Below are 52,488 nucleotides of genomic sequence, written 5' to 3' on the forward strand. Positions count from 1 at the left end.
CGCCTTATGTTTTCCTGTATTTATGTTTATGCCCTCTTTTTCCGCAATATAATCAATCGCCGCAAAACCTATGTTGTGGCGTGTATTCTCATATTTCTTTCCCGGGTTTCCCAGGCCAACGATTACTTTCATTCTACTCTCCTTTAGACGCACTTAAGACCCGGGAACATACGCTCCCGGGCTGTTTTCTCCCTTATTATAGCACAACATGGGCTTTTTTCATACTTATAAAGTTTCAAAAAATTCTCTCATTTTCGTTACTTTATCCATCAGATGCGCGAAAGCCTCCGGCGTCAGAGACTGCGGCCCATCGCACAGGGCCCTGGCCGGGTCGTTATGAACCTCGATCATCAGGCCGTCAGCTCCCGCTGCCACTGCTGCCAGAGACATCGGTTCTACCATATCCCGGATTCCGGTTGCGTGAGACGGATCTACGATCACCGGAAGATGGGACTTTTTCTTAATCATCGGAATCGCTGACAGATCCAGTGTATTCCTCATAGATGTTTCATATGTCCTGATTCCTCTCTCACAAAGAATCACATTTTCATTTCCTCCTGCCATAATATATTCCGCGCTCATAAGCCATTCCTCAATGGTGCTTGCCATTCCCCGCTTTAAAAGAATCGGTTTATTGATTTTTCCAAGTTCCTTTAACAATTCAAAGTTCTGCATATTCCGGGTTCCCACCTGAATCAGATCCACATCTTCAAAAAGCGGCAGATGGCTGGCATCCATAATCTCTGTTACCACCGGAAGCCCCGTTGCTTTTTTCGCTTCCAGAAGAAGCTTTAATCCGTCTCCATGCAGTCCCTGGAAAGAGTACGGAGAAGTCCTCGGCTTAAACGCCCCTCCTCTCAGCAGCAGAGCTCCTGCTTCTTTGACCTTCTCAGCCACTTCCACCATCTGTTCTTTGGATTCAATGGAGCACGGGCCTCCAATGACTGCAAAATGTCCTCCACCAATCTTAACATTTCCAACTTTGATCACGGAATCTTCCGGATGGAACTTTCGATTTGCTTTCTTGTAAGGCTCCTGGATCCTCTTGACGTTTTCCACAATCTCGTTGGCCATAATATGCCGCAGATCCACGACAGAAGTATCTCCGATCAGGCCCAGCAGCCTGGTATTGGCTCCTTCTGATTCATGGATTGACAGTCCCTGACTGATCATCTCCTGCTTTAATGCCTCTACTTTTCTTTCGTCTGCCTGTTTTTTTAAAATAATAATCATCCTGGTATCTCCTTTCTAACCGTGTGCTTTTGCACTTTAAAGCGCAAAACTAAAAGTCAAAGAAAAAGACGTGCACTCCTGCTGCCGGAATGCACGTCTATGATAATTCTTTCTCTCTTGAATTACTCGATCACAGGCGATGATTCACTGCAGCATAAATTGCCAGGATAAAAATAAAAACCCCGGAAATAAAAGCAGTATGTGCAGTTGTTCATCTTCTCTGTCATCATTGTATTCTAACTCCTATTTTCTTATGTGTTTACGATACCTCATTTAAATACAGCTGTCAATTGTTTTATGAGAATAATCTATGAATTTCATAGATTATTCTCATACTTTTTATACATTATTCTGCCGCTTCTGAATACATTGCCTTACAAATTGTAATTTTCCCATCATGAATATCATCGAATAATTCCTTTAAATGTTCCAAATCAGATCTATGTGTAATCAAATCAGCTACTTTTAATTTTCTCTCATCCAACATTTTCACAGTATATTCCCATTCATTAAACGGAAGTGTATTATAGTAATTATTCCACACCCCTGTCAAACGAAGTTCTTTTCTTAAAATCATACTGTGCATATCCAATTCTATTGTCGTATCATACCGAGGATTTCCGAGAAGCACAATCATCCCTTCCGGACGACAACATTCGACCGCATGATTCATTGCGCTGGATGTACCAGTCCCCTCAATGACTACATCTGCCATTTTCCCATTTGTCATCTCTTTCACTTTTTCTTTACAGTCATCCAGCAGAGAGTGTATCGTTTCGAAGCCTTTCTCTCTTGCATAATCCACCTTTTTCTGATCAATATCAACAAGTACTGTCTGAATCCCGAACAGCTCGCACCACCTGGCCGTCAAAATTCCAATCGGTCCGGCCCCAAAAATCATCACTGTATCTCCACCTTTGATTTCACCTTTCCTAATTGCATGCAATGCTACGGTGGCCGGTTCAACCATCGCTAATTCTTCCATAGACGTTTGCGAATTGTTAGACTGAATGAAATGCCATTGTGAAGGCAGAAGGCAGTATTGTGCGAATCCACCGTCCGTCCTGCTTCCCAGATTATGATAGTTACTGCACTGTGCATACTGTCCAATCCTGCAGCTATCACACACCCCGCATGGTACAACAGGATATACAGCACCCGCTTTTCCAATTAAATTTGGATCAGCATCTTCCCCAACTGCGATAATTTCTCCCGCAAACTCATGACCTAAGGTCACTGGATAAACTTTTGTTCCAAGCTGATATACTCTTGGAATATCCGATCCGCAAATACCACAAGCTTCAACTTTTAGTAAAATTTCTTTTCCTTTTGGCACCGGTTTTTCTAATTCTTCCAAGCGGAAATCATTAATTCCATGTAACCGCATAGCCTTCATGTTAATCCCTTCTTTCTAAATCACATCTTTCACATCGACAATCTTATCATCTGGGATGACCTGAATCTTAATATCAATTCCTTTTTCCAGGCATTCTTTTATCGCATTCCTTTCTTCCTCGCTGGCTGCGATATTTTTGTATAATGTCTCCCGTTTTTCGTTGATTCCCATTCCTCCTAAATTAATGGCTTCTAATTCTACCCCTTCTTCTATTATTCTTCTATATGCTAATGGTGATTTTGCCAAAAGAATTGTAGGAGTTTTTAACCCTTCCTTTAAAATCTTTGCTGCATCTTTTTCTGAGAAGACTTTTACTTTTACTCCTGCCGGAGCCGCCATTTCTAAAACAGAAATCATAAATTCATCTTTTGCCACCTTATTATCTATCACCATAATCTCTTTAGCCGGAAGACGTTTCATCCATGCCGTCATCACCTGCCCATGAATCAAACGATCATCTACTCTTGCTAATAATACATTTTCCATAACAATCTCCTTTCCCGTTATTCCAAATTAGCATGCATTTTCCACAGTGTATGCATATCTTTTATGTTTTTTTTCTCTACGATCATCATTGCCACAATATCACCTAACAAAAGAAGGCTTTGTTCAAATAAGCTGCTCATAATCTGTTCAGATTTTATCTCATCTTCCAATGCCAATTTCGTACTACATGGAATACGGATAAATAAATCTTCATAATCACTCATTGAACTTCTTTGATTTGAACCAATATGTATAATATTTGCTTTATATTCTTTTGCGATTTTCATGATTTCCAGCGGAACCACACTCTCCCCTGAACCTGATCCCACAATTAAGATATCATGCTCTGTAATTGCCGGCTCATTGACTGCCCCTACATAATTAGCAGAAATCCCCAAATGATTCAGACGCTTTGCAAATGCTTTGAGCATTAAAAGAACTCTTCCCACCCCTGTTACAAAAACCTGTTCTGCAGAACAAATCATGGCAACAAATTGTTCTACTTTTTCCGCATCTACTTCTCCCAGGCTACGGTTCAATTCTTTCAATACTATCTCTTTTTTCTCCTGATATCCCATACAATTCACCTACGAAACTGCTTCAATATAGTCTTTGCGCATCAGTTCAAATGCGGTCTCTACATTCTCATCCAGCTGAAAAAGGCCAGAACCTCCTACAATATAAATATCTGCCCCAGCTTTTTTTAAGCGTTTAAACGTGTGCAGATTACAAGAACCGTCAATCTGAATCTTGTAATGATATCCATACTCTTCCCTTAATTTCTTTGCTTCCTTAATCTTTTCTAACATTTCTATGATAAACGGCTGCCCGGAAAATCCTACATCTACCGTCATGATTGTCAAAATGTCTATCCGATCCAAGTAGTGCTTCGCTGTCTCTAACGGCGTAGCGGGATTTAAAACCAGTCCCTTTCCGCATCCGAGTTCTTCTATCCTGTTTAACGTGCGGAAAGCATCACCCCCTATTGTTTCTGCATGCACAGATATGATATCTGCTCCAGCCTGAGCTACCTGTTCGATCCAGTCATTGGGACACGTTGTCATTAAATGAACATCAATCGGAAGTGTACTAATCTGTTTAAAAGCCTTTACCATATCCGGCGATAAGGTAATATTTTTACAGTAGTGCCCATCCATAATATCTACATGGTACATTCCGGCCTTTTGATTTAAAATCTCAATTTGCTCCTTTATCTTTAAAAAGTTCATACACATCAGCGAAACTGCGAATTCATTTTTGTTTTCTATCATTTTATCTCCTTTCGTTATTTTAGTGACAGACTCCCATATCTACAGGTCCCACTTTTAATCATCTGCACTATACATCGCTTTACAGATTGTTACCTTATGGTTATAAATATCCCGGAACAATTGCTCTATTTCTTCGATTCCTGCTGTATGTGTAACCAAGTCTCCCACCTTCATTTTGCCTTCATCCAACATCTGTACGGTATACTTCCACTCATTAAGCGGAGTTGACGCATAATAAGAATTCCACACTCCATAAATTTCAATCTCTTTCCTTAAGATTTGACTATGGTTTTCCAATTGTATTTCTGTATTTTTGTTCGGATTTCCAAGAAGAGCAACAGATCCAAACGTCCGGACATACTGAATCGCCTGGTTCCATGCCGTGGACGTTCCTGTCCCTTCTATCACAACATCTGCTGTTCTTTTTCCTGTAATCTTCTCCATAAAATCTCCGATATCTTCTTCCATGGAATTTACAATACACAGACCTCTTTCCTCAGCAAATTTCTTCTTCACCGGATCAATATCCACCATAATCACATGCTGTGCAGCAAAAATTTCTGCCCATCTGGCCGCCATAATTCCGATTGGCCCTGCACCAAAAATCAGCACCGTATCTCCGGCCGTCACTCTGCCTCTGCGTACTGCATGCTGTGCAACGGTTGCTGGCTCTACCATTGCCAGTTCTTTTCCCGTAACCTCCGGATTTTTTGAAAAAATCAGGTGCCATCTCGAAGGAATAATACAGTACTGAGCGAATCCTCCATTACATCTGGATCCCAAATAATTATAATTTGTACATTGTGCATAATGTCCTGTTTCGCAATGCTCACATTTTCCGCACGGAATCAGCGGGAATACACCTGCTTTTTTCCCAATCAGTTCCTTGTCTTCTTGTTTTGATACTTCTACGATCGTTCCGGCAAATTCGTGTCCAATCGTAATCGGAAAAACATGTGCCCCTAATTCAAATACTCTCGGCATGTCAGACCCACAGATTCCACATGCTTCGACTTTCATTAAAATCTCATCATCTTTTAATTCTCTTAATTCGACCTCTTCGCATCCGAAATCTCCAATGGAGCGAAGACGCAGCGCTTTCATCTTCTTCATCTCAGTCTTACTCTCTCCTTAATGATCGGATACCCTGTGCACCCGCTTTTTCTACTTTCTCCGCAAGCATATCCATTGTTATATCTTCCGTCCGTTCCAGCGCTGCTGTAATTAGCATCGCCAGATTCATTCCTGTCACTATGTGGATATTCAACTCCTGACTCAGCATGCATATGGTATTGAACGGTGTTCCTCCTATCAGATCCACCAATACCAATACCCCATCTCCCGTATCCAGTCTCTCAACCGCTCTTTTTACACGATTTTGATAACTGTCGGGATTCTCACCCGGCTGAAGAGAAATACTTTCTGTTTGTTTCATTGTTCCAGCCACCATAGAGACACTATCTAAAATTCCTTCGCACAAACTCCCGTGACTAATAACTGCTATTCCTACCATCTTACTTCCTCCCAGAAATTTATGATGCCGCTACCGCAAGAACGCCAGTCAGCGAAGCAATAATACCTACAACAAATAAAATAACAATGATATATGTTGGCTTTACTTTCTTACTTAACATTTTCCATACCAGCAATGTCGCAATCAGTGGAAGCATTCCCGGTAACAGTGAATTTAAAATATCTTGAAAATTGATTCCTACCTGTCCCACTTTAAAGGCAATCGGTGTCTCGATATTTACTCTCGTAGCTGCCATATTCCCAACAACCATCAAACCTACGATACTGAAAATTTCTGTAATACGGTTTAATGTTCCTGCTTTCAAAATTTTCAAAATTGCTGATTTTCCCTGTTTGTAACCCATCATATACATTGCATATCCCATACCGACCATCAGAACTTTGTACGCAATTTCGAATATAATTGGCCCTGCTATATTACCGGCCAGAGCCAGGCTGCAGGCAATTCCTGCAAGAATCGGATAAGCAATTCCCTGGGAAACTGTATCGCCAATTCCTGCCATTGGCCCCATCAAACCAGTTCTCACTGCATTAATATCTTCCGCATCTACATCTTCTCCATTTGCCGCCTGTTCTTCCATAGACGCTGCCACACCATGAATCACTGTTCCTATCCAGGAAGGTTCCGTATTAAAAAACACCATGTATTTTTTCAGTGCTCTCGCCTGATCTTCTTTCTTTTTATACAAACGCCGTACAATTGGAACCATCGCATTAGTTGTTCCAAGAGCCTGCAGACGTTCGTAATTGTAACAAGTCTCACTGGAATACCCCAGCAGGAAATGTTTGATCAAATCTTTCTTTTGTAATTTCACTCTTTCTTCTGCCATAATCATGCCTCTCCTTCCTCTTTATTTTTTGCGGTAAAGACGTAAACTAATACACCAATACATGCCGCAAATACAGTGACTGCCATCGTATCAAGTTTTGCATAGATCGTCATAAAATATCCGATAAAGAAAAAAGCGATAATCTTTCTTTTTCCCAAAAAACTTAACAACATTGCAATACCTAATGCAGGCATCAATGCTCCAACAACATTTAACGCATCAATCATCGGCTGTGGAATCGCTGCCAACGCTTTTGTGGCAAAATCTCCTCCGAAATATACCAGGCAAAATGCCGGAATTCCGTAGAGTACACAAGCCGTAATACAGGATGGCACATAATTCATCAAACGTACTCCTGTGATATTCCCTTCCTCCAGGTATTTATCCGCTCTGTGTACCCAGAAACTATTAATTGTCATATACGCCTGATTGATCAAAATTCCCAGAAGAGAAAACGGAACGGCAAAGGTTGGTGCAAGATTCGGAGAAGCCCCGGATACAATAGTAAGGGCTGTACCAAAAACACCCGCTACCATCAAATTTCCTGGCATGGTTCCTCCTGCTGTAATCCATCCGAGATACGTCAGCTGAATATAAGCTGCCGCTTTCATTCCTGTAATCGGCTCACCCATAACAATCGCCACCAGAAATCCTGCCCAAATTGGATACAGCCATGTTCTTGTGATCACGTGACTAAACCACCACTGGCTTCCAACCGCAATCGCTGCTACTAAGATTGCTGAAATTAACATATACATCTCCTCCTTGTATGATTATTTCTTATATACACATTGTATCTGCACAAAAACATCCTCACCATACCAATTCATTTCCCAAATATGGCAATCTTTTTTCTATTTCTTTTCTTCCTTTTCCTTATTCTTTAACGCCGGATTCATATCATATTGAAACCATTCTTCTCCTTCATCCCTGTTTTCAATCATTTCAGGGATTAAAATCATAATGATGACGATGCCTATTAAGATGATCAAAGTTCCAATTGATCCGATTTCTCTAATATATTTTCCCAAAAAAATTCCTACCAGACCAATATCGGGTTCTGGAAATGTCACATGCTGTGCGGATAACTCCCCTAAAAAGGGCAGAAAAATTTCCGGCAGAACAGACATTATCACTCCATTTATAAAGCCGCCGATTACCGCACCCCTTCTGCCCCCTGTAGAATTTCCATATACTCCTGCTGTGGCTCCGCAGAAAAAATGTGCCATAATACCAGGGAAAATTACAGTCACCTGGCATGCAATCATAATTCCCATTGATACCAGTCCTCCAAAAAAAGAAGACAGGAAACCTACCATTAATGAATTGGGGGAATAGGAAAATACCACTGGACAATCCACTGCCGGCTTTGCATTTGGAATCCATGTATCTGCAATTCCCTTGACTGCAGGAACAATCTCATTGATAAACCAGCGAATCCCTGTTGTTACAATCACAAAACCAACAGTAAATGTAAGAGCCTGAGAAACAGAATAGACTAAATAATCTTTCCCTCCGGATAATTCACTTTCTACAAACGCACTGCCACAGGCACGAGCTGCCACGACATAAAATATAATCATTGTCACCGCTATAATAATCGAAGAATCTCTTAAGAAAGCTAATTTTTTAGGGAATTTCATATCTTCCGCAGATCTTGAATTTTCCCCATAAATCTTTCCAAGCCACGCTGCCAGAAGATAAGTTATTCCACCAAAATGTCCTACAGCGATTGTATCATTACCACATATTTTTTCTGTATACCGCTGAATCATCGCAGGTGAAAATACCATAACAATCCCCATCGTCATACTTCCTAAAATAAAAAAAGCAGGTCCTCTGAGCTGAGCCGACCTCAAAACACTTACGACCATACATGTCATATACAGCATTTGGTGACCTGTCATAAACACATAATGAAATCGTGTAATCTTTGCCAAAACCAAATTTACAACAATGCCCAGTACCATAATGATTGCTATATCCGATCCATATAAATCTACCGCAATTCCTGATATACCCTCTACACTTAAAATCAATCCTGTCATATGAAATCCCTGTTGCATCATTTCTCCAAACGCTGTGACTGACTGTGCAATGATATTACCTCCCACGCTTATGATCATAAACCCTATCATAGATTTCAGCGTTCCTCTTACAACCGTCTCAAAATTTTTTCTTTGAAGAACCAGCCCTAAAAATACAATTCCTCCAATAAGGATTACTGGCTCAAGCAAAAAATCCCGGATCATATTTATCATTCCTTTTCCTTTCTGCTACTCTCCGTTCAGTGCTTTATACAGCTTTTCTTCCAGTTCCTCCTCATCAATAATAGAATTCAATATGACCAGATTGGGAAATCCCCGCATAATATCTTCTAAATCTTTTGCCACCACAAAATAATCCGCATCGTTTTCATTCACTTCATACACTGCTCCATGGATTGTCTGATACTGATCAGACAATCCCCATTTTCCAAGCAATCCCCGTATATTCATTTCCACCACAAAACTGGACCCCAGACCTGTTCCGCATACCGTCATAATCGTCTTCATACTATCATCCTCCTATCAACGCTGATAATTCTTCATCATTTTTCGCTTCTTTTATCTCTTTTACTCTCTCGTCATCTCGGCAGATCTGAACAATTTTCTGCAGATTTCTTAAATGTTCTTCTTCGTCTCCAGCCGATAAAGTCAAAAAAACCCACACCTCTTTTCCATAAAATAAAACCGGATGCTTCAAACTCAAGACGCAGATTCCTGCTTTTAACGCCCCTGCTTCTGCCCGTGCGTGCGGCATGCAAATTCCTTTTCCTAAATAAAAATATCCCCCATATTCTTTTATATTGTTAAGAATTGCTTTATAATAGCTTCGTCCTACAATCCCATTCTCTTCCAGAATACAGCACGAGATTCTAATCGCTTCTTTATAGTCCTCCACCTTCTCTATTAATTTTACAAATACCATTTTTACACCTTTTCTCCCTATCTTATCTTCAATAAATCCTGATAATTCTCGGCCTTTTTGAATCTCTCAATATTATCGTCTTTTGTTAAAATCTGAATTAGTTCCAACAAGTTTTCATTTTCATCCTTATTGGCAACCACTATAATAATCTTTACGTCTGTTTTTCCCTTTACGCCAAATCGTATTACATTTTTCAACTGAAGAAATGCCATGTGATTTTTCTTTACATGCCCCGGCGGAGCATGTACAAAAGCAATCTCCGGGATAAACACCATATAATTTCCTACTGTCTGGACCACTCTGATCATATCTTCCACATAAGCTTCCTCAATGAATCCGTCCTCAACAAGAAGATGGGAAGCTATTTTAATAGCTTCCTTCCAGTCATCCGTTTCTTCTTTAAATCTGCAGTATCTTTCCTGCAACAGTTCCCTTAATCTTCCCTGATTTTCACAACTAATCCTGCGCGCAAGATACTCTGTCTTTTTGTTATAAAACATATTGGTTATCTCTTCACGAATTAAATTCAAATCTTCAGCGCTCAACAACGGATTTACCTCCAGGACTTTACATTTTCTCATTTTTAGCGGCACTGTGCTAATCACAAAATCCGGATTTTCTTTCTCCGCTTCATTTTCAACATCCTTCAGCCTGCAAGTCTCTATTATTTCCAATTCCGGCATCATCATATGGAGTCTCTGCTTTAACAAAACTGCTGTTGAAATTCCACCATTGCAGGCCAGCATTACTCTAATATTAAACTTCAAATTGTAATTTTCCTGGAATAACGTCTCAAAATACATCGTTGTATAGGCGATTTCCGATTCTGGAAATTCAACTCCAAAAATATCTTCATACTCCTTCAATATCTTTTTCGTAATATCATACATAAACAACGAAGAGTACCGAATATCTTCCTCCAGCGGATTTTCAATCTGAATTTTATTTTTCAGTCGATAGATAGCTACTTTCAAGTGCATCATAATCTGATTACCAATATCTTTATTTGCTTCATAATCAATTTGAATTACTTTGCAAAATTCTTTAATTAAGTTCTCTGTAATCATCATAATCTTCTTGTCTTCCAGGTTATCATCCAAAAACGTACCATAAAATTTTTTTGAAGCATGAAATAGCATAATGAGATAAAAAATATCTCCTTCATTCAAATATATCGTATGATGTTTTTCCATAACCTTTTTAATGATTCTATACTCGCTGCTTTCCTTCCAATCCGGTATTTTTTTATAAATAATATGAAAACCATAAAAACTCCTGCACAATGATATCAAAATCATATTTTCTAATTCCTGGATCGCATTATCGGAGTATTTTATTTCCTGTTCTTCTTCTATCGCCCGTATCATTTCTTTGGCAATCTTTGTTTCGATCACTGCATGCTTTTTTATAATCCCATCAAGATTAATCATCTTTTCATTCATGACTTTTACATATCGATTAAAGATCATATTCCTTATCTCAGCTTCATTCCCTGTGATTGTTAAACCATAATAGGACTTTCTTACCAACTGTATTCCGCATCGTTTCAGCTCTTTTTCTACTGTCTTCAGATCTTCTACCAATGTGTTCTTGCTGACTTCCAGTTCTCGTGCCAATTGTTCTATCGTTGTTTTATCTGTCATAATCAGCAGTACAATGATCACAGTGACTCGATCATCTTTTGAATACATTTTCATATCATTGTCATATAATATTTCATTTAAATTAAGTTCTTCCTGCATGGTCAATCGAATTCCTAAACGAGGCATCCTTTCCAGTTCAACAGGGTATCCCTTTAAGGAATATTCAATCATATCCAGATCATTCCGAACTGTCCTCGAACTGACATCAAATTCATCTGCCAGTTCCTTTGTTGTCATATAGCCATTTCTTTTTTCAAGACATCTCAAAATCTCTATCTGTCTTGTTGTCAGCACAAATTCTCACCTCATTTCTATGTGCCCGGCTTCCGCCGCCATATAAAATTTATCGGCTAGACGGACATCATTTCTGATATATCCGCCTACCCGATAAAATACCCATAACACATTCTATTTACCATAATCTATACCAATTTGTTTCCACATACTTTCTCTACTTCTATTCTACTTTAGATAAGAACTGTAACTCTATACCAAATCCTTTCCCTATATGTGGAAAAAGCAAAAAAAATAGGACTTCAAATGAAGTCCTATTTTTTCTTATCCTGTTTACTTTATATATTCTATAATAGCTCCAGCTGCCCGGTCGATTCCACTCTTTGCCGTATTAATCACCAGATCATAGTTGCTTGGATGTCCCCATTTGATCCCGGTATAATAGTCATGATAAGAAGACCGTTCCCAGTCAATCTGTTTTACCTTTTTCTTTGCCTCTCTCCTGGAAAGGTTTTCTGTCTCCATGATTCTTTCAATCCTGTATTCCCGCGGGGCATGCACAAAAAAGGAATACAGATTCTCCCGGCCCTGCAGGATGATATCCGCACATCGTCCAACAAAGACACATGATTTTTCCTCTCTGGCAATCTCTTTGATCACTTCTGTCTGCACAAGAAACAGTTTTTCCGGCGTCATAATCCCATCATACTGTACCCCCAGCGCCGGATGGCCGATTGGCACTCCGAGAATATGACTATAAGATGGATTCTCTTCGTGGTTCTTTACGTACTCTTCTGACATGTCACTTTTCTTCGCGACTTTCGAAATCAGCTCTTTTCCGTAAACCGGGATGCCAAGCATCTCACCGATCCGGTCTCCCAGATCTCTTCCTCCGCTCCCACATTCTCTTGAAATACATATGATAGCGTTCTCTGTCATAAGCACACCTCATTTCCGCCAATCACCATGGCAAACTGACTCTTTAGATCTTTTTTCTATTATACCATAAACAGGTTCTGTGTTACACCTGATGATAACCTTCCAGAAATTCTCTTAATCCCCTGCAGGCCCGCTTCAGCTGGTCAATATCAGGAAGATATACAATCCGGAAATGATCCGGCTGCTCCCAGTGAAAACCTCCTCCATGAGTTACGAGAATATGTTTTTCCTTCAGGAAATCCAGAGCAAACTGCTCATCATCTTTGATATGGAATTTCTTTATATCCAGTTTTGGGAATATGTAAAATGCTGCCTGAGGTTTCACGGCAGACACACCTGGAATGTCATTGAGCGCTTCATAAATATAATTGCGCTGTTCATACACTCTTCCTCCCGGAAGCAGAGATTCATCTGTTGTATGCGGACCGCCCAGTGCCGTCTGAATCACAGACTGTGCCGGCACATTAGAACAAAGTCTCATGGAAGACAGCAGATTCAATCCTTCAATATATCCTTTTGCCTTTGACTTATCACCGCTTAAACTCATCCATCCGCTTCGATATCCTGCAATCCGGTGAGACTTGGACAATCCATTAAATGTAATCACCATAAGATCCGGTGCCAGAGACGCAATAGACGTATGCTCCAGTCCGTCCAGCACCAGACGGTCATAAATCTCATCCGCAAAAATCAGAAGACCGTTCTGCCGGGCAATCTCCGCAATATCTTCCAAAACTTCTTTTGGATACAGTGCTCCTGTTGGATTATTCGGATTAATAATGACAATTCCTTTGGTTTTTGACGTTACCTTCTTGCGAATATCTTCGATATCCGGATACCATCCTGCCTGTTCATCACAAATATAATGAACCGCCGTTCCTCCTGCCAGAGTAACCGATGCCGTCCATAGCGGATAATCCGGCGCAGGCACCAGGATCTCATCTCCCGGATTTAATAATCCCTGCATTGACATAGTGATCAGCTCACTGACCCCGTTTCCGGTATAAATATCGTCAATTCCTACATTTGGGATTTTTTTGTACTGACAGTACTGCATGATCGCTTTTCTGGCAGAAAACAACCCTTTGGAATCGGAATATCCTTCCGTATCCCTTAAATTCATCATCATATCTTTTACAATTTCATCCGGAGCCATAAACTGAAACGGAGCCGGATTTCCTATATTTAATTTCAAAATATCCATTCCCTGACGGTTCATGCGGTCTGCTTCATCTAAAACCGGTCCGCGGATATCATAACATACGTGGTCTAATTTTGATGATTTTTCAAATTTATCCATATATCCTCCTACATCTGTTTTTTCACAATCTCATATTCGTTGTCCATCTGGAAATAAGGACAGTCCCAGTCACTGCTGCTCATAAACCTGGCCATCTCATCCTCATCCAGATTTACTTCACAAACATAATATTCATAGTCCTCATCATATACATAATTGCTGCAGTACTCGCACCCTGCGCTTCTGCGTTTTTTCCTCAATCTTCTTCTCCTTCTTTTCCTTCCGGATGTCCCAGACTGTTTCTGATCTCTTTTGCAAATTCTGATAACGATCTGTATTTGCCAAACAGCAGGTCATCCACTTGTGTTGTATCTTTGATTAAATCTGGTATCATTACGGGCATCATGCCCGCTCGCGCGGCCGCCTTAATCCCATTGACAGCATCTTCCAAGGCAATGGCGTACCGGGGTTCTGCCTTCAGCTGCCGGCAGGCTTCCAGATAAATATCCGGCTCCGGTTTTCCATGGCGGATCATATCACCGGTAATCACCGTTTCAAAATAATCGGTAATCTTCTCCCGTTCCAGGTTTTTCAACGTATTTTCCCGGCTGGAAGAAGTCGCAACCCCCATTGGAATTCCAAGTTCTTTTAATATTTCCAGAGTTTCATGCAGTCCTTCTTTTGCCGGTATTCCTTCTTTCCTCACCCTGTCAAAATACAGGCTGCGGTAAAGTTCCAGAAATTCGTCATATGGGAAGTCCTGACCGCATAGATCCAGGAAAAATTCTCTTCGTTTTGTTCCATTAAATCCCAGGGTCTTCTCAATATGATCCCCCAGTGTTCCGTATCCGAGAATCGTACCCGCCTGATTCCAGGCTGTCTGTATATATCGTTCACTGTCAAACATCAGACCGTCCATATCAAAAACGACAGCCTGAAGCGATTGTAATCTTAATTGTTCCATGATCTTTTCCTTTCATTGAGTTCATTATAATCAAAAACTTACAAAAGCACAATTGCAGAAAAAAAGAAAAGGACTCCTGTGAATCCTTTCCTTATGTCTCTTCAATACAGATTTTCGTATTTTTTTCAATTTTCTTTATGATTTCTTTCATGAGACTTCTTGGCACTGCAATGCAGCCGGCCGTATAATTCTTCTCCCCCAGGCAGTGCATAAAAATCGCCGATCCCCGTCCCAGTTCGCACTCCCGGTTATAATCCAGAAACAAACCATAATCATAAAGACCTTGATAGTCAATTAGATGTTCTCCCCGGCACTGATGGGGACACTGGTTAATATCAATCAGCTGGTTATAATATTCGGCATCACTGCACCAGTAATGATCTTCGCTAACCTGAAGATATGAAATTTTCGCGCCCGGATCCGGACAGATTCCAAATGCCTGGAGCACCGTATAAATACCGGATGGAGTTTTCCCATCTCCCTCTTTCTGCTTCCCAATTCCATTCTTTCCAACACAGCCCTTACCGGATAATATCGGCTTCCAGCAACCTCCTTCTTTTTCATACAAGATAACGTTTGCAGCTGAACCGCCTTTGTACTTCACAAGTATAAGACTGCTCACCCGGTCATCTCCTGCGTACCGCTCCATACACATCTTCCAAGTCATACTTTCTTCCTTTCTTCTGTCATATTTTATGTGATTCCAGCCGGAAATTTTCTGCTTCTTCTTAGAGCCATTTATGACCGGATGCAGTCATTTTTTAACCTCTTGCCTTTCTTTTATTTACAAATTTTTTCTGCCCTGTTACAGTTAGCCCATAGGAGAAACACATATGAAAATACAAATTAAAACAGACCCCGCACTGGGAAAAGATGAAGTCGTTGTTCTGTGTCATCCGGATAACACAGAAATCCATCATCTGAAAAATCTGATGGAAGAGATGAACGGCAGACAGGCGTCCCTGGTTGTCTATAAAAATAAACAGGAAGTCTATCTCCCTGTTTCTGACATTTTGTTTTTTGAGACATCCGGCACTGCCATTTATGCACACACTGCAAAAGAAATGTATGAAACCAATTATAAGCTGTATGAATTGGAGGAAATCCTTCCGGGATATTTTCTGAGAATTTCAAAGTCATCCATTGCCAACATTCATCAGATTGTATCCATCAGCCGAAACCTGACAGCCTCCAGCACCATTGCTTTTAACAGCAGCCACAAACAGGCTTACGTTTCAAGACATTATTTTCGAACTTTAAAACTGAGATTAGAAGAAAAGAGGAATTTTTATGAAAAGAAAAAATCATAATTTATTTTGGGGCTTTGCCCTGATCATTTTTGCGGTAATCCTGATCCTGTCGCAGATGGGATTTCTGGGCAGCTTTAAAATCGGCGTATGGACTTTGCTTGCCACAGTCTTTTTACTGGCTGTTCTTCTGAAAAGTCTGTTCTGTCTGAATTTTTCCGGCATTTTGTTTCCAATCGCCTTCCTGTGCATTCTGTACGATGAACCTCTGGGAATCACTGCCATCACGCCATGGACCGTGCTGATCGCAGCCCTGCTTGGAAGCATCGGACTTTCTTTGATTTTCAGGCCAAAGAAAAGACACCGCGCCTCCTCCCATACATCGTTTTCCTATCGGTCTGTATCCGGAGAATCCGACCGCATCATTGATGATGCTGACGGCGACTCCTTTATCTGCAAGTGCCACTTTGGTTCCTGCATCAAATATGTGAATTCTTCCTCCTTCACAGACGGCGTCATTGACTGCAGTTTCGGCGGCATTAAGCTGTATTTTGACAGCACAGTCATTGCCGGAGAATATGCGGAACTTGATATCGACTGCAGTTTCGGCGGCATTGAATTATATGTTCCGAAAGAATGGACCGTTACCGACCAAATGCATGTTTTTCTTGGCGGCATCGAGGAGAAGAACCCTCAGACCCACTGCGGCGGCGGCAAAGGTGTGATCCTGAAAGGAAATCTGAAATTCAGCGGCATTAACATCACTTATATTTAGCACTTATATAATATCCCTCAGCAGTTCATGGAGACATCCGCTTACAATATCGTAGGCTGCATCTGTCAGATGGATGCCGTCTACTGTATATTGAAGGGGCAGTTCTCCATCTTCTCCAGCCAGCCTGGAATACATATCCACATATTCAATCCGGCGTTCTTTACACTGACGCCGAATTTCTTCGTTGATCCGGCGGATCTCTTCGTTGCTCTTTTCTTTTGCCCAGGAAGGCATATTTCCAAGCCGTTTTGTATAAGCCGGATATAAAGACTCTATATATATTTTTACTTCCGGAAGTTCCCTGCGGATCCGTTCTCCCAGATCCGCCAGCTGTCCGGCGACGACCTTGCTTCCCCGATACAGAGACATTTGGAAATCATTGGCTCCGCCCTGCATAATCACAATATCCGGTCGGAAACTGAGAACGTCATACCGGACTCTCGCTTTCATTTCAGGCACCGTGTTGCCGGCCACTCCGCTGTTGATAAATTCCGCGTCAATATCTGACAGCTTTTCCATGGGGAAGTAATCCGTCAGGGAATCTCCAAACATTACTATTTTTTTCTTTTTCATCTGCTGTTCCCTTTCCTTCATTTTATCTTAAAACTTTTTCCCGGAAACTCTCTTTCTCATCATCTGAAATTTCCAGGGCATCTCTTAAAAACAAGTCGATGGACCCATATGTTTTCCTGACTGAGTCAAGAGCTGCCTCTATGTATTCTTCTTTCGCCATAAATAATCCCAGCATACCTTCCGCTCTTCCTTTTGAAATCCCCAGACTTCTCCACTTCTGATACATCTTATCAATTCGTTTTGCCGCAAAAGTATTGGTTTTCAGATAATCTTCGATTACATCCTCCTCTGGTACGCCAAGAAGAAACAATGTCATGGCAGACAATAATCCGCACCTGTCCTTTCCTTCTGTACAATGCCATAAGACTGCGCCGTCTTTCGTTGTCATAATCTGGCGAAGCGCTTTTTCCATCTGTTTCTGACAAAATGGATTTTCCACGATCATCACATACAGATCTTCCATCTTTGGAATGTCTTCCAAATGGCCCATCTTATGACGGTTTCCTTTCTCATGGCTGATTCCTACCATGGATTCAACAAAAAACGGAATGTTCAGATAAACTGCTCCTGTAATTTTTTTATCTTCCTCCTGCTCTACTTCCATCGGTGTCCTCAGATCAATGATCTTGTGCAGGTGGTACTGATCCTTGAGAATCTGGATATCTTTTTTTGTAATTCTGGAAAGCCGGTTGCTCCGGATCAGATACCCCTTTCGGATGACTGCGCCGTCTGCAGTCCTTATGCCTCCCAGATCTCTGGCATTGTCTGCTCCTGTTAACTGGATTTTTCCCATAAAATCATCTCCTGTTGCTGGATCTTTTCTTTTATACTGCAAAGGCCCGGAAAACAGATTCCCAGGCCTTTTTATTATATCATATATTTTCTTCTTCTCATCTTTTTATTGGACGTTTCCGCCTTCTATTACCAGATTTTCCGGATCCGCAGATGACCCATACACAGGTTTCAGGGTTTTTTCATAGTTTTCATGGAAAAAATTCTCCTTCCCCAGTGTTTTTATCTCTTCGTTAATCCAGGAGAGCAGTTCATCATTTCCCTTTTGAACCGCCGGCGCAATGACATCTGTATTTCCCATGGACTCAATTCCTACTTTGAACCCGTCATTTTCCACAGCCCAGGCAAGAACTTCTGTGTTGTCGGTTGCCAGGGCATCGCCTCTTCCGTCCTTTAATGCCTGGAAGGCTTCACTGTACTGATCAAATTTCAACAGATTTACTTCCGGATGGTGTTTCATAAAATAAGTCTCTGCGGTGGTTCCTTTGCTGACAATCAGAGTCTTCCCTTTCAGCTGACTTTCCCTGGTGATCAGGCTTTTTTCAGGAGATACCACACCCAGAGACACTTTCATATATGGAAGCGCAAAATCAACCTGTTCTTTTCTCTCTTCTGTAGCCGTAAAATTAGCAAGGATTACATCTGCCTTTCCGGTCCTTAGATATTCCACACGGCTGGCCGCTTCCACCGGAATATATTTTACTTTTACTCCAAGATCTTCTGCCATCCGGTTTCCAAAATAGACGTCATATCCCTGATAAGTTGCGTTTTCATCCACATATCCAAACGGTTTCTTGTCACTGAATACTCCTATGACAATTTCACCATTTTCTTTAATCTCATCTGGTGTCCTGGCTTTTCCCTGAGTCCCGTTTTTTTCTTTTTTCCCGCATGCTGTAAAAATCACAGCCAGAACTGCGATCACAGCCAGCGTCCATCTGATTTTTCTCATTTCTCTCTCCTTATAATTCCTGTGAAATGTGCATCTTCTCCAAAAACTGCCTCGCCCTATCTGTCTTAGGTTTCCGGAAGAATTCTTCCGGTCTTCCTTCTTCCAAAATCCTCCCCTGATCCATAAAAAGAATCCGGTCTGCCGCCGCTTTTGCAAACTGCATTTCATGTGTGACGATCATCATGGTCCTGCCTGCTTTTGCCATCTCCATCATAACGTCTAAAACCTCATACACCATTTCCGGATCCAGAGACGCCGTCACCTCATCAAACAGCATGATTTCAGGATGCATACAGAGAGCTCTTACAATCGCGGTCCGCTGCCGCTGGCCTCCGGAAAGCTGTCTTGGATAAGCATTCTTTTTGTCCAGCAGGCCGATTCGTTTCAAAAGTGTTTCCGCTTCTTTTTCCGCCTCCTGCCTGGAACGGCCCTGGACTTTTCGAGGTGCCAGTGTAATATTATTCAGAATTGTCATATGCGGAAACAATTCATAATTTTGAAATACCATCCCTATTTTCTGACTGATTTCATGCTGTTTCCTGGTTTTTCCGGATATGGCAGATCCGCGGAACAAAATCTCACCCTCTTCTATCTCTTCCAGGCCGTTGATGCACCGGAGCAGCGTGCTTTTTCCGCATCCTGACGGTCCCAGGATAACAACTACCTCACCCCGCGCAACCGAAACAGAAAGGTCATCCAGTATCACATGCTTTCCGTATCGTTTTCGAATTTTTTTCATTTCCAGAATTATATCTTTCATACTACACCTCTTCTCCCCAGTGTTTTTCCAAAAGTCCTGCCGCAGCAGATATCGGCCAGCAGACTGCAAAATACAGCAGAAAAACTGCTCCATACACCCACAGCGCCGCGTCCGGAGCTGTCAGACGGGCTGATTCAATGATCTGCTGCCCGGTTTTTACCACTTCTGCCACACCGATCAGCACGACCAGCGATGTCGTCTTGATCATCCTTGTGATCAGGTTTACAGCCTGGGGTATCAGTCTTTTTAATGCCTGTGGAACCAGGATAAAACGGTATATCTGCAGCTTTGTCAGTCCTAATGCCTCACCGCTCTGCCTTTGATGTCTGGGAATAGACTGCAGAGCGCCGCGCACCAGATCCCCCATTTCTGCCGTTCCCCAGAAAGTAAACACCGCTGCGGCCGCCTGTTCTCCTGAAAGATCCCAGCCCAAATGTTTTGCCGCTCCAAAGTATGCGAGAAACAGCAGAACCAGCTGCGGCATAATCCGGACAAATTCCAGATAGATCCTGGAAACCCAGCGGATAACAGCATGATCTGCCATCATCAGCATTCCAAATATCATCCCCAAAATAACAGATCCTCCTGCAGATACCAATGAAATTCTCAAAGTCACTCCCATGCCTTCCAGCAGCCGGATCAGATGATCTCCTTCAAACAAAATCTTAATTCCCATATCCTGCATACCGAAGCCTCCTTTCCAGCAGCGAAAACAGAGCAGAAACCGGAAGCAGGATGATGAGATAGGAAACAGTCAGCATGAACAACGCCTCATCCGTCTTATAATATAATCCAATCAGATCCTTTGCCACATACATCAGGTCCGCCAGTGCCACAATACTGAAAACAGAAGTTTCCTTTAAGAGGAACATCACATTAGCTCCGATTCCGGGAACTGCCACCGCCGCTGCCTGAGGCAGAAGAATATAGAAAAAAATCTGCATTTTACGAAATCCCAGGCTCAGCGCGCTTTCTGTCTGTATGGTCCCTACTGCCTCCAGACCGCTTCGAAATGTCTCTGCCATATAACTGCCTCCAAGAAATATAAGCCCTGTCACTGCACAGGTTTCCGATTCCAGGGTAATCCCCATTCTTGGCAGCCCAAAATACAGGAAAAACAGCTGAATGACCAGCGGTGTATTTCTCGATAATTCAATATACATTCCGATGATACGGCTCAAAACCGGTATCCTGCAGTACCGGATCATCCCGCAGATCAGCCCCAGCAGCAAAGCTCCCAGAATGCCCAGCGCCGCAGTTCTTATCGTCAGCCACGCCGCATCTATATATAGTTCTCGATACTGTAATATAAAATCCCAGTCCATGTCTCTTCTCCATTTTCCTATTATTCAGATATGAATTATAGTATATTGATCCGTATCCTCAATGTCAAGTACCATTTTTTATCATATTTTCCTTCAAAATCTCATTTTTATGCATATAAAACAAAGAAACCCCTTTTCCACCGTATACACAGGATTTTCCTGTCCCGGTTTCCAAGGGATTTCTCCTCTGAAGTAAATTTTCTATTTTGTTTGTTTTTCTATTGTTTCCCGCTTCTCCTGACTGATTACATCCATCAGATAATTTTTCTGTGTTTCCTGGCGGGACAGATAGTCTTCTCTCAGCTGCTGTAATTCTCTCTCCATATCTTCTCTCAGTTCTCTTGCTGACAAAAGCCTGCAGCCCTGTCCCCGGATAATGATCTGCTCCAGGCCGTCTGATGTTGCCACTGTAACATCATATTTTTTTCCATGTTCATGGGCAAATTTTTCAATATACTGATCCGCAGTCTCCGCTTCTTTTGTAAAGACCACATGTATGTTCTGATAATCCGATACTTCCGTATCATGACCTTTGACCCGGTAAGCATCAAATACGACGATCAGCTCACTTTTCTTTAACGCCTGATAATTACATAAAAGGTCCATCAGCTTTCCGCGGGCTGCGTCCATATTTTCTTCTGAAAGTTCCTTTAAATCCTCCCACGCATAAATAATATTATATCCATCTACCAGAAGATATTTCCTGGAAGGATCCCGCTTTACCGAAGCCCTCGCAGCTGACGCCTTATAATCTTCTGCCAGCCTCGTTGTTTTTTTCTTTTTCCATTTGTTCTTTCGGCTTTGATTAGCATGAAAAGTCTCGCTCAGAATACGGTCTATCTCTTCCGTATCGATCCATTCTTCCTCAATATATGCCCTGCGCTGCAGCAGTTCATCGTCTTCTTCTGTCTCTTCTTTCGGCCGCTCCAGAACACTCGGCAAATGCATATGATCTTTTACCTGATCCCATGGAACATGGAATCCTGCGCCATGAGAACAGAAAACAGAACCTGAAGGATTTTCGGTATCCCGTTCCGGATCATATCCGGCTGCCTCGATCACCTCATCCGGATTCTGACATGGCTCATATCCATGAAAAGAGCAGAACAGTTTCCCCTGCCCCTTTGTGTAAGCAGTCACTTCCCGCTGATAATCCTGCATATATGCTGCCGGAGCAATTCCCTCCAGCACAGTAAGATCTCCTTCCATCTTTGGCGGTTCAAAATCTGCGTGCATTTTTTCCAGATCCATCATGGCTCGTCCTACCATGGGCTGCGGCACTTCCAGCTGAAATTCATAATAAGGTTCCAATAGAACTGATTTTGCCTGCATCAGCCCCTGTCTGACGGCCCGGTAAGTGGCCTCTCGGAAATCCCCTCCCTCTGTGTGTTTCGGATGGGCTCTTCCTGCCGCCAGCGTAATCTTCATATCTGTCAGCGGCGCACCTGTCAGAACTCCTCTATGTTCTTTTTCATATAAATGAGTCAGAATCAGTCTCTGCCAGTTTCGGTCCAGGTCATCCTCACTGCAGGCGCTCTCGAATACCATGCCGCTTCCTCTTGGTCCCGGCTCCAATATCAGGTGCACTTCAGCATAGTGGCGCAAAGGTTCAAAATGCCCTACGCCCTCTACCCGGTCTTCAATCGTTTCCCGGTACAGGATATTTCCGGTTCCAAATTCCACTTCCGTATCAAACCGGTCCAGAATAATCTTCTTCAATATCTCAATCTGTACTTCTCCCATTAACTGTACCTGGATTTCCTGCAGTTCTTCATTCCAGATAACATGAAGTTCCGGTTCCTCTTCCATCAGCTGATAGAGTTTTGGCAGAAAGGTCCGGACGCTGCAGCCTTCAGGCAGAATCATCTGATATGTCAGCACCGGTTCCAGTACAGGCGCTTCTCCATCTTCTTCAAACCCAAGGCCCTGCCCCGGCCGGGTATCTGTCAATCCTGTCACCGCACAGACCATTCCTGCTTCCGCTTCCTCTTTCATCTCATATTTTTCTCCGGAATAAATGCGGATCTGATTGACCTTCTCATCTTTTTCCTTTCCCGGAATCACATCCTTTACTTTTAGGGAACCTCCTGTAATCTTTAAATGAGTCAGCCGGTTTCCACGCTCATCCCTGGATATTTTAAAGACTCTGGCCCCAAATTCTTCCGGATACTGCGGCGTTACGGCATAGGTTTCAATTCCTTTCAGCAGTTCATCCACTCCGTCTAACTTCAGCGCTGATCCGAAATAACATGGGAAGACTTCTCTCCGGGCAACCGCCTGCTGAATTTCCCCTCGAGAAATGGATTCTTTTTCTAAAAACTCTTCCAGCAGTTCTTCTTTCTGCAGGGCAATGGATTCATAAAACTCATTACTTCCCTCTTCTCCGAAATCAATACATCCCTCTGACAGCTGTGCCTTCAATTCCGCCATCAGAGTTTCCCGGTCTGTTCCATTCTGATCCATCTTGTTAACAAACAAAAATACCGGGATTTCATATCTTGCAAACAATTTCCACAGAGTTCTGGTGTGGCTCTGAACACCGTCTGCGCCGCTGATCACAAGAACCGCATAATCCAGGATCTGCAGCGTCCGCTCCATTTCTGCGGAGAAATCCACATGTCCCGGAGTATCTACAAGGGTCACTTCCAGTCCGCCCAGAGAAAATACCGCCTGCTTGGAAAATATCGTAATACCTCTTGCTCTTTCCTGGCTGTCTGTATCAAAATATGCGTCTCCGTGATCCACCCGTCCTAATCTGCGGATACATCCTGTTTTGTATAAAATTCCCTCCGACAGGGTTGTCTTGCCGGCGTCAACATGAGCCAGCAGGGCCATACATATATGTTTTGATGGTATTTTTTTCTTCTGGTCCTGCCTGTTCTCAGACATGTTTCCCACAAAAAACACCCCTTTCTGCTCTGTAATGATATCTGCATCATCATATCACAAAAAGAGGTGCAAGTCGAATCGATGAGATTTTATTTCCGGATATATCTCCGCCCTTTATTCTTGCCAATTGCTTTTATTTTTCCCTGTTTAACTAACTCTTTTAAGAGCGTCCTGGCTCTTGTTTCTTTCACGTCAATAAATTTTGCTATTTCAGATGTTTTATATTCTTTATTAAAATCCATTTTTCCCAATATATCTTCTAACTGCTGCTCTGTTTTTTTCGTAACCGTCTTTTTATCAGCACTTTTTATCAGCACTTTTTTATCAGCACTTTTTATCAGCACTTTTTTATCAGCACTTTTTATAAAAGATAATTTCAAAATAGTTCGATCAGGGCCATATTCCTCTATAACTTCCGGCGGTTCCCATCCCTGTTGTTTCCACACACTGTATATATCAGGAACACCACTGCCCGCTCTCTCTCCAATTCCTATCAAATTAAACATTTTCATCAGAGCTTTGTTTCTGGGATCAGAAATTCCGCCTTTCAGCATTTGTTCCTTTCCGGTTCGAATGTTCCCCGGATTTTCCATTGTAATAGAATTTACATCTTTCCGGATAACAATTCCGCGCTGAAAATAGAAGTCCGTATTTACCAGACAATTTGCCAGCGCCTCCCTTAATGCTTTGTGCACAGGTGTATCATCTATACGGGTAATTCCCTCCAGTTTAAATGGAATTTTTAAATCTTTCACTAATTTCCCATAAACCCGGAAAAAGAAATCAAACAAATTTCCTGTCCAGTCGCCAGAACTGGACTGAAGACGATCTGTCCAGCGAATCGTTGGATCTAAAACTTCTCTATAGTCCAAAAAATATTCCGGGAATTCATACAAAATTTTATATTCTTCCCCAAACATCAAAAGTCCTGCGGCAGTAGGATGTAACTTTCCATCCTTTGCAGATATCTTTGCTGCTCCTATTCTTTCCAAATACTCGTTGTCCTCCAGTCTCTCCCATACGTGCTCTCTCCGGAATGCTATATGTCTGTTGCGGTAAGCATGTATCGTCTCTTCGTGAAGCACATCCAGAGACATATCTTCAAGAATTTTCATGTCAGCCGTTTCTTCCGGCTGATCCCGAAGCATTGCAAGCACTTCGCTTCGATCACAATGATAATCGCCTTCCCAGTTTCTACGAAATGTACCATCAAAAATATTCCCATTAATATACACTGGTTTCTGCTCTCTCTTTGCTCTTGGAACACGAATCACCAAGATGACTTTTCCATTTTCCTCGTATACTTTTACATCTTTATCCATTAACAGGTTAATCGAAACTTTTTTCTTATCATTGATTGCATTCCAGAAATCTTTTTTCAATTTAGACGCATTCTCTAATCCTGTCATATTCCAGCTTCCGTCATGATTCTCTTTCACTCCAAGAATAATGACTCCGCCATAGCAGTTCGCAAATGCGGAATATGTCTCCCATAATGACAAAGGAAGACCGCCTTTCGCCTTTTTTACCTCTCTTCGATTATCTTCCCTATAAGAATCAAACTGTGACATATCAAAGTGCAAATCAATCACCTCGTTTCTGAATGAATCCACTATCTATATTTTTATCATTTTACAAATAAATCTATCTTTATTAAAAAAATGGATGTGTTAATTTAAATAAATTATATTCAATTTATCAAACAATATCAACAAAATCATTCCCAGTATATATAGTATTCTTATATAAAAATATACTCCCTCTTAGACGGCAGTTTTTCTTTTCCGCAAAAAGGAAGTATACTCTCATTTATTGTTCTTATTTCACTTTTATCTTTCTTCTTTTCCTGTCGGTATCAGGGATGACCACAGTACAAACCAAACAGCCAGTACAACGGCAAACCAGTATGGCAGATGTGCAGCGCCCTCACCGAAAATCGTCCTTACAATAGACATTAAGACCGGTGAAACAAACTGTGCCAGATACAGGGCCGCTGAAATTAACGGCATAACCGTAGTCGCTGCCGCTTTTCCTGCTTTCATGGATGCCTCTGTCATAATAAACGGAATTCCCGCACCATTGGCAAATCCAATGAATACAGATCCGATCAGCGTGCCGGCCCATCCGCCGGCAGCTGCCAGCAGCAGATATCCTGCCAGGAAGCATACCGGAGCCAGAAATTTTGTATTTCTGCCAAGAGCCTTCTTGGCGCTTACAAACAGCAGCCCGCCTAAGAATGCGATAAAATCCATAGATGCCATAATCACCGCAATATAATTCTGCGGAATAATACCTTCTGCTGCCGTTTCCATTGCAAAGTTTGCCGGATAGATAAAGAATATGGACATCAGCAGGAACATGGCCAGAATATATACGATATTGGCACGAAATACCCCTGCCGTTCCTTCTCCTCCACTTTCTTTTTCTGCAGGTCCTTCCTGTGTAATCTTATCATTTGGCAGATAGATCAGGCAAAGCACAATACTGATCAGCCCCATCAGATATACCAGGAAGCTGACACGCCAGCTGATATTCGCAAGCAGTCCGGATAATAATGTGGCAACGACTCCTCCCATCTGGTTCATAGCAGAAGAATGTCCCATCAATCCCGCCTGCTCTTCCGGACTGTAATAATAAGAAAGCAGTCCTGTTGACAGCGGCATAATGATTCCTACACCGATTCCCACAAAAGCACGCATGATAAGTACGACAAAAATGTTGTCAAAAAGTCCTGCGGCGCATCCGCCGACAGTGTAAAGCAGAAGTCCGATTAAGACCAGTGTTTTTGAGCCAAACACCCTGCATAATCTCGGGAAAATAAAATTTGTAATGACAATAAACAATGCCGGTACACTGATGATCATCTGTATGAATAACTGATTGCTGCTGGAAAAGTGAGCCTGAATCACGCCCAGTGCCGGAGCCACGGCCGCACCGGCCATAACTGTCAGCAGAGACAAAGACAGGATGCTCACTGTCAGACTCTTTCCGTGTGCTGATTGTTTCATCAAAAATCACTCCTTTTCAAAATTTAAAAATTCATAGGAACGAAGTTTCCTATGGAATAAAAAAAATGCGTAAGCCCTGTCTGGACTTACGCATTTTCTGCAACACAACATAATTGTTTTATCACAAATATTTTTAAAAAGTCAACTAAAATTTTTTTGATTTTTTATGAAAATATCGGGTCAGCGTCAAAAGAACTCCCACGAAAAGGATCAGTGCGATTCCTATGTAAACAGCTCTCATGCCGAACAGAAACAGGTCCGGACGGCCTTCCACATAGCTGACAACCTTTTTTCCTGCTTTAAGACTCATCTGATGATACAGCACAGAAGTTGAAAATGTAATTCCAATGACCATTCCCATATATCGTCCCAGTCCTGACAAGCTTCCGGCAAAACCATATTCTTTTCGCTCTACGCTTCCCATAATCAGAGAATTATTCGGTGACTGGAATAATCCATTTCCGATTCCATTTAGCAGCAAAGTACCAACGATCATCCAGAGCGGAGTCGCTATCTGCCATCTGGAAACAATGATATGAGCCACGCAGAACAAAATAAGACCGATCAAAGTCGGCCGTTCACAGCCGATTTTATCAGACCATGCTCCTGAAATCGGTCCTACGATCATCATTGCCACAGAGATCACTGTCATAAGCAGACCTGCCAGTCCCGGCGAGAAGCCTCTGGCATCCTGGAAATAAAATGGCAGAATGATGTTGTTTGTTCCAATTGCAATAAAGATTAGGGTCAGCGCCACGACATTCATTGTAAACCATTTATTTTTAAACAAATACATCGGAATCAGCGGATATCTGCTTCTGGTCTGCCAGATCAGGAAAATAACCAGTATTATAATTCCCGCTGCCAGCATGGCAAACGTCCATCCAGCAGTCTGTGTCTGCATCAAAATCAGCGCAGTAAAAATCAAAAACATACTGGCTGCCATAAAAATACAAGATGAAATTTCCAGCTTTTCATCTGAAGCCGGTTTTCTTCTCGGAAGCGTAAAAACGCCCAGCAGAAATGACAGAATTCCAATTGGTACATTGATAATAAAAATAAAATTCCACGGCAGAAAACTTAAAATCGCGCCTCCTATCGTCGGTCCCAGCATAGTTCCCAACGCTACGGAACTTGCTATCATTCCAAGAGCTCTTCCCCGCTGTTCTCCCGGAAATGTTTCCGTAATGATTCCCTGGTTATTAGCCAGTGCCGCTGACTGTCCCAGTGCCTGAACTACTCTGGACAGGATCAGCATACCAAGGGTATCTGACATACTGCAGAGAAGGGAGCCCAAAGTAAATAATACCACTCCTGCCTGAAATACCCTTACCTTTCCATAAATGTCGCCCATCTTTCCACAGATTAGTATCATCGAAATCGTAACGATCAGATAAATACTGGTCACCCATTCGATACCTGCCATCGGCACCTGCATTTCTTCCTGAATTACCGGAAGCGCTACATTACAGATGCTGCTGTCCAGTGTTCCCATCACTGTCATGATCAATACGGTTCCGAGAATTACCCACTTATTATGGATCTTCTCATTGTTCATGTCTTTCTCTCTCCATTCTATTATTTAATTTTTTCAACTAACATAAATAAAATGCCTAAGAAAGAATACACTCTGGCGAAAGAAAAGTCAATGGATCAGGCAAAAACACCGGAAGAAGCCTTTGAAATCATCCGCAAAACAGAAAGAGGGCTGTAGAAACCTAAAAACAGCCATCAGGAACACACGTTCCTGATGGCTGTCCTTTCGATTTCCCTATATTATCATTCTATTCATCATCCCGGAATACGATTTCTCCGGTCTTCTCATCCATACTCTCTACGATTGCCAGAGACTCCAGATGTGTTCTCTTGCGCAGGATATCTCCTCCCGGCTGGAATCCTTTCTCGATCACGATTCCCGCTCCGACCAGTTCCGCTCCGGAATCTTCCACCAGCTGAGCCAGACCTTCCAGTGCCTTTCCATTGGCCATAAAGTCATCGATCAGAAGCACCTTATCTCCTTTTCCAAGGAATTCTTTCGCAACGATAATATCGTAAACTCGTCCATGTGTAAATGATTCAACCTTTGTTGTATACACATCCCCCGCAATATTTTTGGTCTGTGTCTTCTTTGCGAAAACAACAGGCACGTCAAATACCTCTGCCACGATACAGGCGATGCCGATTCCTGACGCTTCAATCGTCAGAATCTTATTGATTTCTTCTCCTTCAAATCTTCTCTTAAATTCCTTGCCAATTTCACGAAACAGTTTTACATCCATCTGATGATTTAAAAAACTGTCCACCTTTAATACATTTCCTTCTTTTACTTTTCCATCCTTACGGATTCTATCTTTTAATAACTGCATCCCACAGCCTCCACACTCTTTCGTATTTTTAAACTATATTTTACTTGTTTTCCTCTTGAATTGCAACTGTTCACGGCATATCTGCCGGATAATCAATATCCTCCAGTTCTCTGGCTTCCCGAACCGGATAAAAAGCCGCTTCTTCCTGATATTTTTTCAGCACTTTCCTGCCGCCCTGATCACCTTGCAGCTGCCTTAATTCTTCAAAACAGCTCCGGTCAAACCAGACGGGATTCCCTGGATGATCTTCATAAACTACACAGCCGGTCCGTGGCTTCTGCTTCTCCATCTCCATAAGAAATCCTTCGGCTGACTCTTCCCGGAAAAACGGCTGATCCGCTGCGAAAAAAGCACAGGCTTCCTCATCCGTCAGTTCTTCCATTCCCGCCTTTACCGACCAGGAAGCTCCCAGTCTGCTTTCACTGCAGAAACGGACCGTAACCGGTTCTTCCTGAAGATCTTCTTTTATCTCCGGATACTGGGTTACCACGTTCAGATCCCACTGCACATGCCGGCTGCATATCCGGATCAGCCGGTCCAGAAGATGTCGGTACAGAAAACGGCCGTTCAGCGGTTCCATCAGCTTATTGGCGCCAAAACGCCTGCTGTTTCCTCCCGCCATATATATGATTCTTATTTTCATTCTTTTTCCAAAAGCCCCATGGCAATTTTTTCACTGGTGATCGGAAGTTCTCTGAACCAGATTCCAGTCGCATTGTAAATAGCGTGAGCCAGCGCCGGAGAAGGCGTATTGATTACAATTTCTCCAATAGATTTTGCTCCAAATGGTCCGGTTTCTTCATAACTGCTTTCAAATTCTACACGGATTCTTCCCATATCCAGACGGGTTGGAATCTTATACTGCATAAATGAATTATTCTTCATCTGTCCCTTATCTGTATATTGAATATCCTCATACAATGCCATTCCGATTCCCTGAACGATACCGCCTTCTGTCTGCACTCTGGCAAGATTCGGGTTCAGCGGAGTTCCGCAGTCTACCACCGCCACATAATCCAGAATTTCCACATGTCCGGTTTCCTTATCCAGCTCAATCTCTACCATTCCTGCCATAAACGGCGGCGGTGACTTTTTCTGACTGTTGCTTTCCGTTACCTGAAGCGCATCCGGATTTCCACACATAGATGCCGTTCCGATCTCCTGCAGGGAAACTTTTCGATCCAGACCTTCATGACAAACATATTTTCCGTCAAATATCAGTTCTTCCTCCGGAAGTTCCAGCATTTTCGCACCCTGATGAATGATCCGTTCTTCCAGTTTCCGGCATGCCTTTTCCACTGCTTTTCCAGTTACATACGCTGTACTGGAAGCGTAAGAGCCAGAATCATATGGTGATGTATCTGTATCGGCTCCTACTACAGTAATATCATCCAGATCACAATTCAGACATTCTGCCGCAATCTGAGCCAGTGTCGTATCACATCCTGTTCCCATATCAGCAGCTCCGATCAGAAGAGTATAAATTCCATCTTCATTTAACTTGATCGTGGCGGATCCTACATCCACACCGGAGATTCCAGATCCCTGCATTGCCATGGCCATTCCGACACTTCTTACCTTGCCGTTTCCCATGTCTTTGCACGGATATTTCTCATCCCATCCGATCATCTGTCTGGCACGTTCTACACAGCGGTCCAGGGCGCAGCTTTCCGTTTTTTCTCCATAATATGCCGGCATAACCTGTCCTTCCCGGACCATATTGATCTCCCGCATACGGACCGGATCAATTCCCAGTTTTGCTGATAATTCATTCACTGCAGATTCCAGGGCAAAAATTCCCTGTGTCGCTCCATATCCGCGATAAGCCCCTGCAGACATAGTATTGGTATACACCACATCATAGACAAACCTGTGGGCTTCCGGCGTTCCGTACAGAGGAATAGACTTATGTCCGGACAATCCTACCGTTGTCGGTCCATGTTCTCCATAAGCTCCGGTATTGGACAGCGTATACAGATCAATGGCACGGATTTTTCCGTCCTTGTCCGCCCCTACTTTTACATGAACTTCCATTTCATGACGAGGGCTGGAAGCAATCTGAGATTCTTCTCTGGTAAAGATCATCTTAGACGGCTTTCCGGTCTTCCATGTTACAAACGCAGGAAAAACTTCGGAGACAACTGTCTGTTTTGCTCCAAATCCTCCTCCGATTCTTGGCTTTGCCACGCGAATCTTGGATTTTGGAATTCCAAGGGCGTTGGATAAGATTCTTCTTACATGAAACACAATCTGCGTAGAACTTAGTACATTCAGCCTGCCGTATTCATCCATGCAGCAGTATGTCCGAAACGTCTCCATCATAGCCTGCTGATTGGCTTTGGTATGGTAAACATGATCTACAACTACATCACAGTCTGCCAGAACCTGATCCACATCTCCATGGTGAGATTCACCGCTTGCGCACAGATTTCTTTTATTATCCGCACCCACCTGGCATAATGCCTTCCAGCTGTCTTCCGGATGAACCAGCGGAAGCTGATCCTTTGCCTTATGAAGATCTAAAATTGCCGGAAGCACTTTATATTCCACCCGGAGCATTTTTAAGGCCTGATCTACACACGCCTCATTTTCTCCTGCCACAATGGCCACCGGGTCTCCTACATATCTCACATGACGATCCAGGATCAGACGGTCATAGGGACTTGCTTCCGGATAAGTCTGTCCTGCCATTGTAAAACGCTGATCTGGGACATCTTCCCATGTATACACTGCTTCGATTCCCGGCACTTTTTCCGCAAACTTTGTCTCAATCGAAGTAATCTCCGCATTGGCGTGAGGACTGCGCAGCACTTTGACGATCAGACAGTCGTCCGGCACCTTATCATCCATAAATACAGGTTTTCCTGTTACCAGCGCCATCGCATCTTTCTTCATCACCGGCTGATTTACGGTTTTCATCGCGCACCTCCGTTCTTTCTATACTCTATAAAATCCAAAATTCCTCTCAGCTGTCCTTCATATCCGGAACAGCGGCATAAGTTTCCTGCCAGATATTCCTGGATTTCTTCTACCGAAGGCTCCGGAATTTCCCGGAACAAAGCAATGGCATTCATGATCATGCCGGGATTGCAAAAACCGCACTGCTCTGCTCCCTGGCCGGCAATAAACGCTCCGAATTCCTCTGCTTCTTCCTGAAGGCCTTCCAGAGTGTCAATCCTGTGTCCATCGGCTCTTGCTGCCAGAACAGAACAGGAAAGCACCGGCTGATCATCCATAAATACCGTACACAGTCCGCAGTTGGCAGTTTCGCATCCTCTTTTTACACTGCTGCAGCCCTGCTGTCTGACGAAGTCAATCAGCAGCATATCCGGACGGATCTCCGCCTCTGTCTTCTTTCCATTTAACGTAAGCGTAATCTTCATCTTAATTTCCGCTCCTTTCTTCTGCAAACTGTTTCAATCCCCTCTTCAGGAGAACTTTTGCCAGCTGTTCTCTGTACTGTGCAGAAGCTCTCATATTGCTTCCGAAAGTCATCCTGGCCGCTGTCTGTTCCGCCAGTTTTTCTCTTCCTTCCTCCTGCGTGATCATTTCCCGCCATGCATCCGGCAGTTCTATCCTCTGGGCTCTTCCCGGTCTTGCCCCGATCACCGCACAGCCTTTTCCATCCAGAGAAGATATGGCACAGGTCACAACCGGAAAATCTGTTTTTGTATTCCTGTAAGACAGATATACACAGTCTGCCTTTGTCTTTTTCACGATCAATCGAATCAGAATATCCCTGTCATACGGCTGTTTTGCGAACTGCTCCAGGGGAATGATTCCTCCATGATACAATTCCACATAAGTATCCAGAGCAAGAAAGAATGTCAGAACATCTGAAAAACCAAATCGCCCGAAAATACTTCCTCCTACAGTTGCCAGATTCCGGAACTGAACTCCTACAATGCTTTTCACACTCTCTGCCGCTGCATTATCTGAAAACCGGTTCAGTCCTTCGTGTTTCTCCATCTGTCTTAATGTCACCATAGCCCCGATGGAAAATTCCTCTTCCGTTTCCTCAATCTGATCCAGACCAAGTCCTGACAGATCCACCGCCGTCTGAAACGACCGGCTGCTCATTTTCAGCCATAACATTCCTCCAAGAATACAGGTGCTCTTCTTTTGATTGAGCTCATATGCCTGTTCAAGACTTTCCGCCTTTACATAATTCTTGATTTTCAACATGATCCTTCCTCCGTTTATCCTTTTACGTTGCAGAGCACTTTATTTTCAAAAGTTCAAAATCTCTGAAGCAGGAAAATATCCTGCCCGGAGAATATTTTATATCATAAAAATTCCGGGCAGAATTTCTCATGATATAAAAAAACAAGTTCCGGATCAAGCATCTCTGCAAGCCGTCATCTGCACGCTTCCTTGTCGCATCGCTTGTCTCCAAAACCTGTCGCTTCATTTTACAACATAATGTACTATTTTATCTTACCTTATTGATATTTCCTTGTCAATTAAATGGAACGATTCCGCTCTGCTATTTTCATGATAACGATTCATTCCCTTTAAACTCTGCCACCCGGCTCCGTCTTCCCCTTCCATGAAAGAATCCGCTGTTTCTGCCGCATCTTCCCTTTTTCCTCTCTGATATCATAAAATAAATGCGGAAGACGTAATCAGAGGATTCCAGAATTGTGAAGGGCTGTTCCTCTGCTGCCTGGATCCACATACTTTCTTTGTAATATTCCGGATATGTTCCCTGAAATCCTTTTCCCCTGAGAAACGTATCAGCTTCCTGTCTGCAGACATCAATTCTGTACTGTTCTTCCTCCTGATACCGCCGAACCGGATATTCACAGGAAGCTGCCCTGATTTTTTCATAGATCAACTGATATAATGCTTCCCTGGATGGTTTTTCCAGCCTTCGGCTCAGCCATGTTTCCAGCCACCGGAATGGGAATTTCTTATATACGCAAAGCAGCCGTTCGTATTTCCAGTCTCCCGCTTCTCTGGCCAGCTGCCGCATACAGTCAATGCCTTCATATGTCGGAGGATATTTCTCTTCCAGATCTTCCTGGATCGGCGACCATTTTCGAAAAGGTCCGAATTCAATCAGATGAAAAAGGGCTTTTTCTTTTTCACTGCACGCTTCATCTCCCAGATATACACATTTATCATGAAGGGTTCCCGCCATATAAACCAGCTGGCGCCACTGCTCCTGTCCCTTTCTCCAGAAATGTCCGATTCCATGATACTGATAGAAATGCTCTTTCCATCGAAGGTTCGCAAACCACAGTGTAAATACATTTCCTGATGCCTGACGGACGATCAGAGCATATCCTGTTTCCTCTGTAATCAGCTCTGCGCTGGTATTTTCTGTCTCTTCCGGCTGATATTCCCCTGTCATATGACATTTTTCCATCATAAAATAACTTTCTGCTGCGTCATTCATCATGTAGGGAACATAATACTCTAACGTTCCTTCTTCCCCATCCGCCGTACACAGTTCAAACACCTGATTTCTGAAAACTTCCGCCAGACGCCAGAACGGCTGAGGCAGGCTTTCCTTGAGTCCCGGCAGGGCATTCATCAATTCTTTTTGATACTCATCCATACTCGCGCTGTATACACTCCTTCTAAAATCCTTGTTGTATCTGGCTTATTATTCCATACTTTTTCTCTGCCGTCTACCCCCATCTCAAATGTTCCTTTATAGATTGTAAATTCTTCATGAACCTTCTTTCGTGTTTTCTAAGAATTCGTTAAATATTTTTAGAAATCGTTTATAATTGTTTATACTCTGTATATTGATTGAACCCCGGATTCTGCGTATACTTAAACCATAGTTTTTCATATATTTTTTAATCCTCTCTTTTCAAAATAGAAAACCACCTGCCGGGAAATTGTTTCCTATGGCAGGTGGTTTTTTTCACAATATGCCTGGAGAGCAGCTATCTGTCTCAGCTATTTTCCGCCCATCAGTTCATAATAAAAAATATACTGCTGAAGGATACCCTGGAATCCCGGATAAGCTTCCATTGGAAACCCGCCCGGATAATGCTTCTGCAGTGCCTGATTGATATGCGTATCCACGGGGAATGCTTCCATCTGGCCAAGGGCAAACAGACAGATACAGTCTGCTACTTTGCTCCCCACTCCGTAAAATCTCATCAGCTCCTCTTTTGCCTCCGGATAAGAACTTCGCTCAATCTTCTGAAGATCCACTTCTGCGTCTGCTGTCATTCTGGCTGTACGCACTACATATTTGCTCCGGTAACCGAGATTACATTTCTTTAAATCATCTTCTCCCAGTCCTGCAAATGCTTCTGGTTTTGGAAATGCATAATAGATATCTCCCGCTTTATTCCGCTTTTTCTCTCCATACTTTTCACATATGGCTTCAATACACCGGCGGATTCTCCGGATATTATTCTGCTGGGAAATCAGAAAGGAGACTATCATCTCCCATAAATCCTGTTTTAAGATTCGAATGCCGGATCCAAACCTGGCGGCCTCCATTAGATAAGAATCCCCAGGATCAATTCTCTGAATGAAATTTCCATAATCCGTTTCCAGATCAAAATACCGCTTCCAGAATCCTTCATACTCTTCCGGTGTACAGTCAAAACAAATTTGATTTCCTTTCTGACTGATTTGCAGATACCGGTCTCCTGCGATCACTTCATACTGATGTTCCGATTTTCTTTTCATGCGGAAACACTGCCCGGATTCACAAATCTGCTCCAGATCAAAATAATCCACAATGATTTCTGTCATCTTCTGTTTTCTCCACATTTTAAATGATATGTGCACAGATATCATCCAGACAGCACTGATCACAGTGAGGCTTGGTCCGGGCTGTACAGACATCTCTTCCATGATAGACCAGCCGATGGCAGAAATCACTTCCTTCTTCCGGAGGAATGATTTCCCACAAAGCCATCTCTACCTTTTTCGGATCTTTGATGCCGTCCACCAGACCGATCCGGTTTACCAGACGGATACAGTGGGTATCTGTAACGATCGCCGGCTCTCCAAAAACATCTCCCATGATCAGATTTGCGCTTTTTCTTCCTACTCCCGGCAGCTTCAGCAGTGATTTAAAGTCTGTCGGAATCTTTCCGTCATACTCATCCCGCAGAACTTTCATGCATTTGCTGATGTCTCTTGCCTTGCTTTTTCCAAGCCCGCACGGACGTATGATTTCCTCGATATCCGCCACATCCGCAGCGGCCAGAGATTCCACATCCGGATATTTCGCATATAAATCTTTGACTACCACATTGACTCTGGCATCTGTACACTGAGCTGCCAGTCTGACGCTTACCAAAAGTTTCCATGCTTCGTTATAATCTAAAGTACATCCCGCATCCGGGTATTCTTTTTTCAGTCTGGCAATCACTTCCAATGCCAATTCTTCTTTTGTCATAGTTCCCTCCATAATACAATTATTTTATTAACTGCGTTCCATAAATTCTCCTGCATCATCCAGGCCGAGTTTTCTTCCTCCGCTTGAACAACACCGTAAGAATCTCCTCGGAATCCGCTCTTTTCCGCCAATAAAAACAGTATAGCATTGCCCAAAATATAATTCAATCCATGCCATTGTCCCCGGATATCCGTTCCCTCAGGTATCCGCTATAGGCAAAAAAATAAGGCGGACACAGATCCGCCTTACAAAGATTATGTTTTATTTTTGCTTTACGATTGAAACAACTGCCAGCACCGCATTGATCAGGCACCATCCTGCCCAGATATTCAGATCCGCGAAACTTCCTGCCATTGTAAAGCCTACGACTGCTCCGATTCCAAAGATTACGATCAGAGCTATATTCAGACCCCTTCCACCTTTTCTTGCGCAGATAGAAACAATTCCTCCGGCAAGAAGCAGTACAGCGACGATGATACCGGCGCTTCCTCCAGATTCTCCATTCTCAGCCAGTGCATTTCCCACTCCGGCAGCACAAGACTGGAACGCGACAAATACAAACAGAATAATTGACAGAATCCCTGAAACGAGTTTCCAAGTTTTCATTTGTCTTTCTCCTTCCCTTTTTTCCTTATTATTGCAAAAAGAAGGCGTCCTATGTTCCGCTGCCAGCGTACAATTTTCTTTTTGTATTTCAGGCCTGTCCCCAGATAATTCCTTCTATTATCAGCATACATGCCAGGCCGAAAAATATGATGCCGATAACCCATACCGCCGCAAATACCCAGCACAGCCGTCTGTTTTCTTTCCATTTTCCAAAAGATTTTTCTCTAAGACCCGCAAAATTTCCCAGATACAGGATGCTTGCCAGAAAAATCATAAGAGCAGAGACTCTCTCCAGCCACAGTCTCCCTCCGGAAAGCGGCACTCCATTGGAATCCATAATCTCCATTCTAAGGCATACAAAAACCAGGAACAGATATCCCAGCACAGCCAGCGCCATTTTCCATGGAACTTTTGAGCGAAATCCCACAATACCGGATGCCCTCTGTCCTGTGTTTTCTAAAGGGGTTTCTTCGTTCTGATCTTTTTGGGGATCACAGATTTTCTCTAAGTCTTGTTCCAGTTCTCCCGCCGTCTGGTATCGTTCCTCAGGTTCCCAGCGGATACACCGGCTGATTACATCTCCTATGGCTCCTTCCGGCAGCTCTTCATCCGGATAGGATCCGGTTATCATCATATTCAGCGTGACTCCCAGTGCATAAAGATCTGATCTGGCATCGGACTGTCCAAAACCATACTGCTCCGGAGGCGCATACCGCTTCGTTCCCAAAAGCCGGGTATCTGTCTGTTTCTCTTCCGAATATACCCTCGCCGCATCAAAATCAATGAGATATACCGACCCTTCTGCGCTGATCATAAGATTGGACGGCTTGATATCTCTGTGGATCACCGGATTCTCCTGTTCATGAAGTCTTTTTAGTATCCTGCATACAGCCAAAGCGGTCTCCGCCGCTTCCCGGTCCTCCAGTCTTCCTTTCTGATCCAGGATCTTTTCCAGGCTTCTTCCATGAATATAAGCTTCGATTACAAAAATCTCATTCTCTCCTTCGATCAGATCATATATTTCCGGGATTCCCCGGATTTTTTCCTGTCTCAGCCTCTGGTAAACCGGCTCAACCTCTGCCTGTATTTCTTTTTTGATCAAAATATCGCCTGTCCTTACATCTTTTACCAGATGCACCTTTGGATTTCCTCCCATTTCTGTTAATTCTTCATAACAGGATAAACGATATTCCTCTTCCAGTCTCATATTTCTTTCCTCCGTTTTTCTGGCACGATTTATTATATCATGGTATGATAGGAAAAAAAATACGAGAGGATCTGCCTATGAACCGTCAGTCGACTGAAGAATTAAATGAAACTTTAAAATCAACTTCCTGCAGCAGTTTTTCCGATTACCTAAAACAGCTTCAGACAGCGCCCAGCCTGCAGGATTATTTTTCCATCTATATGGCGCAAAACGGAATTACCGCAGCCCAGATCATAAAAAACAGCGGGGTTTCCAAAAGCTATGCCCATGAAATCTTAAACGGAAGAAAAACTCATCCTTCCAGAGATCATCTCCTGGCTCTGTGTCTGGGCGCCCGCATGGATCTGAATACGACCCAGCATGCCCTGAGGATCGCGCAGCAGGGAGAACTCTACGCCAAAGTTCCAAGAGACGCAGCAATTATGATGCACATTAACCGCAAAGTATGGAACCTGATAGAAATCAATCTGTTTCTGGAAGATCACGGTCTGGAGACCATCGGAAAATCTTCGTCAGGTTCTGAAATATAACACTCTTGTTCCATTTTTTACAATCTTATCTTATTTTCCATCCTTATAATGAGTCGTAACAAAGAACAACGGCGTCCTGGATATTTCATCCCGGGCGCCTCTTTTATTGGAAAACAATTTGGTTCAACTTGTGAAATGGAGGAATTATTATGGAGAAAAAATTAGGTTTGCCCAGTGCTATTGCAGTCACTGTCGGCTTAATTGTTGCGTCAAGCTGTCTGTTATCTCTTGGTACCGGAATCGGTCTTGCCGGAAGGGGTTTTATCATTTCTATGCTGATCGTTCTGGTTCTGAACATCTGTCTGGCATTATCTTTTTCAGAACTGCACGATCTGATGCCTGATGCGGAAGGGGGCATGGGACAGTACACCAAAGTAGGTCTTGGATCTGTCCCTTCTATTATATCCAATGTATCCGCCTATGTCGTTGTAAATCTTCTGGCAGCATCCGTTGAAGTGGCTATGTGCGGTATGGTCGTCAATGAACTATTCCTGCCGCAGATTCCTGCTCCGGCCATCAGTATTCTGTTTCTGGCAGCTCTGCTGCTTATCAACTATCACGGCGTCGATATTTTCTCTAAAATTCAGAATATTGTAGTCGGACTTCTGCTTCTTTCTATTCTGGCCATGGGAATTATCAGTTCTCTGAAACTTGGAACAGGCCAGATCATTGATGCCGCCAGTCAGACCCCGCCGGCAGTTACCGGACTCAGCGGATATGTCAGTCTTTCTTCTATGGCGTTCTGGCTGTTTATCGGCATTGAATTTGTCATCCCTGTATCTAAAAGTCTGAAGAATCCAAAACGTGACGTCTTGCTTGCCATGATTCTTGGCATCAGCATCCTCTTTGTTCTTCAGTCCATTCTCGGAAACGGAATGACCAACTATGTTACTCTGACTGAACTTGCTTCCTCCAGTATGCCCCATATGGTATTCGCCCGGAATCTTCTTGGTACACCAGGTGCTCTCTGGATGGGACTGATTACCATTCTCGCCGGCGTCAGCACAGCAAATACGGTTCTTGGCGGAATTCCCAATGTATTAGCAGGAATGGCCGAAAATGATCTGCTTCCAAAATGCTTTGCAAAAAAGAACAAACATAATGTCGCCCTTACAGGTATGTTTTTCATTGGTATCGGTGACACTATCCTTGTAATCACTGGTGTTACAAATTCAAGCACTTTATCCAGTCTTCTCCTGGCTGCATCCTGTTTCTGGCTGACATCTTATATCCTGGTCAACCTTACCGTTCTTGTTTTGAGGCGCCGGTACCCGGATCATCCCGCCCGCAGGAAATCTCTTGTTCTCGGCGGAATTCCTCAGATCATTGCCATTATAGGGGATGTTTATATGATTGTACATATTGCGGAAGGTGCACAGCGCATTTTCATTTACCAGCTTTATTTTGTAATTCTTGCCGTTACTCTGATTTATGCAGTTATCTGGACACGCTTTGTCCGAAAACAGCCGATGTTTGTACCTGCAGATTTAAGTGATATTGAAGGTGCTGCATCTTCTTACACCAACAATCAGCAGCCTGCCGCTGTATAAATTTATATAGTTCCGATTTTTACAATTTTTTTCAGCAGGAATCATCTACAATGAAAACCAGTTAAAACAAAGGCGTTTGAAACAGCAGTTTCAGACGTCTTTATTTTTTTATAAATTCTGACAAGGAGGCTTTCAAATGAATTACCCAAAAGTTGATTTTTTGTATTTAAATGAACAGGATATGATCGCTGCCGGTGTCAAAGACATGGCCCGCTGTATTGATACGATGGAAGAAATGTTCCGCCTGTTAAAAGCAGGTGACTACCGTATGGGCGGCGCCAACGGAAACTCCCACGGATGTATGATGGAATTTCCAAAAGAATCTCCATTTCCCAACATGCCGGTGGACGGACCGGATCGAAGATTCATGGCAATGCCTGCATATCTTGGCGGAAAATTTGATATGGCCGGCGTTAAATGGTATGGCTCCAACATGGAAAACAAGAAAAAAGGTCTTCCGAGATCCATTTTAATGCTTACATTAAATGATAAAGATACCGGTGCGCCTCTGGCCTATATGTCCGCCAATATTCTGAGCGCTTATCGTACCGGTGCGGTTCCCGGAGTGGGGATCAAACATTTTGCTCATCCGGACAGCAGCGCCATTGGTATTATCGGACCTGGTGTTATGAGTAAAACAATCCTTGCTGCTGCCATGGCTGTTCGTCCCGGAATCAAAACAATAAAAATCAAAGGAAGCAGTCCTTCTTCCAAATCTGCAAAAGAATTTGCCCGTTTTACAGAAGAAACTTATCCGTCCATATCCAATATCGAAATTGTAGGCACGGAAGAAGAAGCCGTCAGAGATTGTGATATCATCTGCATCGCCACCTCTTCTCCGACCGGAAATATCGAAGATTATCCATATATCAAAGAAAGCTGGATCAAACCAGGAGCACTGTTCTGCTGCCCGGCAGCCGCACGGTTCGATGATGATTTTATCCTGCACCGCGCACGGACTATTGCCGACAATACCATGCTCTATGAGGCCTGGGAAGAGGAAATGGATTTCCCTGCCTATGAAACTATTCCGATTCCCGCAGTCCACTGCATGGATCTGATTACAGAAGGCAGAATGAAGGCTTCCCAGATTGATGATCTGGGAGATATTCTTACCGGCAAAATCCCAACCCATCGAAAGGACAATGAAATCATTGTGTATTCCATCGGCGGAATGCCTGTCGAAGATGTTGCCTGGGGAACTGTCGTCTATAAAAACGCTTTAAAGCAGGGAATCGGAACCAGATTGAATCTCTGGGATCAGCCTGCACTGGCATAGCGGATGGAAAGGAAGGATCAAAATGAACGTAAGAATGGAAGAACATCCGATTCTCGGAAATTTCTCCAAAGGAAGAAAAGTTAATTTTACCTATGATGGAAAAACATTATCCGGTTATGAAGGTGAACCGATTGCCGCCGCTTTAAAAGCAGCTGGTGTTATGGTTCACCGTTATACACAAAAACAGCATAAACCGAGAGGAATCTTTTGTGCCATCGGCCGCTGTACCGACTGTGTGATGGTCGTAGACGGACAGCCAAATATCCGTACCTGCGTAACGCCTCTGAGAGAAGGTATGTGCGTCCAAACACAGTACGGCGTATCTACAAAGCCTGACAAAACATCAGAGAAAGGAAGCGATTAAGCAATGAAACGATATGATTTGATCGTTGTCGGTGCCGGTCCTGCCGGCTTATCGGCAGCCATAGAAGCAGCAAAACTGAAAATGAATGTCATTGTTTTCGATGAAAACGAAAAACCGGGCGGACAGCTTTTTAAACAGATTCATAAATTTTTCGGTTCAAAAGAACACAAAGCCAAAATCCGCGGTTTCAAGATTGGACAGGATCTGCTGAAAGAAGCAGAGGAACTGGGCGTAACCGTCTGTCTCAATGCTGTGGTATCCGGCATGTATATGGATAAAGAACTCACTGTAAAAATTAACAATCAGATCCACCATGTCAAAGGAGATTCCATTATTATCGCCACCGGCGCAGCAGAAAACATGGTTACGTTCGAAGGCTGGACGCTTCCCGGCGTGATCGGTGCCGGCGCCGCTCAGACCATGATGAACCTTCACGGCATTCGTCCCGGACAGAAAGTCTTTATGCTTGGAACTGGAAATGTAGGACTCGTCGTAAGCTATCAGCTCCTTCAGGCAGGCTGCGAAGTCGTGGCTCTTGCCGATGCGGCGCCTCGCATCGGAGGCTACGGCGTCCACGCCTCCAAGGTCGCCCGCTGCGGTGTTCCTTTTTATACATCCCATACGATCGTAAAAGCAGAGGGAGACACCCAGGTCACCGGCGTTACCATTGCTGAAATCGATAATAAATTTCAATTCATACCTGGAACAGAAAAACATTTTGATGCAGACACCATCTGCATTGCAGTAGGACTTTCTCCTATGTCACAGCTTCTTAAAATGGCAGGCTGTCAAATGGAAGATAATCCAAAACGAGGCGGTCAGGTTCCGATTGTCGATGCCTGCGGTCAGACTTCTATTGAGGGAATCTTTGCCGCCGGAGACGTAGAAGGCATTGAAGAAGCCAGTTCCGCCATGATCGGAGGCCGCATCTGCGGTATTGCCGCCGCACATTTCCTTGGTTATATGGATGATGCTGCTTTTGAGCAGCAGTATGAAATCCATCAGCAGGCTCTCTCCGGACTCCGGCAGGGTATGTTTGCCCCGGAAAACCGCGGAAAAATTCTTACAAAAACAGAAGAAAATATTGATATCTCCGCAAATCTCCTGGAAAAAGGCTATCTTGATGATTCTGAAATTGAAAAATATCCCGGCGTCACCCACACAATCGGCGTCCATCCTGTCATCGAATGTTCTCAAAATATTCCATGCAACCCTTGTCAGAATGCCTGCCCTAAGCACTGCATTAAAATAGGCGAAAAAATCACATCCCTTCCTGCTGTAGATGAAACAGCTCAGTGCATCGGCTGCGGTATGTGTGTTGCGTCCTGTTCCGGCCAGGCCATTTTCCTGGTGGACGAAGCCTGCGATGAAACTTATGCTTCTGTTATGCTGCCATATGAATTCCTGCCTCTTCCCAAAGCAGGGGATACAGGCATTGCCCTCGGAAGAGACGGCAGTCCATGCTGTGAAGCAGAAGTAATCTCTGTCAAAAGTTCACCTGCTTTTGACCACACTCATCTTCTGACGATGAAAGTTCCGAAGCAGTATGCCATGAAAGCAAGATTTTTCAGGAAGGAGGCCTGACTATGAACTCTATCAACGACCGTTCTATCAATATTGGAGAATATATCCCTGCGCCGGATGATGACATGCTGATCTGCCGGTGTGAGGAAATTACAAAAGGAGAAATCCGCCGGGCAGTTCATGACGGCATGTTCACCTTAACCGAAATCCGCCGTTATCTGCGCACCGGAATGGGACTCTGCCAGGGTCAGACCTGCTCCAAATTAGTAAAAAGCATTGTGGCCAGAGAACTGCAGGTATCTCCTGACAAACTCGAACCTGCCACCTCACGGGCGCCGATGCGGCCAATCGAAATGTGTATCCTGGCAAATGAAAGAAAGGAGGAAGCCTGAATGAAACATTCTGCAGATGTTATTATTGTCGGCGGCGGCATCATTGGATGCGCTGCAGCTTATTATCTCGCGAAAAGAGGTGTTTCCGTCCTGGTACTGGAAGGAAGCAGTTATATTGGAAACGGGGGTTCCTCCAGAAACGGCGGCGGTGTCCGCCAGTCCGGACGTGACCCCAGAGAACTCCCTCTAGCCATGTACGGAATTCAGAAGTTATGGTCGACATTATCCGAAGAACTGGAAGTGGACTGCGAATACCATCAGGACGGCAATCTCCGTCTCGGAAAGACACCGGAACACCTGGAAATTCTTTCGGGACTTGCCGACCGTGCCAGAGCCTGCGGCCTGGATGTAAAAATGATCAGCGGCGATGAAGTCCGAACCATCAACCCTTATCTTTCCAGAGAGGTAATCGGCGCCAGCTGGTGTCCGACCGATGGTCACGCCAATCCGCTCACTACGACCCTCGGATACTACAAACAGGCTCGAAAAATGGGGGTATGCTTTCTTACAGAACAAAAAGTTACCAAACTGAAGAAAATCAAAGGAAAACTCCGTCAGGTTATCACTTCAACCGATGTATTTGAAGCCGATACCGTTATTGTGGCTGCAGGCCTTGACAGCCGCCCGATTCTGGCTACCGTAAACATTGATATTCCGATGCAGTCCGTTATGCTGGAAGGCCTTGTAACTGAAGCTCAGGCTCCTATGTTTAATCAGATGCTTGGAACCGCAGAAGCTGATTTCTACGGTCATCAGACCAAACACGGCTCCTTTGTTTTCGGAGGAACTCTTGGTCTGGAAGGATTCACAAAGGATAACGGCACGCCGATTTCCAACAGTCTTGCAGCTTCCAGTACCTGCCGCGGAATCATCAAATATTTCCCGGCCCTGAAACACGCAAAAATTGTCCGCACCTGGGCAGGATGGATGGATTTGTGCGCAGATAAAGTCCCGGTTATCAGCCCTGTAGAAGAAGTTCCCGGCCTGATCGTTGCCTGTGGTTTTTCCGGGCACGGCTTTGGAATCGCCCCGGCTGTTGGCTATAATCTTGCACAGCTGGTTACGGAGGGCAGAACAGATGTGGATCTTCATGAACTGCAGTATAACCGGTTCCACGCCAAAAGTTGACACCCTTTTATTCTTTTACTATCATTGAATACAACGTACCTAAGTCAAAGGAGGCTTGCATATTTTGCGGCCTCCTTTTTCTATTATCAGGAGGAATGGCTCATGGAAGATAATGACTTGAAAATACGGCCAAAACAGCCTTATTTTGTTATGGCATCATCCAAATATTATAAGTCTGTTATTTTAAAATACGGAATCTCTCATTTTTACAGTTTTGAACTGACAGAAGGAAAAGACAATGCTGTCCTGGCAATCCCGGACGGATGTGTTGATATCCTTTTCTGCTGTGATGAATCTCACCCGGAAGCCAGAATCTGCGGAACCGTACTCTCTCCTTCTGTTGTCTTCAATCAGAGTGCGGCCTACTATTTCGGCGTCCGTTTTCTTCCCGGAAAGGTGCCGGATATCTGTAATCTTCCCATGTCTGAAATCATCAATCAGGAACTTCCTCTTGATGAAGTCATTCAGGACAAAGACCTGATCGAAAAAATTACCAGTATTCGTGATTTTAAAGAACAGCAGAAAATATTTCTGGACACATACCTTCATTACTATATTCTAAGTGCCGGTTATAACCCAAAACAGAATCTCCGGGAATACCTGATCTCACAGATTGTTTTAAGCGCCGGAAGCCTTTCCATTGGCGAGTTATCCACACAGACCGGATATTCCGAGCGTTATATCAACAAAGTGTTTAAAGCTTATTATGGAATGACGCCAAAAATGTTCTCCAAAATGATGCGGTTCCAGTATCTGCTGGATAATCTGAATCTTAATATGGAACATGTGGATTTTGCGGAACTGGCACAGATCACAGGCTATTATGACCAGTCTCATATGATGAAAGACTTCAAATCCTTTACGAAAACGACGCCAAGGAAATATCTGCTTTCCCTGGAACATGAAAACTATGACGACCGGCTGATCGTGATAAAAAGGGAAAAGAAAACATTCTAAAAAACACCCTGCCAGGTTCCCCCGGCAGAGTGCCTTTCTTTCTCTTTCTTATCGTTTTTCAACGCCTAATTCTACTTTTTCTCCGTTAATGTTCCACTCTTTGGTAAATCCGGAAACTTCTCCTGCTTTTACCTCATCTGCCAGAACATCTCCTGCGATTTCAGCTTCGTTCTTCGCGATAGTATCATGAGCCTTGTCACTTCCTTTGTAAGAAAGTGTGATGTGGTCTGTGACCTCGAATCCTGCTTCCTTACGCATGGACTGTACTTTGCTGACAACCTCACGGACAAATCCTTCTTCCAGAAGTTCCGGAGTCAGGTTGGTATCCAGAACAACGGTAACGCCATTGTCGGCTTCTGTTACATATCCTTCCTGTTTAACCATTTCGATCAGAAGATCTTCTTCTGCCAGTTCAACCGGAGTTCCATCTACGCTAAATTCCAGCACGCCTTTGGCATCCAGATCCGCTTTGGCAGCGTTGCCGTCAACATTTGCAAGGTAATTGCGGATTCCTCCTACCAGTTTTCCGTATTTCGGTCCTACCGTCTTAAGCTGCGGTTTAAAGTTGTAAGTTGTGAAAGATGATACGTCATCTGTAAACTCAATTTCTTTTACATTCAGCTCATCTAGGATGATTTCCTGATCATAGTCCGGCAGATCCCTGTCAGCTTTTACATACATCTTTCCGATTGGCTGACGGTTCTTGATCGCTGCGCTGTTTCTGCAGGCACGTCCGAGAACTACGATTTTCAATACCATATCCATGTCAGCTTCCAGCGTTTCATCTACCTGATCTGCCTGGTAAACAGGGAAATCACATAAATGAATGCTTTCAGGAGCGTCTTTATCTACACTTCTTACGATATTCTGATAAATTTCTTCTGTCATAAACGGAATCATCGGCGCCGCTGCCTTACATACTGTAACAAGTGCTGTATACAGTGTCATGTAAGCATTGATCTTATCCTGTTCCATTCCTTTTGCCCAGAAACGGTCACGGCAGCGTCTTACATACCAGTTGCTCATATCATCTACAAAATCCTGAAGGGCTCTTGCTGCTTCCGGAATTTTATAAGCGCCAAGATCTTCATCCACTGTTTTCACCATGGTGTTCATCTTGGATAATAACCATTTGTCCATAACAGAAAGCTTATCATATTCTAATGCATGTTTTGTCGGATCAAACTGATCGATTTCCGCATACAGTACATAGAATGCATAAGTGTTCCATAAGGTTCCCATGAATTTACGCTGTCCTTCTGTTACCGCTTTGTCATGGAAACGATTTGGCAGCCATGGTGCGCTGTTGGTATAGAAATACCAGCGGATCGCATCTGCTCCGTGCTCTTCCAGAGCTTCAAACGGATCGACCGCATTTCCTTTGGACTTACTCATCTTCTGTCCATTTTCATCCTGCACATGTCCCAGAACGACAACATTCTTGTATGGCGCTTTGTTAAACAGCAGCGTGGAAATTGCCATCAGGGAATAGAACCATCCACGAGTCTGGTCTACTGCCTCTGAAATGAAATCTGCCGGGAAATTCTCCTCGAAGATTTCTTTGTTCTCGAATGGATAATGCCACTGAGCAAACGGCATGGATCCTGAGTCAAACCAGCAGTCAATAACTTCTTCCACTCGGTGCATTTCTTTGCCGCAGACCGGACACTTGATCGTCACATCATCAATGTACGGACGATGAAGTTCAATGTCATCCGGACAGTTGTCTGACATGCTCTTTAATTCTTCAATGGATCCGATAGAATGCTGATGTCCGCATTCACATTCCCAGATATTTAACGGAGTTCCCCAGTAACGGTTTCTGGAAATTCCCCAGTCCTGAACATTTTCCAGCCAGTCTCCAAAACGTCCTTTTCCAATGCTTTCCGGAATCCAGTTGACGGTATTGTTGTTGGCGATCAGCTGATCCTTTACTTCCGTCATCTTGATAAACCAGGATTCTCTTGCATAGTAGATCAGCGGAGTATCACATCTCCAGCAGTGAGGATAGCTGTGCTCGAATTTCGGAGCGTCATATAATAATCCTCTGGAATCCAGGTCTTTTAACACTTCCGGATCGGCCTTCTTAACAAACAGACCGGCAAACGGAGTCTCAGGAGACATATTTCCTTTTTCATCTACCAGCTGTACAAACGGCATATCGTATTTGCGTCCGACTTTCGCATCGTCCTCACCAAATGCAGGCGCAATATGAACGATTCCGGTACCGTCTGTTAATGTTACATATCCGTCACATGTTACATAAAACGCTTTCTTATGCTGTTTTTCCGCTACTTTGGCAGCACATTCATAAAGAGGTTCATATTCTTTATATTCCAGTTCTTTTCCCTGGTAAGTTTCCAGCACTTCATAAGCCGGAGTTCCCGCTTCCTCGTCTGCCAGCTTTCCAAGAACCGTGTCCAGCAGAGCTTCTGCCATATAATATACATATCCGTCCGCTGCCTTTACCTTTGCGTAAGTCTCATCCGGATTGACACAAAGTCCGATGTTGGAAGGCAGTGTCCAAGGCGTTGTGGTCCATGCCAGGAAGTATGCATCCTCATCCTTTACCTTAAAACGGACAACCGCTGAACGTTCTTTAACATCTTTATATCCCTGAGCCACTTCCTGCGCAGAAAGCGGAGTTCCGCATCTTGGGCAGTAAGGAACGATCTTGAATCCCTTATAAAGAAGACCTTTGTCCCAGATCTGTTTTAATGCCCACCATACAGATTCGATAAAGTCGTTGTCATATGTTACATACGGATGATCCATATCTGCCCAGAATCCTACAATGTTGGAGAAATCCTCCCACATTCCTTTATACTTCCAGACACTTTCCTTACATTTCTTAATAAACGGCTCCAGTCCGTAGTCTTCAATCTGATCTTTTCCATCCAGGCCTAAAAGTTTTTCCACTTCCAGTTCCACCGGAAGCCCATGGGTATCCCATCCGGCTTTTCGGGTTACTTTATGACCTTTCATTGTCTGATAACGCGGAATCATATCTTTGATGACACGGGTCAGCACATGTCCGATATGAGGTTTTCCATTTGCAGTTGGCGGTCCGTCATAAAAAGTATAAGTCGGATCGTCTTTCCTGTCTTCGATACTTTTTTCGAAAATCTTATTTTCTTTCCAGAACTTTACAGTTTCTTTCTCTCGATCTACAAAGTTAAGATCGGAAGACACTTTCTTGTACATGCTCGCTTCTCCTTCTTAATTAAAATATTCTAAATCTTCGTATTATGAAAAGTGCGGAACATTCTGATCCGGCATAAGATTTCCTGCCGGAACAAAGAAAAGGCGCTGTCCAAAATAGGACAACGCCGTTGCTTACAAACCACCTATTTCACATACATCATAATATGTTATCCCGTTAACGGAGGACGCCGGCACAGCCTACTCAGAATTTCAGCCTGCAGCTTAGGAGTGATCTTCCTCATATCCCTACTGATATCCGGCTCCCACCGTCCCGGACTCGCTCTTACGTTCCTGATATGCGTACTGTCTCCATCATCGCTTTTCTCATATGTGGTTATCTTACCACCGAATCCCTCTCTTCGTCAATAGAGGAATCCGGATCTATGATAAAAAAATGCTGCTTTTTGCATTTATTTTTACATACTTTTTACATTTTATTTGCCGCTGATTCTGTTCTCATGGACTGATTTGTGATAAAATAGGAAATAATTTATATCGATATTAGTAAATTTGGAGGGATGTTAGCAATGTTACGAATCGGATTATTAACAAGCGGCGGCGACTGCCAGGCTTTGAACGCAGCGATGCGCGGAGTCATCAAAGGGCTGAGCGCCAAAAGAGATGACCTGGAGATTTACGGCTTTCAGGATGGCTACAAAGGACTGATCTATGGAAACTTCCATCTTATGACCCCGAACGACTTTTCTGGAATCCTTACCCGCGGAGGTACGATCCTTGGCACATCCAGACAGCCTTTTAAGAAAATGAGAATTCCGGATGAAAATGGTCTCGATAAAGTAGAAGCCATGAAATCCACTTACCATAAACTGAAACTGGACTGTCTTGTTATTCTGGGCGGAAACGGCACACATAAATCTGCCAACATGCTCAGAGAAGAAGGTCTCAACGTTGTCACTCTTCCTAAGACCATTGACAATGACCTCTGGGGAACAGATATGACCTTTGGCTTCCAGAGCGCTGTAGACATTGCAACGGATACGATCGACAGAATCCATACAACGGCATCTTCTCACAGCCGTGTTTTCATCATTGAAGTCATGGGACATAAAGTAGGACATGTTACTCTCCATGCCGGAATCGCCGGCGGAGCGGATGTGATCCTGATTCCGGAAATTCCGTACGATATCAACGTAGTGACGGACGTTATCAAAAAACGTTCTGAGGCAGGAAAGACATTCACGATCCTCGCTGTGGCAGAAGGAGCTATTTCTAAAGAAGATGCAAAACTTAAGAAAAAACAGTACAAGGCAAAACTTGCTCAGAGAAAATATCCATCCATCGCTTATGAACTGGCGGCTGAGATTGAAGAAAAAATGGATAAAGAAGTACGTGTTACCGTTCCCGGCCATACTCAGAGAGGCGGATCTCCATGCGCATATGACCGCGTGATTGCCACACGGGTAGGCGCAGCCGCTTCAGAGCTGATCTTAAATAAGGAATACGGATACATGATCGGTATCGTTAATAATGAAACGGTGAAAGTTCCATTAAGCGAAGTTGCCGGAAAGCTGAAAATGGTGGATCCGAAATCCAGACTTGTCCAAGAAGCAAAAGCCATCGGCATCAGCTTTGGAGACAAATAAATCTTTCGCTGTACACAATAAAAGACTGTGATGTTCTCTCCCGGGAGAACCCACAGTCTTTTTTCTCTGTACTCTGTCAGATGCTATTTCTTATCAAATACTGCCAGTGCAGTCACCCCTATAATAATACATGCCATTCCAGCCACATCCATCATCTCAAACACCTGGCCCAGCACTGCTGCAGACAGAACAGACGCCGCCAGGGGCTCGACACACCCAAACAGGCTTCCCCGTACCGGTCCAAGCAGCGCCACTCCGTGGAGATAACATCCAAACGCAATGACTGTTCCGATCAGAATCACCCCTGCCATCATAAAGAATGTCATGGAATCCCATACTCCCGGCACTTCCCAGACTCTCGTCACCGGAGCGGCAAGAATTCCTCCAATGAGCATTCCCCATCCTACCGTTTCCAGCGTTCCAAATTCTTTTAACAGTTTCTCCGGCTGAATATTATAAACCGCACAGGTAACGGCGGAGATCAGCCCCCAGAACAGGGCCTGTTCCGTAATGGCCAGATTTCCCGGACTTCCGTGGGTTGCCAGCAGAAAAACACCCGCAATTACCGCGACCAGTACCGCGATTTCCAGCATTTTCGGCAGTCTCCTGTCCCGAATCAGGCAAAACAGCATAATCAGAACCGGTCCTAAATACTGGAGGACCGTTGCCGTTCCCGGATTCGAATACTGCACCGCCAGGAAATAAGACATCTGGCATGCCGCCATTCCAAAAATACAGAAAACAATCTGACGGACTGCCGAATCTTTTCTCTTCCAGACGTCAAAAATCCCGTTTTTTCTTTTTCCCCATGCCAAAGCCAGCATTAAAATTCCTGCGGCAAGAAGCCTTACTGTCACCAGCCAGACCGCAGTCAGCTGTCTCTCATCGAATAAATATTTTCCCATGACGCCGGACAGCCCCCAGCAGGTTCCCCCAATAACTGCGAAACACATTCCTTTTGTATTTTGACTCATACTGATTTCCTCTCTCTGTGTATTTCCAATCATCATATCACAGATTCCATGCTTCGTAAAATCATCTTTCAGATGACCAAATCCTGTAAAAATTTTTGCAAAAGATTCTATCTGCCCAAAATTTTATTTTCGGAGTAAAATAAGCTTATAAGGTGCGAAATGGTTAACGTGATTTTTGTCATTTCGGCCATCCCTGTTTTCAGGGAAATTTTCAAAAAGAAAAGGAGGAATATGAAAAATGGTAGGAATTATTCTTGCTACACATGGTGATTTCGCCAAGGGAATCCTTCAGTCAGGATCCATGATCTTCGGTGATCAGCCGAATGTTGCGGCTGTTACATTACAGCCGAGTGAAGGACCGGCGG

53 protein-coding genes (1 of these 53 only partly in view) are annotated in these 52,488 nt (G+C 43.5%); 12 read left to right on the top strand and 41 right to left on the bottom strand.

Annotated elements, in window-relative coordinates:
• The 19 genes from pth to JMF81_RS14110 all read right to left on the bottom strand — a co-directional run.
• A protein-coding gene (pth, locus tag JMF81_RS14020; protein WP_201312043.1) for an aminoacyl-tRNA hydrolase crosses the window boundary here: on the bottom strand, positions 1–132 show its 5' portion. The gene continues 435 nt to the left of window position 1, outside the view; the window shows 132 of its 567 coding nt (coding positions 1–132); the start codon lies at positions 130–132; its stop codon lies beyond the left edge, outside the window.
• 93 nt (positions 133–225) lie between these two features.
• Positions 226–1,233 carry a 3-deoxy-7-phosphoheptulonate synthase gene (aroF, locus tag JMF81_RS14025; RefSeq protein ID WP_201312044.1) on the bottom strand — a complete coding sequence of 336 codons (1,008 nt, stop codon included), beginning with the start codon at positions 1,231–1,233 and terminating at the stop codon, positions 226–228.
• Positions 1,234–1,579: 346 nt separating this feature from the next.
• Positions 1,580–2,629, bottom strand: coding sequence for a galactitol-1-phosphate 5-dehydrogenase (locus JMF81_RS14030; RefSeq protein ID WP_201312045.1), 1,050 nt, complete (start codon positions 2,627–2,629; stop codon positions 1,580–1,582).
• A gap of 15 nt (positions 2,630–2,644) precedes the next feature.
• Positions 2,645–3,115 carry a PTS system mannose/fructose/N-acetylgalactosamine-transporter subunit IIB gene (locus tag JMF81_RS14035; RefSeq protein WP_201312046.1) on the bottom strand — a complete coding sequence of 157 codons (471 nt, stop codon included), beginning with the start codon at positions 3,113–3,115 and terminating at the stop codon, positions 2,645–2,647.
• 17 nt (positions 3,116–3,132) lie between these two features.
• The gene (locus tag JMF81_RS14040; protein ID WP_330611542.1) at positions 3,133–3,663 is read right to left on the bottom strand and encodes an SIS domain-containing protein; all 531 of its coding nucleotides are present in this window, start codon (positions 3,661–3,663) and stop codon (positions 3,133–3,135) included.
• Between the two features lie 39 nt (positions 3,664–3,702).
• Positions 3,703–4,386, bottom strand: coding sequence for a D-allulose 6-phosphate 3-epimerase (gene alsE, locus JMF81_RS14045; RefSeq protein WP_201312048.1), 684 nt, complete (start codon positions 4,384–4,386; stop codon positions 3,703–3,705).
• Positions 4,387–4,440: 54 nt separating this feature from the next.
• Entirely contained in the window at positions 4,441–5,499 is a 1,059-nt protein-coding gene (locus JMF81_RS14050; protein WP_243282680.1) for a galactitol-1-phosphate 5-dehydrogenase, read from the bottom strand.
• 7 nt (positions 5,500–5,506) lie between these two features.
• On the bottom strand, positions 5,507–5,899 hold the full coding sequence (locus JMF81_RS14055) for a PTS sugar transporter subunit IIA (RefSeq protein ID WP_201312049.1): 393 nt from the start codon (positions 5,897–5,899) through the stop codon (positions 5,507–5,509).
• A 19-nt stretch (positions 5,900–5,918) separates the two neighbouring features.
• Entirely contained in the window at positions 5,919–6,749 is an 831-nt protein-coding gene (locus tag JMF81_RS14060) for a PTS system mannose/fructose/sorbose family transporter subunit IID (RefSeq protein ID WP_201312050.1), read from the bottom strand.
• 2 nt (positions 6,750–6,751) lie between these two features.
• Entirely contained in the window at positions 6,752–7,501 is a 750-nt protein-coding gene (locus JMF81_RS14065; RefSeq protein WP_201312051.1) for a PTS mannose/fructose/sorbose/N-acetylgalactosamine transporter subunit IIC, read from the bottom strand.
• A 102-nt stretch (positions 7,502–7,603) separates the two neighbouring features.
• On the bottom strand, positions 7,604–9,010 hold the full coding sequence (locus tag JMF81_RS14070; protein ID WP_201312052.1) for a PTS ascorbate transporter subunit IIC: 1,407 nt from the start codon (positions 9,008–9,010) through the stop codon (positions 7,604–7,606).
• A 15-nt stretch (positions 9,011–9,025) separates the two neighbouring features.
• Positions 9,026–9,304, bottom strand: coding sequence for a PTS sugar transporter subunit IIB (locus JMF81_RS14075; protein ID WP_201312053.1), 279 nt, complete (start codon positions 9,302–9,304; stop codon positions 9,026–9,028).
• 4 nt (positions 9,305–9,308) lie between these two features.
• The gene (locus JMF81_RS14080; protein ID WP_201312054.1) at positions 9,309–9,719 is read right to left on the bottom strand and encodes a PTS sugar transporter subunit IIA; all 411 of its coding nucleotides are present in this window, start codon (positions 9,717–9,719) and stop codon (positions 9,309–9,311) included.
• 17 nt (positions 9,720–9,736) lie between these two features.
• Positions 9,737–11,656 (bottom strand): BglG family transcription antiterminator, encoded by a 1,920-nt coding sequence (locus JMF81_RS14085; protein ID WP_201312055.1) that lies wholly within the window; start codon positions 11,654–11,656, stop codon positions 9,737–9,739.
• Between the two features lie 273 nt (positions 11,657–11,929).
• A complete protein-coding gene (locus JMF81_RS14090) occupies positions 11,930–12,535 on the bottom strand; it encodes a cytidylate kinase-like family protein (protein ID WP_201312056.1) in 606 nt (201 codons plus the stop codon).
• 82 nt (positions 12,536–12,617) lie between these two features.
• Complete coding sequence (locus JMF81_RS14095; protein WP_201312057.1) at positions 12,618–13,835, bottom strand: pyridoxal phosphate-dependent aminotransferase; 1,218 nt, start codon at positions 13,833–13,835, stop codon at positions 12,618–12,620.
• 8 nt (positions 13,836–13,843) lie between these two features.
• Positions 13,844–14,035, bottom strand: a complete 192-nt coding sequence (locus tag JMF81_RS14100; RefSeq protein WP_201312058.1) for a DUF6472 family protein — start codon at positions 14,033–14,035, stop codon at positions 13,844–13,846.
• Entirely contained in the window at positions 14,032–14,739 is a 708-nt protein-coding gene (locus JMF81_RS14105; protein ID WP_201312059.1) for an HAD family hydrolase, read from the bottom strand. Before JMF81_RS14105 ends, JMF81_RS14100 begins: the two co-directional genes overlap by 4 nt.
• 91 nt (positions 14,740–14,830) lie before the next feature.
• On the bottom strand, positions 14,831–15,406 hold the full coding sequence (locus tag JMF81_RS14110) for a L,D-transpeptidase family protein (protein WP_201312060.1): 576 nt from the start codon (positions 15,404–15,406) through the stop codon (positions 14,831–14,833).
• Positions 15,407–15,572: 166 nt separating this feature from the next.
• Here JMF81_RS14110 and JMF81_RS14115 point away from each other — a divergent pair, with 166 nt between their 5' ends.
• Positions 15,573–16,049 (top strand): LytTR family DNA-binding domain-containing protein, encoded by a 477-nt coding sequence (locus tag JMF81_RS14115; RefSeq protein WP_201312061.1) that lies wholly within the window; start codon positions 15,573–15,575, stop codon positions 16,047–16,049.
• Positions 16,030–16,761: a LiaF transmembrane domain-containing protein gene (locus JMF81_RS14120; RefSeq protein WP_201312062.1), complete on the top strand. Its 732-nt coding sequence runs from the start codon at positions 16,030–16,032 to the stop codon at positions 16,759–16,761. The genes JMF81_RS14115 and JMF81_RS14120 overlap by 20 nt, the downstream gene beginning before the upstream one ends.
• 3 nt (positions 16,762–16,764) lie before the next feature.
• Here the strand turns inward: JMF81_RS14120 and JMF81_RS14125 are convergent, their stop codons facing one another.
• The 20 genes from JMF81_RS14125 to JMF81_RS14220 form a co-directional block, all read right to left on the bottom strand.
• On the bottom strand, positions 16,765–17,334 hold the full coding sequence (locus JMF81_RS14125) for an SGNH/GDSL hydrolase family protein (RefSeq protein ID WP_243282681.1): 570 nt from the start codon (positions 17,332–17,334) through the stop codon (positions 16,765–16,767).
• Positions 17,335–17,356: 22 nt separating this feature from the next.
• A complete protein-coding gene (locus JMF81_RS14130; RefSeq protein WP_201312064.1) occupies positions 17,357–18,127 on the bottom strand; it encodes a tyrosine-protein phosphatase in 771 nt (256 codons plus the stop codon).
• Positions 18,128–18,232: 105 nt separating this feature from the next.
• Positions 18,233–19,078, bottom strand: a complete 846-nt coding sequence (locus JMF81_RS14135; protein WP_201312065.1) for a cysteine ABC transporter substrate-binding protein — start codon at positions 19,076–19,078, stop codon at positions 18,233–18,235.
• A gap of 10 nt (positions 19,079–19,088) precedes the next feature.
• Positions 19,089–19,838: an amino acid ABC transporter ATP-binding protein gene (locus JMF81_RS14140; RefSeq protein ID WP_279323896.1), complete on the bottom strand. Its 750-nt coding sequence runs from the start codon at positions 19,836–19,838 to the stop codon at positions 19,089–19,091.
• A 1-nt stretch (position 19,839) separates the two neighbouring features.
• Positions 19,840–20,523 carry an amino acid ABC transporter permease gene (locus JMF81_RS14145; protein ID WP_201312066.1) on the bottom strand — a complete coding sequence of 228 codons (684 nt, stop codon included), beginning with the start codon at positions 20,521–20,523 and terminating at the stop codon, positions 19,840–19,842.
• Complete coding sequence (locus tag JMF81_RS14150) at positions 20,504–21,163, bottom strand: amino acid ABC transporter permease (protein WP_201312067.1); 660 nt, start codon at positions 21,161–21,163, stop codon at positions 20,504–20,506. The genes JMF81_RS14145 and JMF81_RS14150 overlap by 20 nt, the downstream gene beginning before the upstream one ends.
• 201 nt (positions 21,164–21,364) lie before the next feature.
• Complete coding sequence (locus JMF81_RS14155; RefSeq protein ID WP_201312105.1) at positions 21,365–24,052, bottom strand: translation factor GTPase family protein; 2,688 nt, start codon at positions 24,050–24,052, stop codon at positions 21,365–21,367.
• Positions 24,053–24,141: 89 nt separating this feature from the next.
• Entirely contained in the window at positions 24,142–25,623 is a 1,482-nt protein-coding gene (locus JMF81_RS14160; RefSeq protein ID WP_201312106.1) for an RNA-binding domain-containing protein, read from the bottom strand.
• Positions 25,624–25,881: 258 nt separating this feature from the next.
• Positions 25,882–27,060 carry an MFS transporter gene (locus JMF81_RS14165; protein WP_201312068.1) on the bottom strand — a complete coding sequence of 393 codons (1,179 nt, stop codon included), beginning with the start codon at positions 27,058–27,060 and terminating at the stop codon, positions 25,882–25,884.
• Between the two features lie 145 nt (positions 27,061–27,205).
• Positions 27,206–28,618 (bottom strand): MFS transporter, encoded by a 1,413-nt coding sequence (locus JMF81_RS14170; protein WP_201312069.1) that lies wholly within the window; start codon positions 28,616–28,618, stop codon positions 27,206–27,208.
• Positions 28,619–28,844: 226 nt separating this feature from the next.
• A complete protein-coding gene (locus JMF81_RS14175) occupies positions 28,845–29,426 on the bottom strand; it encodes a xanthine phosphoribosyltransferase (RefSeq protein ID WP_201312070.1) in 582 nt (193 codons plus the stop codon).
• A gap of 70 nt (positions 29,427–29,496) precedes the next feature.
• Positions 29,497–30,069 carry a nucleotidyltransferase family protein gene (locus JMF81_RS14180; protein ID WP_201312071.1) on the bottom strand — a complete coding sequence of 191 codons (573 nt, stop codon included), beginning with the start codon at positions 30,067–30,069 and terminating at the stop codon, positions 29,497–29,499.
• Complete coding sequence (locus JMF81_RS14185; protein WP_201312072.1) at positions 30,066–32,345, bottom strand: xanthine dehydrogenase family protein molybdopterin-binding subunit; 2,280 nt, start codon at positions 32,343–32,345, stop codon at positions 30,066–30,068. Before JMF81_RS14185 ends, JMF81_RS14180 begins: the two co-directional genes overlap by 4 nt.
• Positions 32,342–32,809, bottom strand: coding sequence for a (2Fe-2S)-binding protein (locus JMF81_RS14190; protein ID WP_201312073.1), 468 nt, complete (start codon positions 32,807–32,809; stop codon positions 32,342–32,344). Before JMF81_RS14190 ends, JMF81_RS14185 begins: the two co-directional genes overlap by 4 nt.
• Position 32,810: 1 nt before the next feature.
• On the bottom strand, positions 32,811–33,611 hold the full coding sequence (locus JMF81_RS14195; protein WP_201312074.1) for an FAD binding domain-containing protein: 801 nt from the start codon (positions 33,609–33,611) through the stop codon (positions 32,811–32,813).
• Positions 33,612–33,918: 307 nt separating this feature from the next.
• The gene (locus tag JMF81_RS14200; RefSeq protein ID WP_243282684.1) at positions 33,919–34,989 is read right to left on the bottom strand and encodes a DUF3878 family protein; all 1,071 of its coding nucleotides are present in this window, start codon (positions 34,987–34,989) and stop codon (positions 33,919–33,921) included.
• 350 nt (positions 34,990–35,339) lie between these two features.
• Entirely contained in the window at positions 35,340–36,152 is an 813-nt protein-coding gene (locus JMF81_RS14205) for a DNA-3-methyladenine glycosylase family protein (RefSeq protein ID WP_201312075.1), read from the bottom strand.
• A gap of 19 nt (positions 36,153–36,171) precedes the next feature.
• A complete protein-coding gene (locus tag JMF81_RS14210; RefSeq protein WP_201312076.1) occupies positions 36,172–36,804 on the bottom strand; it encodes an endonuclease III domain-containing protein in 633 nt (210 codons plus the stop codon).
• Positions 36,805–37,065: 261 nt separating this feature from the next.
• Positions 37,066–37,410 carry a hypothetical protein gene (locus tag JMF81_RS14215; RefSeq protein ID WP_201312077.1) on the bottom strand — a complete coding sequence of 115 codons (345 nt, stop codon included), beginning with the start codon at positions 37,408–37,410 and terminating at the stop codon, positions 37,066–37,068.
• An 88-nt stretch (positions 37,411–37,498) separates the two neighbouring features.
• Positions 37,499–38,617, bottom strand: coding sequence for a serine/threonine protein kinase (locus tag JMF81_RS14220; protein WP_201312078.1), 1,119 nt, complete (start codon positions 38,615–38,617; stop codon positions 37,499–37,501).
• A gap of 77 nt (positions 38,618–38,694) precedes the next feature.
• Between JMF81_RS14220 and JMF81_RS14225 the strand changes: the two genes are divergently transcribed.
• The 8 genes from JMF81_RS14225 to JMF81_RS14260 all read left to right on the top strand — a co-directional run bounded on the left by JMF81_RS14225 (position 38,695) and on the right by JMF81_RS14260 (position 46,341).
• Positions 38,695–39,147: a helix-turn-helix domain-containing protein gene (locus tag JMF81_RS14225; RefSeq protein WP_201312079.1), complete on the top strand. Its 453-nt coding sequence runs from the start codon at positions 38,695–38,697 to the stop codon at positions 39,145–39,147.
• Between the two features lie 149 nt (positions 39,148–39,296).
• Entirely contained in the window at positions 39,297–40,697 is a 1,401-nt protein-coding gene (locus JMF81_RS14230; protein ID WP_201312080.1) for an APC family permease, read from the top strand.
• Between the two features lie 136 nt (positions 40,698–40,833).
• Entirely contained in the window at positions 40,834–41,976 is a 1,143-nt protein-coding gene (locus tag JMF81_RS14235) for a tyramine oxidase subunit B (RefSeq protein ID WP_201312081.1), read from the top strand.
• 22 nt (positions 41,977–41,998) lie between these two features.
• Positions 41,999–42,340: a (2Fe-2S)-binding protein gene (locus JMF81_RS14240; protein WP_201312082.1), complete on the top strand. Its 342-nt coding sequence runs from the start codon at positions 41,999–42,001 to the stop codon at positions 42,338–42,340.
• Between the two features lie 3 nt (positions 42,341–42,343).
• A complete protein-coding gene (locus JMF81_RS14245) occupies positions 42,344–43,924 on the top strand; it encodes an FAD-dependent oxidoreductase (protein WP_201312083.1) in 1,581 nt (526 codons plus the stop codon).
• 2 nt (positions 43,925–43,926) lie between these two features.
• Positions 43,927–44,256, top strand: coding sequence for a (2Fe-2S)-binding protein (locus JMF81_RS14250; protein WP_201312084.1), 330 nt, complete (start codon positions 43,927–43,929; stop codon positions 44,254–44,256).
• Positions 44,257–45,384: an NAD(P)/FAD-dependent oxidoreductase gene (locus JMF81_RS14255; protein ID WP_201312085.1), complete on the top strand. Its 1,128-nt coding sequence runs from the start codon at positions 44,257–44,259 to the stop codon at positions 45,382–45,384.
• A 102-nt stretch (positions 45,385–45,486) separates the two neighbouring features.
• Positions 45,487–46,341, top strand: coding sequence for an AraC family transcriptional regulator (locus JMF81_RS14260; protein WP_201312086.1), 855 nt, complete (start codon positions 45,487–45,489; stop codon positions 46,339–46,341).
• A gap of 48 nt (positions 46,342–46,389) precedes the next feature.
• Here JMF81_RS14260 and ileS read toward each other — a convergent pair whose 3' ends face one another.
• Positions 46,390–49,545, bottom strand: a complete 3,156-nt coding sequence (ileS, locus tag JMF81_RS14265) for an isoleucine--tRNA ligase (protein ID WP_201312087.1) — start codon at positions 49,543–49,545, stop codon at positions 46,390–46,392.
• Between the two features lie 527 nt (positions 49,546–50,072).
• Here ileS and JMF81_RS14270 point away from each other — a divergent pair.
• On the top strand, positions 50,073–51,149 hold the full coding sequence (locus tag JMF81_RS14270) for a 6-phosphofructokinase (protein ID WP_201312088.1): 1,077 nt from the start codon (positions 50,073–50,075) through the stop codon (positions 51,147–51,149).
• A gap of 83 nt (positions 51,150–51,232) precedes the next feature.
• On the opposite strand, the gene JMF81_RS14275 is transcribed toward JMF81_RS14270, so the two are convergent.
• On the bottom strand, positions 51,233–52,123 hold the full coding sequence (locus tag JMF81_RS14275) for a DMT family transporter (protein WP_201312089.1): 891 nt from the start codon (positions 52,121–52,123) through the stop codon (positions 51,233–51,235).
• 238 nt (positions 52,124–52,361) lie between these two features.
• Here JMF81_RS14275 and JMF81_RS16820 point away from each other — a divergent pair.
• The coding region (locus JMF81_RS16820) for a PTS sugar transporter subunit IIA (RefSeq protein ID WP_408626620.1) at positions 52,362–52,488 on the top strand (127 nt) is incomplete at its 3' end.

The organism is Anaerostipes butyraticus, assembly GCF_016586355.1.
Taxonomy (GTDB): domain Bacteria; phylum Bacillota; class Clostridia; order Lachnospirales; family Lachnospiraceae; genus Anaerostipes; species Anaerostipes butyraticus.

Bases quoted from the DNA above. Each gene is read 5' to 3' on its own strand.
- aroF (WP_201312044.1), bottom strand. From the start codon at position 1,233: ATGATTATTATTTTAAAAAAACAGGCAGACGAAAGAAAAGTAGAGGCA.
- JMF81_RS14030 (WP_201312045.1), bottom strand. From the start codon at position 2,629: ATGAAGGCTATGCGGTTACATGGAATTAATGATTTCCGCTTGGAAGAA.
- JMF81_RS14035 (WP_201312046.1), bottom strand. From the start codon at position 3,115: ATGGAAAATGTATTATTAGCAAGAGTAGATGATCGTTTGATTCATGGG.
- alsE (WP_201312048.1), bottom strand. From the start codon at position 4,386: ATGATAGAAAACAAAAATGAATTCGCAGTTTCGCTGATGTGTATGAAC.
- JMF81_RS14050 (WP_243282680.1), bottom strand. From the start codon at position 5,499: ATGAAGAAGATGAAAGCGCTGCGTCTTCGCTCCATTGGAGATTTCGGA.
- JMF81_RS14055 (WP_201312049.1), bottom strand. From the start codon at position 5,899: ATGGTAGGAATAGCAGTTATTAGTCACGGGAGTTTGTGCGAAGGAATT.
- JMF81_RS14060 (WP_201312050.1), bottom strand. From the start codon at position 6,749: ATGGCAGAAGAAAGAGTGAAATTACAAAAGAAAGATTTGATCAAACAT.
- JMF81_RS14065 (WP_201312051.1), bottom strand. From the start codon at position 7,501: ATGTTAATTTCAGCAATCTTAGTAGCAGCGATTGCGGTTGGAAGCCAG.
- JMF81_RS14070 (WP_201312052.1), bottom strand. From the start codon at position 9,010: ATGATAAATATGATCCGGGATTTTTTGCTTGAGCCAGTAATCCTTATT.
- JMF81_RS14075 (WP_201312053.1), bottom strand. From the start codon at position 9,304: ATGAAGACGATTATGACGGTATGCGGAACAGGTCTGGGGTCCAGTTTT.
- JMF81_RS14080 (WP_201312054.1), bottom strand. From the start codon at position 9,719: ATGGTATTTGTAAAATTAATAGAGAAGGTGGAGGACTATAAAGAAGCG.
- JMF81_RS14090 (WP_201312056.1), bottom strand. From the start codon at position 12,535: ATGACAGAGAACGCTATCATATGTATTTCAAGAGAATGTGGGAGCGGA.
- JMF81_RS14095 (WP_201312057.1), bottom strand. From the start codon at position 13,835: ATGGATAAATTTGAAAAATCATCAAAATTAGACCACGTATGTTATGAT.
- JMF81_RS14105 (WP_201312059.1), bottom strand. From the start codon at position 14,739: ATGGAACAATTAAGATTACAATCGCTTCAGGCTGTCGTTTTTGATATG.
- JMF81_RS14110 (WP_201312060.1), bottom strand. From the start codon at position 15,406: ATGACTTGGAAGATGTGTATGGAGCGGTACGCAGGAGATGACCGGGTG.
- JMF81_RS14115 (WP_201312061.1), top strand. From the start codon at position 15,573: ATGAAAATACAAATTAAAACAGACCCCGCACTGGGAAAAGATGAAGTC.
- JMF81_RS14120 (WP_201312062.1), top strand. From the start codon at position 16,030: ATGAAAAGAAAAAATCATAATTTATTTTGGGGCTTTGCCCTGATCATT.
- JMF81_RS14125 (WP_243282681.1), bottom strand. From the start codon at position 17,334: ATGAAAAAGAAAAAAATAGTAATGTTTGGAGATTCCCTGACGGATTAC.
- JMF81_RS14130 (WP_201312064.1), bottom strand. From the start codon at position 18,127: ATGGGAAAAATCCAGTTAACAGGAGCAGACAATGCCAGAGATCTGGGA.
- JMF81_RS14135 (WP_201312065.1), bottom strand. From the start codon at position 19,078: ATGAGAAAAATCAGATGGACGCTGGCTGTGATCGCAGTTCTGGCTGTG.
- JMF81_RS14140 (WP_279323896.1), bottom strand. From the start codon at position 19,838: ATGAAAGATATAATTCTGGAAATGAAAAAAATTCGAAAACGATACGGA.
- JMF81_RS14145 (WP_201312066.1), bottom strand. From the start codon at position 20,523: ATGCAGGATATGGGAATTAAGATTTTGTTTGAAGGAGATCATCTGATC.
- JMF81_RS14150 (WP_201312067.1), bottom strand. From the start codon at position 21,163: ATGGACTGGGATTTTATATTACAGTATCGAGAACTATATATAGATGCG.
- JMF81_RS14155 (WP_201312105.1), bottom strand. From the start codon at position 24,052: ATGTCTGAGAACAGGCAGGACCAGAAGAAAAAAATACCATCAAAACAT.
- JMF81_RS14160 (WP_201312106.1), bottom strand. From the start codon at position 25,623: ATGTCACAGTTTGATTCTTATAGGGAAGATAATCGAAGAGAGGTAAAA.
- JMF81_RS14165 (WP_201312068.1), bottom strand. From the start codon at position 27,060: ATGAAACAATCAGCACACGGAAAGAGTCTGACAGTGAGCATCCTGTCT.
- JMF81_RS14170 (WP_201312069.1), bottom strand. From the start codon at position 28,618: ATGAACAATGAGAAGATCCATAATAAGTGGGTAATTCTCGGAACCGTA.
- JMF81_RS14175 (WP_201312070.1), bottom strand. From the start codon at position 29,426: ATGCAGTTATTAAAAGATAGAATCCGTAAGGATGGAAAAGTAAAAGAA.
- JMF81_RS14180 (WP_201312071.1), bottom strand. From the start codon at position 30,069: ATGAAAATAAGAATCATATATATGGCGGGAGGAAACAGCAGGCGTTTT.
- JMF81_RS14185 (WP_201312072.1), bottom strand. From the start codon at position 32,345: ATGAAAACCGTAAATCAGCCGGTGATGAAGAAAGATGCGATGGCGCTG.
- JMF81_RS14190 (WP_201312073.1), bottom strand. From the start codon at position 32,809: ATGAAGATTACGCTTACGTTAAATGGAAAGAAGACAGAGGCGGAGATC.
- JMF81_RS14195 (WP_201312074.1), bottom strand. From the start codon at position 33,611: ATGTTGAAAATCAAGAATTATGTAAAGGCGGAAAGTCTTGAACAGGCA.
- JMF81_RS14200 (WP_243282684.1), bottom strand. From the start codon at position 34,989: ATGGATGAGTATCAAAAAGAATTGATGAATGCCCTGCCGGGACTCAAG.
- JMF81_RS14205 (WP_201312075.1), bottom strand. From the start codon at position 36,152: ATGACAGAAATCATTGTGGATTATTTTGATCTGGAGCAGATTTGTGAA.
- JMF81_RS14210 (WP_201312076.1), bottom strand. From the start codon at position 36,804: ATGACAAAAGAAGAATTGGCATTGGAAGTGATTGCCAGACTGAAAAAA.
- JMF81_RS14215 (WP_201312077.1), bottom strand. From the start codon at position 37,410: ATGAAAACTTGGAAACTCGTTTCAGGGATTCTGTCAATTATTCTGTTT.
- JMF81_RS14220 (WP_201312078.1), bottom strand. From the start codon at position 38,617: ATGAGACTGGAAGAGGAATATCGTTTATCCTGTTATGAAGAATTAACA.
- JMF81_RS14225 (WP_201312079.1), top strand. From the start codon at position 38,695: ATGAACCGTCAGTCGACTGAAGAATTAAATGAAACTTTAAAATCAACT.
- JMF81_RS14230 (WP_201312080.1), top strand. From the start codon at position 39,297: ATGGAGAAAAAATTAGGTTTGCCCAGTGCTATTGCAGTCACTGTCGGC.
- JMF81_RS14235 (WP_201312081.1), top strand. From the start codon at position 40,834: ATGAATTACCCAAAAGTTGATTTTTTGTATTTAAATGAACAGGATATG.
- JMF81_RS14240 (WP_201312082.1), top strand. From the start codon at position 41,999: ATGAACGTAAGAATGGAAGAACATCCGATTCTCGGAAATTTCTCCAAA.
- JMF81_RS14245 (WP_201312083.1), top strand. From the start codon at position 42,344: ATGAAACGATATGATTTGATCGTTGTCGGTGCCGGTCCTGCCGGCTTA.
- JMF81_RS14250 (WP_201312084.1), top strand. From the start codon at position 43,927: ATGAACTCTATCAACGACCGTTCTATCAATATTGGAGAATATATCCCT.
- JMF81_RS14255 (WP_201312085.1), top strand. From the start codon at position 44,257: ATGAAACATTCTGCAGATGTTATTATTGTCGGCGGCGGCATCATTGGA.
- JMF81_RS14260 (WP_201312086.1), top strand. From the start codon at position 45,487: ATGGAAGATAATGACTTGAAAATACGGCCAAAACAGCCTTATTTTGTT.
- ileS (WP_201312087.1), bottom strand. From the start codon at position 49,545: ATGTACAAGAAAGTGTCTTCCGATCTTAACTTTGTAGATCGAGAGAAA.
- JMF81_RS14270 (WP_201312088.1), top strand. From the start codon at position 50,073: ATGTTACGAATCGGATTATTAACAAGCGGCGGCGACTGCCAGGCTTTG.
- JMF81_RS14275 (WP_201312089.1), bottom strand. From the start codon at position 52,123: ATGAGTCAAAATACAAAAGGAATGTGTTTCGCAGTTATTGGGGGAACC.